General features: G+C 47.3%; 46 protein-coding genes (2 of these 46 cut by a window edge). 7 read left to right on the forward strand and 39 right to left on the reverse strand.

Features of this window, described 5'->3' with window-relative positions; all coding sequences use genetic code 11:
* The 4 genes from T456_RS0109445 to T456_RS0109460 all read right to left on the reverse strand — a co-directional run.
* Window positions 1–86, reverse strand: the beginning of a protein-coding gene (locus T456_RS0109445; protein ID WP_024865929.1) for a DUF3502 domain-containing protein. 1,564 nt of this gene lie to the left of the window's left edge; the window shows 86 of its 1,650 coding nt (coding positions 1–86); it begins with the start codon at window positions 84–86; its stop codon lies beyond the left edge, outside the window.
* A 125-nt stretch (window positions 87–211) separates the two neighbouring features.
* Entirely contained in the window at window positions 212–1,138 is a 927-nt protein-coding gene (locus T456_RS0109450; protein WP_051465010.1) for a carbohydrate ABC transporter permease, read from the reverse strand.
* 16 nt (window positions 1,139–1,154) lie between these two features.
* Window positions 1,155–2,582 carry an ABC transporter permease gene (locus T456_RS23075; RefSeq protein ID WP_024865931.1) on the reverse strand — a complete coding sequence of 476 codons (1,428 nt, stop codon included), beginning with the start codon at window positions 2,580–2,582 and terminating at the stop codon, window positions 1,155–1,157.
* Between the two features lie 183 nt (window positions 2,583–2,765).
* Complete coding sequence (locus T456_RS0109460) at window positions 2,766–6,077, reverse strand: cellulase family glycosylhydrolase (protein ID WP_081749051.1); 3,312 nt, start codon at window positions 6,075–6,077, stop codon at window positions 2,766–2,768.
* 174 nt (window positions 6,078–6,251) lie between these two features.
* Here T456_RS0109460 and T456_RS0109465 point away from each other — a divergent pair, with 174 nt between their 5' ends.
* Window positions 6,252–7,124, forward strand: a complete 873-nt coding sequence (locus tag T456_RS0109465; RefSeq protein ID WP_024865933.1) for an AraC family transcriptional regulator — start codon at window positions 6,252–6,254, stop codon at window positions 7,122–7,124.
* Here T456_RS0109465 and rpe read toward each other — a convergent pair.
* From rpe to T456_RS0109605, 28 genes are all read right to left on the reverse strand, one after another.
* Entirely contained in the window at window positions 7,121–7,774 is a 654-nt protein-coding gene (rpe, locus tag T456_RS0109470; protein ID WP_024865934.1) for a ribulose-phosphate 3-epimerase, read from the reverse strand. The genes T456_RS0109465 and rpe overlap by 4 nt on opposite strands.
* A complete protein-coding gene (locus tag T456_RS0109475; protein WP_024865935.1) occupies window positions 7,774–8,715 on the reverse strand; it encodes a transketolase family protein in 942 nt (313 codons plus the stop codon). The genes rpe and T456_RS0109475 overlap by 1 nt, the downstream gene beginning before the upstream one ends.
* A 15-nt stretch (window positions 8,716–8,730) precedes the next feature.
* On the reverse strand, window positions 8,731–9,564 hold the full coding sequence (locus T456_RS0109480) for a transketolase (RefSeq protein WP_024865936.1): 834 nt from the start codon (window positions 9,562–9,564) through the stop codon (window positions 8,731–8,733).
* 27 nt (window positions 9,565–9,591) lie between these two features.
* The gene (locus T456_RS0109485) at window positions 9,592–10,296 is read right to left on the reverse strand and encodes an L-ribulose-5-phosphate 4-epimerase (RefSeq protein ID WP_024865937.1); all 705 of its coding nucleotides are present in this window, start codon (window positions 10,294–10,296) and stop codon (window positions 9,592–9,594) included.
* Between the two features lie 101 nt (window positions 10,297–10,397).
* Window positions 10,398–11,990 carry a xylulokinase gene (locus T456_RS0109490; protein ID WP_024865938.1) on the reverse strand — a complete coding sequence of 531 codons (1,593 nt, stop codon included), beginning with the start codon at window positions 11,988–11,990 and terminating at the stop codon, window positions 10,398–10,400.
* Window positions 11,991–12,068: 78 nt separating this feature from the next.
* On the reverse strand, window positions 12,069–13,148 hold the full coding sequence (locus T456_RS0109495; RefSeq protein WP_024865939.1) for a GntR family transcriptional regulator: 1,080 nt from the start codon (window positions 13,146–13,148) through the stop codon (window positions 12,069–12,071).
* A gap of 220 nt (window positions 13,149–13,368) precedes the next feature.
* On the reverse strand, window positions 13,369–14,187 hold the full coding sequence (locus tag T456_RS0109500) for a DNA-3-methyladenine glycosylase family protein (protein WP_035801741.1): 819 nt from the start codon (window positions 14,185–14,187) through the stop codon (window positions 13,369–13,371).
* Complete coding sequence (locus T456_RS0109505) at window positions 14,159–14,647, reverse strand: restriction endonuclease (RefSeq protein ID WP_024865941.1); 489 nt, start codon at window positions 14,645–14,647, stop codon at window positions 14,159–14,161. Before T456_RS0109505 ends, T456_RS0109500 begins: the two co-directional genes overlap by 29 nt.
* Window positions 14,648–14,670: 23 nt before the next feature.
* Window positions 14,671–15,750, reverse strand: a complete 1,080-nt coding sequence (locus T456_RS0109510; RefSeq protein ID WP_024865942.1) for a PTS transporter subunit IIC — start codon at window positions 15,748–15,750, stop codon at window positions 14,671–14,673.
* Between the two features lie 83 nt (window positions 15,751–15,833).
* The gene (locus tag T456_RS0109515) at window positions 15,834–17,258 is read right to left on the reverse strand and encodes a carbon starvation CstA family protein (protein ID WP_024865943.1); all 1,425 of its coding nucleotides are present in this window, start codon (window positions 17,256–17,258) and stop codon (window positions 15,834–15,836) included.
* A gap of 18 nt (window positions 17,259–17,276) precedes the next feature.
* Entirely contained in the window at window positions 17,277–17,933 is a 657-nt protein-coding gene (locus T456_RS0109520; RefSeq protein WP_024865944.1) for a thiamine diphosphokinase, read from the reverse strand.
* A gap of 168 nt (window positions 17,934–18,101) precedes the next feature.
* Window positions 18,102–19,058 carry a hypothetical protein gene (locus tag T456_RS0109525; RefSeq protein WP_024865945.1) on the reverse strand — a complete coding sequence of 319 codons (957 nt, stop codon included), beginning with the start codon at window positions 19,056–19,058 and terminating at the stop codon, window positions 18,102–18,104.
* 164 nt (window positions 19,059–19,222) lie between these two features.
* Window positions 19,223–20,773, reverse strand: coding sequence for an ATP-binding protein (locus T456_RS0109530; RefSeq protein WP_024865946.1), 1,551 nt, complete (start codon window positions 20,771–20,773; stop codon window positions 19,223–19,225).
* Window positions 20,774–20,785: 12 nt separating this feature from the next.
* The gene (locus T456_RS0109535) at window positions 20,786–26,182 is read right to left on the reverse strand and encodes an ATP-binding protein (protein ID WP_024865947.1); all 5,397 of its coding nucleotides are present in this window, start codon (window positions 26,180–26,182) and stop codon (window positions 20,786–20,788) included.
* A 41-nt stretch (window positions 26,183–26,223) separates the two neighbouring features.
* Window positions 26,224–27,699, reverse strand: a complete 1,476-nt coding sequence (locus T456_RS23640; RefSeq protein ID WP_330369719.1) for an APH(3') family aminoglycoside O-phosphotransferase — start codon at window positions 27,697–27,699, stop codon at window positions 26,224–26,226.
* 43 nt (window positions 27,700–27,742) lie between these two features.
* Window positions 27,743–28,576: a sugar phosphate isomerase/epimerase family protein gene (locus T456_RS0109545; protein ID WP_242835910.1), complete on the reverse strand. Its 834-nt coding sequence runs from the start codon at window positions 28,574–28,576 to the stop codon at window positions 27,743–27,745.
* Window positions 28,577–28,654: 78 nt separating this feature from the next.
* The gene (locus tag T456_RS0109550; protein ID WP_024865950.1) at window positions 28,655–30,553 is read right to left on the reverse strand and encodes a glycoside hydrolase family 3 protein; all 1,899 of its coding nucleotides are present in this window, start codon (window positions 30,551–30,553) and stop codon (window positions 28,655–28,657) included.
* Window positions 30,554–30,683: 130 nt separating this feature from the next.
* Complete coding sequence (locus tag T456_RS0109555; protein WP_024865951.1) at window positions 30,684–31,355, reverse strand: DUF5680 domain-containing protein; 672 nt, start codon at window positions 31,353–31,355, stop codon at window positions 30,684–30,686.
* A 111-nt stretch (window positions 31,356–31,466) separates the two neighbouring features.
* Window positions 31,467–32,327 carry a KilA-N domain-containing protein gene (locus T456_RS0109560; RefSeq protein WP_024865952.1) on the reverse strand — a complete coding sequence of 287 codons (861 nt, stop codon included), beginning with the start codon at window positions 32,325–32,327 and terminating at the stop codon, window positions 31,467–31,469.
* Between the two features lies 1 nt (window position 32,328).
* Entirely contained in the window at window positions 32,329–33,084 is a 756-nt protein-coding gene (locus T456_RS0109565) for a hypothetical protein (protein ID WP_024865953.1), read from the reverse strand.
* A 78-nt stretch (window positions 33,085–33,162) separates the two neighbouring features.
* Entirely contained in the window at window positions 33,163–33,525 is a 363-nt protein-coding gene (locus T456_RS0109570) for a helix-turn-helix transcriptional regulator (RefSeq protein ID WP_242835912.1), read from the reverse strand.
* Between the two features lie 131 nt (window positions 33,526–33,656).
* A complete protein-coding gene (locus T456_RS0109575; protein WP_024865955.1) occupies window positions 33,657–34,442 on the reverse strand; it encodes a GNAT family N-acetyltransferase in 786 nt (261 codons plus the stop codon).
* Window positions 34,424–34,918, reverse strand: a complete 495-nt coding sequence (locus tag T456_RS0109580) for a winged helix-turn-helix transcriptional regulator (protein ID WP_024865956.1) — start codon at window positions 34,916–34,918, stop codon at window positions 34,424–34,426. The genes T456_RS0109575 and T456_RS0109580 overlap by 19 nt, the downstream gene beginning before the upstream one ends.
* A gap of 36 nt (window positions 34,919–34,954) precedes the next feature.
* Window positions 34,955–36,517 (reverse strand): 23S rRNA (uracil(1939)-C(5))-methyltransferase RlmD, encoded by a 1,563-nt coding sequence (gene rlmD / locus T456_RS0109585; RefSeq protein ID WP_024865957.1) that lies wholly within the window; start codon window positions 36,515–36,517, stop codon window positions 34,955–34,957.
* Window positions 36,518–36,529: 12 nt separating this feature from the next.
* Window positions 36,530–37,030 carry a tRNA (cytidine(34)-2'-O)-methyltransferase gene (locus tag T456_RS0109590; protein ID WP_024865958.1) on the reverse strand — a complete coding sequence of 167 codons (501 nt, stop codon included), beginning with the start codon at window positions 37,028–37,030 and terminating at the stop codon, window positions 36,530–36,532.
* Window positions 37,031–37,048: 18 nt separating this feature from the next.
* On the reverse strand, window positions 37,049–38,485 hold the full coding sequence (locus T456_RS0109595) for a HAMP domain-containing sensor histidine kinase (RefSeq protein ID WP_024865959.1): 1,437 nt from the start codon (window positions 38,483–38,485) through the stop codon (window positions 37,049–37,051).
* On the reverse strand, window positions 38,486–39,187 hold the full coding sequence (locus T456_RS0109600) for a response regulator transcription factor (protein WP_024865960.1): 702 nt from the start codon (window positions 39,185–39,187) through the stop codon (window positions 38,486–38,488).
* Window positions 39,188–39,198: 11 nt separating this feature from the next.
* Window positions 39,199–41,583, reverse strand: coding sequence for an endonuclease MutS2 (locus T456_RS0109605; RefSeq protein WP_024865961.1), 2,385 nt, complete (start codon window positions 41,581–41,583; stop codon window positions 39,199–39,201).
* Window positions 41,584–41,738: 155 nt separating this feature from the next.
* Here T456_RS0109605 and T456_RS0109610 point away from each other — a divergent pair, with 155 nt between their 5' ends.
* From T456_RS0109610 to T456_RS0109635, 6 genes are all read left to right on the forward strand, one after another.
* Window positions 41,739–43,091: a S1C family serine protease gene (locus tag T456_RS0109610; RefSeq protein WP_024865962.1), complete on the forward strand. Its 1,353-nt coding sequence runs from the start codon at window positions 41,739–41,741 to the stop codon at window positions 43,089–43,091.
* Between the two features lie 70 nt (window positions 43,092–43,161).
* The gene (locus T456_RS0109615) at window positions 43,162–44,106 is read left to right on the forward strand and encodes a 3'-5' exoribonuclease YhaM family protein (protein ID WP_024865963.1); all 945 of its coding nucleotides are present in this window, start codon (window positions 43,162–43,164) and stop codon (window positions 44,104–44,106) included.
* A gap of 164 nt (window positions 44,107–44,270) precedes the next feature.
* On the forward strand, window positions 44,271–45,749 hold the full coding sequence (locus T456_RS0109620) for an ABC transporter substrate-binding protein (protein ID WP_024865964.1): 1,479 nt from the start codon (window positions 44,271–44,273) through the stop codon (window positions 45,747–45,749).
* A gap of 95 nt (window positions 45,750–45,844) precedes the next feature.
* Window positions 45,845–46,762 carry a carbohydrate ABC transporter permease gene (locus tag T456_RS0109625; RefSeq protein WP_024865965.1) on the forward strand — a complete coding sequence of 306 codons (918 nt, stop codon included), beginning with the start codon at window positions 45,845–45,847 and terminating at the stop codon, window positions 46,760–46,762.
* A gap of 12 nt (window positions 46,763–46,774) precedes the next feature.
* On the forward strand, window positions 46,775–47,668 hold the full coding sequence (locus T456_RS0109630; protein ID WP_024865966.1) for a carbohydrate ABC transporter permease: 894 nt from the start codon (window positions 46,775–46,777) through the stop codon (window positions 47,666–47,668).
* 89 nt (window positions 47,669–47,757) lie between these two features.
* On the forward strand, window positions 47,758–48,678 hold the full coding sequence (locus T456_RS0109635; protein ID WP_024865967.1) for an ArsR/SmtB family transcription factor: 921 nt from the start codon (window positions 47,758–47,760) through the stop codon (window positions 48,676–48,678).
* 78 nt (window positions 48,679–48,756) lie between these two features.
* Here T456_RS0109635 and T456_RS0109640 read toward each other — a convergent pair whose 3' ends face one another.
* The 7 genes from T456_RS0109640 to T456_RS0109670 form a co-directional block, all read right to left on the reverse strand.
* A complete protein-coding gene (locus T456_RS0109640; RefSeq protein WP_024865968.1) occupies window positions 48,757–50,736 on the reverse strand; it encodes a methyltransferase in 1,980 nt (659 codons plus the stop codon).
* Between the two features lie 22 nt (window positions 50,737–50,758).
* Window positions 50,759–52,099 (reverse strand): GGDEF domain-containing response regulator, encoded by a 1,341-nt coding sequence (locus tag T456_RS0109645; protein WP_024865969.1) that lies wholly within the window; start codon window positions 52,097–52,099, stop codon window positions 50,759–50,761.
* Between the two features lie 71 nt (window positions 52,100–52,170).
* Complete coding sequence (locus T456_RS0109650) at window positions 52,171–53,100, reverse strand: sugar kinase (RefSeq protein WP_024865970.1); 930 nt, start codon at window positions 53,098–53,100, stop codon at window positions 52,171–52,173.
* A 54-nt stretch (window positions 53,101–53,154) separates the two neighbouring features.
* Window positions 53,155–54,318: an SPFH domain-containing protein gene (locus T456_RS21285; RefSeq protein ID WP_024865971.1), complete on the reverse strand. Its 1,164-nt coding sequence runs from the start codon at window positions 54,316–54,318 to the stop codon at window positions 53,155–53,157.
* A gap of 254 nt (window positions 54,319–54,572) precedes the next feature.
* Window positions 54,573–55,379, reverse strand: coding sequence for an NUDIX hydrolase (locus T456_RS0109660; RefSeq protein ID WP_024865972.1), 807 nt, complete (start codon window positions 55,377–55,379; stop codon window positions 54,573–54,575).
* Between the two features lie 30 nt (window positions 55,380–55,409).
* Complete coding sequence (locus T456_RS0109665) at window positions 55,410–57,017, reverse strand: hypothetical protein (protein ID WP_024865973.1); 1,608 nt, start codon at window positions 57,015–57,017, stop codon at window positions 55,410–55,412.
* Between the two features lie 92 nt (window positions 57,018–57,109).
* Window positions 57,110–57,671, reverse strand: partial view of an alpha-N-arabinofuranosidase gene (locus tag T456_RS0109670; protein ID WP_024865974.1) — the 3' portion only. 941 nt of this gene lie beyond the right edge of the window; 562 of the gene's 1,503 nt are visible here — the last part of the coding sequence; the start codon falls outside the window, past its right edge; its stop codon occupies window positions 57,110–57,112.

Consider the following 57,671-nt stretch of genomic DNA (forward strand, 5'->3'; position numbering starts at 1 on the left):
GACTGTGTAGCCTGACCGCCGCAACCTGTGATCACGCCGGCAACCATTGCCATTGACAACAATGCGCTTAAAACTTTCTTTTTCATATTTTGCCTCCTTTGTGATATGAAAATCTTTTATTTACCATTTTTAACAAGGAAGTTCTGCTCCAACGCTGCGCGTTGTCCAGAACACGTTCGAACCAGGCTCGAAAACACCTCGCCGGGTTCTCTCAGCCTTTTACCGCTCCTACAGTGATTCCCGAAACGAAGAATCTCTGAACGAAGGGATAGAACAAAAGTACAGGACCCGTAGCTACTACTGCCATGGCCAGCTTAACCGACTCGGTAGGCAGATCTGCAGTCTTCATGCTGACGTTACTTGCCATCTGCTTCATGGCTGTTGTGGCATTTAAGAGGTCGTACAGGTAGAACTGAAGCTGCCAGGTTGATGAATTGGTACTGAACATTGAGGATCTGTACCAGTCGTTCCAGTAACCCAGAGCCAGGAAAAGACCTACCGTAGCAAGGCCGGGTTTCAATACCGGAAGGACAATCCTGAAGAAGATCGTGAAATGTCCGGCTCCGTCGATCTTGGCGGACTCTGTGATGGCATCGGGCACGGCACCTACGATGAAGGTCCTCATAAGGATTACCAGGAAGGGACTCATCAGTGCCGGGAACCAGATTGCCAGGGTTGAACCCTTAAGGCCAAGAACATTGGCATACATCAGGTACCAGGGGATCATTCCACCTCCAAAGATACTTGTGAAATAGATGAGGAATGAAACCGTATTTCTGTACTTGAACTCTTTTCTTGAAATAACATAGCCTGTGAGGGTTATCATCATAAGTCCCAGGCCTGTTCCCACTACTGTGTAGTACAGTGTCATCTTGTAAGCCTGAAGGATATCCTTGGGTGACTTGAAGATGGTCTGGTAGGCAGAGAGTGTAAAGTCTCTCGGGAGCAGTGAATAACCCTGTGTAAGGATTGTTGCGTTGTCCGTAAAGGAACCGGAAACAATTATTATGAAAGGCAGCACGCATATGATCGATCCAAGTATCAGGAGAGTATATGCGATGGCCTCAAAAACTTTCGTGCCTGTGGACTTTTTGATGGTCTTGGGGGCAGAAGGTTCGTAATCCAGATCTCTTGCCATCTTTGTGCTCCTTTCTTTAGAATAATGCGTATTCCGGATTTCTCTTTTTAACGATGTAGTTCACAAGAACAATGATCAAGAAGCCGAACAGTGACTGGTAAAGACCTGCCGCAGTTCCAAGTCCAATGGACAGAGGCTGCGTCATTGTGATTCTGTAAACGTAGGTGTCAAAAATATCCGTTGCGTTGAACAAAACTCCGTTGTTTCCGATAAGCTGATAGAACAGCTCGAACTGGCCTTTCATAATGCTTCCCAGTGCGTAGAGCAGAAGGATTATGAATGTGGGCTTGATGTGTGGCAGTGTGATGTACCATATCTGCTGAAGCTCATTGGCTCCGTCCACTCTTGCCGCCTCATAGATCTCATTGTCTATGCCCATGATGGTGGCCAGATATACAACCATTCCGTATCCGATATTCTTCCAGAGATAGAAGAAGGTGATAAGGAAAGGCCAGTAGGAGGGATTGTTGTAGAAGTCAATCCTCTCTCCTCCCATCTGTGTAACCAGATTGTTTATAAGACCGTACTGATATTCAAATACGTTATACACGATAACCTTCAGGATAACGAAGGATACGAAGTAGGGCATGAACATCAGTGTCTGTGAAGTCTTCTTGAACCATTTGACTGTCACACGGCTTACCAGTATGGCAAAAAAGATCTGAAGGATATTGCCTATACCGATGAAAACAACGTTGTAAAGTACTGTGTTCTTGGTGAGTCTGAACAGGTCTGCCTTGATCAGGAATTCAAAATTCTTGAATCCGGTGAAGGGGCTGGACCAGAGACCGTCTCTGAAATTGAATGACGTAAAGGCGAAGTACACACCAAGCATGGGGAGGTAGTTGTTGATCATGAAGTACACGAAGGTCGGTATCAGCATAACGAACAGTACCCAGTTCCTCTTGAGTTCCACCCAAAGGCCGTGCTCTCTGTATTTATCTCTCTCTTTCTTCTCAAGAATTTTGATGTAGATGTAAGCGGCTATAGAGATCACCAGCTCTATATAAACCACTGCTCCGGGAAGAAAGCCCGTCATTTTGAATTTGGCATTTGAGAAGATCACAAATGCAATTGTTGCTGCCGCTGTCAGAAACTCAAACAGGAATGCGCATTTGCCTGCAGCCAGAAGGGAAAGCTCGCCTTTACCCTTTTTGATCCCCAGAAGGCTGCGAATGATAAATGCCACGTTGAAGTAGATGGCTGCGGCGGTAAGTATCAGCAGGACCATTGCGAACAGTCCCAAAACTCCCTGATTAGCGTACTGGACAAAGGAGAGAAGATTGTACAGGTTGTATCCCGTAAGCAGGTCCTTCGCCATGTCCTTGGTAACTCCTATTCTGGAGAAAAGAGCTACCAGATTGACAACCTTGATCCAGTTGAAAAACGGGAGTGCAAGGATGAGGCATACAGCACTGATCCCCGATATCCATTTATTCCTCATAGGAACCTCCCAAAAAGCTTTGTAAAACTTGAATAAAAACGTTTTTATTGTTCTGTTGTTCGTAGTCTAGCACTTTGTGCAATTGCTTGCAATATGTTGATAACAATTTTGTAAGCAATGCACAAAGCGACACGTAAAAATTCTGTTGAATCTACTAAAACGTTTTTATTCCTTAGATCCCTATCAAGGGAAAAGACTGAATATCCACCTGATAACCCTTGTAACAACCTTAACAACAACCTTGATAATGGTCACAGGTGTAACAGGTGTTGAAGGATTATGCGGCTCATCCTGGCCGGGTTCATCAGGATTTTCAGGATTCTCGGGCTGAGCAGGATTGTCCGGATTCTCAGGATCTGTTGGCTCAATCGTCTCGCCGGGATTCTGAGGATCTTCAGGATCTTCAGGGTCTTCGGGCTCTTCAGGGTCCTCGGGCTCCTGGGGATCCTGAGGATCTTCTGTCTGTGTATCTGCAGAAACCACATCAATGTAGTCGTAGTTGAGCCAGTCTCCGTTCCAGGTTCCACCGAGGATCAGTCTGTTGTAGCCTTCCTTCAGCTCAACCTCTATGTCTGCATAGATCATGTGATCCCAGCCCTGGCCGTTGTTGGGCAGTTCAAATGATACACTTGGCTGTCCCTCAAGCTGGTATACAGCTGTCATATCTGCTCCTGCGCCGTTTGCCGCAACAGTGATCTTATAATTTCCGGCCTTAGCCGCAAAAATGCTGTAGTCTGTGTAGTTCAGTTTCTTGGCGATGATGTCATCACCTACAACGAAGGATGATACTGTTGCACCCATTCCACCTACGCCGTTTGCATCTGCACGTCCTGAGTAGAAGCTCTGGTGCTCTGCAGGAGGATTGTTCGCAGATCTCACATTGTGATCCTCTGCCTCGTATCTCTCTGCGCCTGTCTCTTCGATAATGGTCACGGGAACAGCCGCAAGATCCAGGAATACCACCTGCTCTCCTTCAGCTGCCTCGTTGGCAAAGCTTACCGTGTTTGCACCTTCCGCAAGGTCTGCTGTTCCAAATACGGTTCTGAATTCAGGCTCCTCGCCGTCCTTCATGTAGCCGGCAAAATATCTGTACTGACCCGCAAATTCAGCATCAACCGCTACGTTTACAGTGCTCTCGTCAAAAGAGACAGCATCGCCCTTAACTCTTACAAAGCCGCTTACAGGCTCAGGATATCCGTCGGGAGCTTCAATCTCATCGGCACTTATAATGTCAATGCAATCGATATTTGCCCAGTCATCCTGGTCGATGATGGTACCTGAAAGCATGAAATTATTGAAGCCTTCCTCAAGATGAATATCAAGCACGGAGCTATTCATGGAATTCCAGGGTGCTCCTGCGTTGTCCAGAGTAATGGCTGTGTTCTCACCGCCATTGAGTTTGTACACCGCAACCATTCCATCCTGGCCGTTTCCGTTCCAGTGCCAGGTAAGACGATAGTCGCCGGCCTTCTGAGCAAAGATGACAAAATCAACATACTTCATGTTGGACCAGTCTTCAGCAATCTCATCAAAGGCAACATGGGTGTTAAGATTACCAACCGCGTAGCCTGCTGAAAAGAATGACTGTCCCTCAAGCCCTGCATTAGTGTAGTAGAACTCACCCTCAAGTCTTAAGGTTCCGTCTTCCTTAAGGGTCACAAAATGTCTTGTGGTGGCGATGTAATCGATATTCATCCAGCCGCTTCCCAGAGCGCCTGAGATCTTAACGGTATTCTCGCCCTTCTCGAGGTTCACATAGGCAACAACATCATGCATCTTATCCCATGCTCCGCCTGAAAGCCTGGGTACAGACACAAGCTGCGCATCATTGTCTCCGGCTTTAACAAGGATCTCCTTGTCGTCGTCGCCGTTGTAATGCATAACAATGGGATATGTTCCCTTGTCCAAAGCCTTAACGGTAAAGGTCAGGTAATTGATATTTGACCAGTCCTCTGTCACATTCTCTGCTGTAACATCAGGATTGTTCATGTTTCCTGCAGCTTTGCCGCCGGAGTAGAAGTTCTGCTCCTCTACTTTGCCGCCTTTTATGGCGCATACAGCCTCATCTTCTGTCTCAAGCTTCTGCCAGCCACTGAGAAAATCACTTACGGGCTCTGCTGTGACAGGCTCTGTTGTGTTCTCAAAAGTCTGCGCATTGCACCACTTGCTCACAACGTTTATGAGTTCTGTATTTGCGCTTCCTACAGAAGTTGCGGAATTTGCCCACAGCTCTTTTATCTCATCGAATTCTGCTGTGGAAATATCAAGACCGTTGTCCATGTACTCGGGATGATGGTAAAGTCCCCAGTTTCCGTAACCGGTAATGGTCTTATAGGTCCAGGATGTCCAGTTGATACCAAGCTCTGTAAGAAGCCCCAGGCCCTCATCCCAGGCATCGATGCTGTTGAAATAGTTGAACTCGCCCATGTAGCTGGGTACGTTGTAGTCTGCGTTGCCGATTGCATTGGTCTTGTTCTCCATGTTGACGATCTGACCGCCGCCCACATTGTCATAATCATCGTAGAGATAATTATGATACTCATACATTACATTTTCCCAGCCGTAGTCGTCGGGATTGGGAAGGTCCTCGGGATTCCAGGTGGCTTCCATGATAACCACATGGTCGGGATCTTCCTGTCTTATAACGTCATAAGCTTTGTCGTAGACATCCCAGAGAATGGAATGGAGCTCATCTGCAGACTTTGAAGAATTGTAACGATAGGTGCAATAGGGCTCATTGAGAAGATCATAGCCTGCAACGGTGGCATTGCCGTTGTACCTTGCGGCGATAACTCTCCACAAGCTGTAATAGAGCTCCTGATTTGCTCCGGCATTGTCGCCGAAGAAAAACTCTGATCCCGCTTCTTTTGCATCCTTGCCATCCTTGCCGGAGTGGTCGCTTCCGTTCTGGGAGCCGGGAGCTCCGTGCATATCAAGGATCACGTAAAGACCGTACTTGGAGCACATGTCCACAAACCAGTCAAGTCTCTCAAAAGCTGCAGCGTAAGGATCTGCTACGCCCTCGTCATAGCCGTAATAATTTCCGTTTTCATCCACCAGGTTTCTCCACCAGAACGGAAGACGGATAGTGTTCATTCCCATGGCCTTGCAGTTTGCAAAGTCCTCTTCCTGCCAGTAGGCTGCTTCCCAGGTGTCCACCAGCTCTTTTGCCCCATCCTCTCCGAATCTCTCTGTGAGATTTGAAAGGATTGTGGACTGATCATACACCGCTGCGGATTCACCTGAAGGTGTCATCCAGAATTCCTGCAGAAGATATCCGCCTGCATTGGTGCCTCGAAGGTTAATGATGTCTCCGCGGCCATAGTCGGTTCGCAGGTTCTTCCCGTCTGCCTTGATAAAGGCCGATGATTCTTGCATCGCTTCTCCCTCCGTTGCCATAGCAGGAATTCCAGGTGTCCCCAGCGCAAGCACAGCTGACATTGCCAGGGCAAAACTGCGTTTCAACAGTGACATATGTTTCGTTTTGATACTCATACCTTTGTAATTCCTCCCTTTGCTTTAGTTTTTTACCACGTTCTTCCCCCGTATAATGTGGCTTACGAAACGGATTTATCTTAGCATCGGGAAGAGGGGGATAATAGGGGCATACTTGTTTTGTGATAGGTCAATATTGCTTTTTTGTTTTGGATATAATAAAATGACTCCATTATGGAAAAGAGCTATGAACTTAGAGATCAGGCCTTTTTAAGGCATGAAAACGACAGAATAACAGACGGACTGGATATCTTTTTCTGGGTCTTTGATGACTCCAGTTCCTATGTGGCTACCCATTGGCATTCCGCCATTGAGGTCATGTACATACTTGAGGGAGAAGTTGATATCACAGTGAACGGAAGCACCACCGAGCTGCTTCCGGGAGATGTTTTTCTTGTGGATTCGGCAATTCCCCACTCCACCAAGTCCCTGAATGGCAACAAGGCGGTTCTTATTCAGCTCCCCTATCCTCTTTTGGAGCGCTATATCCCGGACCTTAATTCCAGAAGGTTTGAGCTTAACTGCAAAAGCGATAACCCAATTGTAAGGACCAAGGTTCTGCAACTTATCGAAATAATAAAACAGATGCAGGTTGTTTTTGAGGTAAAGCCTGAAGGGGAAATTCTTAGATTTAATTCACTGCTCTTTGAATTCATGTTCCAGATCTATCACAACTTCTCCGAGGAAGTAAGTGATACAGACAGCAGAAAAGAGACCAAGACCTTTGGCAGGATCCAGAATATCCTGGACTATCTGGACAACAACTATGCATCCCAGATAAGCCTTGATGAAATTGCTTCTGTGGCCTGCTTCCAGAAGGAATACTTCTGCCACTTTTTCAAGAAACAGATGGGGATCACCTACACCAGATATTTAAACGATCTGAGACTTGCCAAGATCAGGAAAGACCTGGCAGAGACTGACCTGCCCCTTAAGGATATTCTGGAAAAACACGGCTTTACCAATTACAAGCTCTTCAGAAAAATGTTCAATGAGACTTTTGGCTGCACTCCTGTGGCCTACAGAAAAAAACTCATGGAAGTTTAGGCTTCCATGAGTTTTATCAGTTCTTTTGCATTTTCTTTTGCATCGCCTCTGAAAACCGAGGAACCGGCCACTATAACATTGGCGCCGGCTGCGATGACCTTCTTAATATTGTCTTTGGTGATACCTCCGTCTACCTGAACGTCAGTATCAAGACCTCTGTCATTTAACATCTTCCTTACAGCCTTTATCTTGTCGTAGGTTGCCTCGATAAAGGGCTGCCCGCCAAAACCGGGCTCTACTGTCATCACCAGGATCATGTCGACCTTATCAAGATAGGGCTCAAGTACATCTACTGCCGTACCGGGCTTGATGGAGATACCGGCTTTTTTGCCAAGGCTGTGGATTTTGTCTATGACAGCCTGTGGATCGTCTGCTGCCTCGATGTGGAAAGTGATGATGTCTGCACCGCTCTCTGCAAACTCCTCAATGTATCTTATAGGATCCACGATCATAAGATGCACATCAAACACCATGTCCGATGCACTTCTGATGCTCTTAATCACCGGCATTCCAAAGGAAATGGATGGCACAAACGTGCCATCCATAACATCTACATGAAGGTAGGGTGCACCAGCCTCGTCCACGTCGGCGATCTGCTGACCCAGGTTTTTAAAATCCGCTGCTAAAATTGAAGGACTTAAAATATTCATTAACCTAAAAATTCCTTTACTGATGAGTATACTCCGTCACCATCAAGGCCGTACTTCTTAACCAGATCTCCTGCAGAGCCGGACTCGCCGAACTTATCCTGCATACCGATCTTCTTTACTACTGTAGGGCACTCCTCTGAAAGGACGTCACATACAGCACTTCCGAGACCGCCGATAACGGAATGCTCCTCAACGGTAACAACCTTACCGGTCTTCTTTGCTGTTGCAACTACAACCTCTCTGTCGATGGGTTTGATGGTGCAGATATTTACAACCTCAGCGCTGATGCCGTCTGCAGCAAGCTTCTCAGCTGCCTCAAGTGCTGCTCCAACGCCGATACCTGTTGCAATAATACTAACATCAGTACCCTCTCTAAGTACAGTACCTTTTCCGATTTCGAATTTGTAATCGGGTCTGTCGTTAACTACAGGGCAGGCTGCACGGCCGAATCTGATATAAACAGGGCCCTCGTGCTCAGCTGCTGCTCTTACGCAGGCTCTTGCCTCGATATCATCTGCGGGACACATAACAACCATTCCGGGAATGGTGCGCATAAGTGCGATGTCCTCGTTACACTGATGGCTGGCACCGTCCTCACCTACAGTGATACCTGCGTGGGTTCCGCCGATCTTAACGTTAAGGTGGGGGTATCCGATGGAATTACGAACCTGCTCAAAGGCACGTCCTGTAGCAAACATTGCAAAGGTGCTTACAAAAGGGATCTTGCCTGTTGTTGCAAGGCCTGCTGCGATGCCCATCATATTGCACTCTGCGATACCGCAGTCGATGTGACGATCGGGGAATTCCTTCTTGAACCATCCGGTTCTTGTTGCTGCTGCCAGGTCTGCATCAAGGACTACAACCTTGTCGTTAACCTTGGCAAGCTCTATAAGTTCTTTTCCATAGCTGTCTCTTGTAGCTATCTTCTTAACTTCACTCATGCTTCAACCTCCTTCTCAGCCTTCCAACTCTTTGCCGATCTTCTCAAGATCCGCCATAGCGATAGCATATTCTTCGTCGTTAGGTGCTACGCCGTGCCATGCAACCTGGCCTTCCATGAAGGAAACGCCCTTACCCTTGAGGGAGTGTGCGATGATGGCTGTAGGCTGACCCTTAGTCTCTCTGGCCTCTTTGAAGGCTGCTCTGATGGCATCAAAGTCATGGGCATCGATATTGATAACATGGAAGTTGAAAGCTTCAAACTTCTTGTCAATGGGATAAGGTGAGCATACCTGATCGATAGGTCCGTCGATCTGAAGACCGTTGTTGTCTACGATAACAACAAGGTTGTCCAGCTTACGGAAGCCTGCAAACATAGCTGCCTCCCAAACCTGGCCCTCTTCGATCTCACCGTCGCCAAGAAGCGTATAGGTTCTGTAGTCTTTATTATCAAGTTTTGCAGAAAGAGCCATTCCGCAGGCAACCGAGATGCCCTGTCCAAGTGAGCCGCTGCTCATATCAAGGCCGGGAAGGTACTGCATACTGGGGTGACCCTGAAGTCTTGATCCCAGCTTACGAAGTGTTGTGAGCTCCTCAACAGGGAAGTAGCCCTTCTGTGCCATTACAGAGTAAAGGCCGGGTGCTGTATGTCCCTTTGAAAGAACAAAGCGGTCTCTGTCGGGGTTCTTAGGATCCTTGGGATCTACATTCATCTCCTCAAAATACAGATATGTGAAGATATCTGCTGCTGATAAGGATCCGCCGGGATGTCCGGCCTTTGCCGCATGAACCGCTGTAACAATGCCCTTGCGGACTTCGTTTGCAATTTTCTGCAATTCTAAGTTCTCCATATTTCCTCCTTAAATAAAAAACGTCGTTCAGCCTTCGGATTGCTGACCATAATACGCGTTTGCGCCGTGCTTACGGTAGTAGTGCTTGTCCTGCAGCTCCTGGGGAGCAGGCTTAACCTCGGGATTGATCACTTCGCATCTGTAGGCCATCTTGGCAACTTCCTCTGCCACTACGGCATTGTGAACTGCTTCGTGAGCATCCTTGCCCCAGGTGAACACACCGTGATTTTTACACAAAACGGCGGGAACTGCAACAGGATCTTTGCCCATACGATTAAATTCGTCCACGATAAGATGTCCCGTGTTCTCCTCGTAGGCAGACTCTATCTCGTCCTTGTTAAGGCACCTTACGCAGGGAATCTCACCGTAGAAATAATCCGCATGGGTTGTTCCGTAGCAGGGAATACTCCTGCCTGCCTGAGCCCAGCTTGTTGCGTATGAAGAATGGGTATGGACCACACCTCCCACATCCTTAAAGGCCTTGTAGATCTCAACGTGGGTCGGAGTGTCGGAGGAGGGATTTAACTTTCCCTCAACCTTGTTGCCGTTAAGGTCCATAACAACCATATCGTCCGGTGTCATTGTATCATAATCTACGCCGCTTGGCTTGATAACAAATAAACCGCTCTCTCTGTCTATCTCGCTCACATTGCCCCAGGTAAAGGTAACCAGGCCGTATTTGGGAAGCAGGATATTGGCTTCATAAACTTTTTTCTTGAGTTCTTCTAACATAATATTTCTCCATCCATAATTGTATTACGGAGCATCATTACAATGCTCCGTAATTATTGCTCTATTGTTACCAAAAAGGAAGTTCTGCTTTCACAGGGTGATTACTTAAGGTTATCTACTGCTGCTCTCTCTATTGCAAGTCCGGCATTGTAATCCTTCATGAAATCATCAAAGCCCTTTACATCATCGCTGTCGGGCTCGCAGGTCTCAACCTTGCCGCCAACGAATACCTTTTCGTTGAGGTACTTCTCAAGGGTATCTCCCTCAGCCTTCTGAACCATGTAGCCTGCAAGGATAGCCTGTCCCCAGGGACCGCCCTCTCCTGCTGTCTCCATAAGCTTGATGGGAGTGTTAAGGGCTGCTGCCATTACTCTGTCACCAACTCCGCGAACCTTGAAGAATCCGCCCTGTCCGAAGAAGAAGTCTGCCTTTACGTTCTCCTCCTTCATAAGGATGTCGTTACCTGCCTTGAGAGCTCCAAGAGATGTATAAAGATGTGTTCTCATGAAGTTTGCAAGATTAAACTTGTCATCAGGTCTTCTTACAAAGAGAGGCCTTCCCTCATTGAAGCCTGTGATGGACTCACCTGAGAAATAGTTATAGGCAAGGAGTCCGCCACAGTCTGCATCTCCCTCCATAGCTCTGCGATAAAGTGTTCCGTAAAGAGTATCGTCGTCAACCTCCTTGCCGATGGCAGAGGCAAACTCTCTAAAGAGGCTTACCCATGCATTCAGATCGGAAGTACAGTTGTTGCAGTGAACCATGGCAACTTCCTCACCTGAAGGTGTTGTTACCAGGTCAAGTTCGGGATATGCCTTTGAAAGGCTGTGCTCAAGAACAACCATTGAGAATACGGAAGTTCCGGCGGAGATGTTACCTGTCCTTACGCCTACGGAGTTTGTTGCAACCATGCCGGTTCCTGCATCACCCTCGGGAGGACATACAGGGATTCCTGCCTTGAGCGTTCCGGTGGGATCCAGCTTTTTTGCACCCTCTTCTGTAAGTTTGCCTGCGGCTGCTCCTGCGGGAAGAGACTTGGGAATGATGTCCCTTATCTTCCAGCCAAGGTTCTTGTCTGCAATGAGCTCGTCAAACTGATCCAGCATCTTCTGGTTGTAGTCGCAGGTTGCGGAATCGATAGGGAACATTCCGGATGCATCGCCGACGCCCAGAACCTTCTCACCTGTGAGCTGCCAGTGAATGTAGCCTGCAAGGGTTGTGAAGAAATCGATCTTGCCGATGTGGTCCTCACCGTTGAGGATTGCCTGATAGAGGTGAGCAATGCTCCATCTCTGAGGAATGTGATATCCAAACAGGTCTGTGAGCTTCTCGGAAGCTTCTTCCGTAATGGTGTTTCTCCAGGTTCTGAAGGGAACCAGAAGCTCCTGTCCGTTAAATGCCATATATCCGTGCATCATGGCAGAAAAGCCCATGGCACCTACGCTCTCAAGCTTCTCGCCGTACTGCTTCTCAACATCTGCCGCAAGATTCTTGTAGCAGTCTCTGAGTCCTTCCCAGATATCATCCAGTGTGTAGGTCCAGATACCGTTGTCCAGACGGTTCTCCCATCCGTGTGAACCGGATGCGATAGGATTGTAATCATAGTCTGTAAGAACAGCCTTGATCCTGGTGGAACCAAACTCGATACCCAGTAATGTCTTTCCCTCTGCTATAGCCTTTTTTACATCACCCATAATCTGTCTCCTTACTGCTGCGATAACCGCAGCCATCCCCATTTGTTTATTATTTATTGCAACGCCTTTTTGGCGAAGTCATTCATATTGTCTGACCGAGTCCCTTAAGATCACATCTTCCTTAAATTCGTAGGTCGCGCTGAAGGAGATCTGTCCGCTGTGGATCATCCTTATCATGTTCTGGGCAGCTCTTTTGCCAAGCTCTGCCTTGGGATGCGGTATTGAAGAAATGGTGGTTCCGCGAACGCCCATCCTTGCGATATCCGAGTCATCCATAGCCACAATGGACATCTGCTGCGGGATCTTAAGACCGCCGTCTATCAATACCTCCATCAGCATTCCCGCCACCTGGTCGTTGTAGCAGAACACTGCGCTGCACCCTTTAAGTCTCTCCCTGGCCTTGATCAATGCCTCCTTGCCGTTCCTGATATCTATGGTGTCGATCCAGTTGACATGATCGTAAGAGAAGGGCACTCCTGCTTCAGTTATGGCCTTAAGATACCCTCTGTACCTCTCTCTTCCCTGTCCGTCGTCAAGTTTAAGGACACAGCCTATATCCCTGTGGCCCAGATTTATAAGGGCCTTCACCGCCCTATAGGCACACTCCGCATCGTTCAGGGAAACGTGCGGCATATCCAGCTCAGGATAGAAGCTGTTGATAAAAAGAATCTTCACATTCCGGTCACGGAGCTTCCTGTATAGTTCCATATTTGGATTGGGAAGGGCACTCTTTACAGGTTCCATAATGATGCCGGCTATGTCGCTGCGGCTAAGAAGGTCTGTAAGGATCTGCCTCTCCTTGCCCACGGTATTGTCCGAAAATGACAGCTGCATAGAATATCCCTTGTCGCTCAAAGTGCTCTCGATGCCCCTTATGGTGCTGGGGAAAATATAGTCATCCACATAGGTGGTGACCACGGCAATCACGTTCCTTTCGCCTTCCTCAGCCCGCTGATCCACCAGGTAGGTACCGCTCCCCCTTCGGCTCTCCAAAAGCCCGTCCTCCGCCAGCTTGGCGATTGCATGCCTCACTGTCTGTCTGCTGAGCCCGAATCTGTCGCAGAGTTCGTTCTCTGAGGGCAGTTTCTCTCCGGGTTTCAGGGTGCCTTCATCTATGCATTCAGTTATCCAGTCGATTATTTTCTGATATTTAGCCACTGTTATCTACCAAAGTTGTATTGTTTTGCAATAGTTGTATCGATATGTTGCGAATCTCAGCCCGCTGTATCAAAAAAGGCTCTGCAGGCCATAATTCGCCATCCGTGCGAATTCATCATAAATCCTGCAGAACCTAACGTCAATTAACATAATGAACAATTTTGGAAACTTGTATATGTACAAATTTCACTCACCGGAGCACAAATCTCCGGTATACCGATCACATTCCCTCCATCCTTGAATAGAAAAAAAGATACTGCTGCATGACACCGTTGTATGGCGCGTACTCATCAAACAAAAAGCCTTCCGGATACCGCTGCTCCAAAACCCTGTTGATCCAGACATCCTTCGGGAAAGCATCCAGCCTGTGATATCCGAACAGGATCTCGCAGTTGGCCACCTTTACTCCAACGCCGAAGAGCTTTAGAAGTTCCTCCATCAGCGCCTCATCATCAAGGCTCTTCCAGGCCTCAAGGTCCACCGCACCGGCAACAACATCCAGCGCTGCCCTGTGGACGTACTTGTCTCTGTAGCCAAGGCTGCAGCCTGAGAGCTGCTCCATGGTAAGGGCCGCCAGGGCTTTGGCCGTGGGAAAAGAGTATATGGCTTTCCCTTCAGTATCTTCAGCGATCTTCTCTCCCGCAAGAGCGCACAGCTTCTCGATGGAAGCCTTGATCGCCGGGATGTTTTTTCTCTGGGAAATGATAAAGGAGATCAGCATCTCGAAGGGATCCTGCTTAAGGATCCTTATGCCCTTTCCAAACTCCGAGGCGTTATAAAGATACTCATCTTTCTTTTTATCTATCTTTTTCCTGATATCCCGGTAGCTGGTGCCAAGGTCAAAGTACTCTCTCCAGAATTCTTCAAACTCAGCCTCATCGCAGCCAAAATCGTAGCGGTCATCATCCAGTTCTTTTACCAGAACATGGCGATTTCCGGCAGCCACGCTGTAGCCTCCTTCACACCTGTTGAAGCGGAAGCACTGCCCGCTGTCTGCTATTTTCGCCAGATCAAAATCGTCTTCTATCTTTATGATCATTGGAATCCTCTAATGTATCCATGCTGTCAACATAGCCCCTGTCCCAGAGCATGATGTTGAGCTTTTTGGCAAGTTCCACCGCAGGCTGGGTGAAGTACTGATTGGTCATGACCACTCCCACCATCCTGTCGTAGAAGTCCCTGCCTGCATAGACCTCCTGCACAGCCTTGACGCCGATGGGCTTATCGTAGCACTTGCACTGAATGGCGTATGTTATGCCATCCTTTTCTGCAAGGATATCTGCACCGAAATCCCCGCTGCCTTTGGTAACTTCCACCTCAAGAAAGCCGTTGGAAGCAAGAAGATCCGCGCAATAATACTCAAAATCGTGACCCTCCATCTCATCCATGGGAAGCTCCTTATCGCCCCGGTTTCGAAGATAGTGAAACAGGGCTGCCACGAGGATGATCGCCACGATCGCAACGCATATTAAGATGATCGTTATAAATGAATCAAACATGTACTGTCCCTTTGAACAAAGAATTACAGCTTAAGGTCTCCCTCTTTAACCCATCCGAGTTTTACCACTACCTGATGAATGATCAGTGAGAAAACAGCGGGAAGCACAAAGGAAATAAGAACCAGTCCAAGCCAGTCAAAACCTGTGATTCCGGCTTTAGCTCCGTTTGCAATGTCGTTAACCCATCCGGTGTAAACTCCAATCTGTCCGACAAGTCCGCAGGTTCCCATTCCGGAAGAAACGGGAGCGCCGTTCATCTGAAGTCTGAAGATGCAGGTAGCGATAGGACCTGTGATGGCTGATGCTACCGTAGGAGCAATCCATACTCTGGGATTCTTGATGATGTTACCCATCTGAAGCATGGAGGTTCCGATACCCTGTGAAACAAGGCCGCCCCACTTGTTCTCCTTGAAGGAGATGACTGCAAAACCGACCATCTGTGCACAGCATCCGGCAACAGCTGCTCCGCCGGCAAGCCCCGTAAGTCCAAGAGCTGCGCAGATAGCTGCTGAAGAAATGGGAAGTGTAAGCGCCATACCAACCAGCACGGAAACCAGGATTCCCATAAGGAAGGGCTGAAGCTCTGTTGCCCACATGATGAGATTTCCCAAAGCCATGGCTGCTCTGCCAAGAGGCGGTGCTATAAGCCATGAGAAGAACACGCCCACTCCGATGGTAACAAGGGGTGTTACAAGAATATCAACTTTAGTTTCTTTGGAAACTGCTTTTCCGAATTCTGCGGCGAGGATTGCCACAAACAGAACTGCCAGAGGACCGCCGGCTCCGCCCAGAGCGTTAGCAGCAAATCCAACTGTGATCATTGAAAAAAGAACCAGCGGCGGACACTTAAGTGCATAGCCAATAGCCACTGCCATTGCAGGGCCGCTCATGGCTGTAGCCAGACCGCCAACGGTGTAATCGGTGCCTGCGATGGTGGCAACCGACTTCATAAGAAACGGGATTTTAAACTGTGTCCCAACAGTGTTGATGATGGTTCCGATGAGCAGGGAACAAAAAAGTCCCTGGGCCATAGCCCCCAGCGCATCGATTCCGTATCTCTTTAAAGAGATCTCAATGTCCTTGCGTTTTAAAAACTCTTTCATACCTTATCTCCCCTTAAGTATTTTCATTTTGATATAGTACTCCAGGGAGCCTTGGCTTGGCAACCGTTTTTCGGGTATGAACATCACTTTTTCTCGTGCTTTTTCTCAATGACACAGGTGGTCAGGTACAGCACCAGAAGCATCCCTGCCAGAATAATGCCAACGGGATATGCAACCGTCCCCGGCAGGCGCAGGCCCTCATCGGCCATAATTATATATGTGGTGACAACCGCCGTCATGAAGACTGCCGGCAGAGCGGTGATCAGCGATCCGATCCTGTTTCTCTCGCTCTTTAAAAGATACACAGTGGCAACCCAAAGGGCGATGGTGGCCAGAGTCTGATTGCTCCAGGAAAAATATCTCCATAAAACATTGAAGTCCAGCTGGGTAAGGAACGCTCCTGCTGCCAGAAGCGGGATGGTTATGATGAGTCTTTTCCCAAGGTTCTTCTGGTCAAACCCCGTCCACTCAGCCAGAATAAGGCGTGCACTTCTAAAGGCTGTATCCCCTGAAGTTATGGGGCATACCACAACACCGATAATGGCAAGGATCCCTCCCACCTGCCCAAGCATGGTTTTGCTGATGTTGTAGACAACTCCCGACTGGCCGATTGATGTCAGTCCCAGCTGCAGTTGCTCGGTATCCCCGTAAAAAGCCATGCCTGCTGCCGCCCACACCAGCGCAATAACCGATTCCGCTATCATCGCACCGTAAAAGACCCTTCGACCGTCCTTAACGCTGATGATGCACTTTGCAACTATGGGGCACTGGGTGGCATGAAATCCCGAAATAGCGCCGCAGGCCACGGTTATGAACATAAAGGGAAATACGGGAAGGTTCTCGGGATGAAGATTTTCAAAAGCAATCTCCGGAATCCGGTACTGAGGAAGGATAAGCATTGCCCCTGTAATGCTGAGAGCCATGACGATAAGAACAACTCCGAATATGGGATAGAATCTTCCGATTATCTTATCGATGGGAAGAAGAGTTGCAAGAACATAATATATGAGGATCACAACGATCCAGAAGATGGATCCCAGTTTTCCGCCGGTCAGGGTGTTGATGAGGGCTGCAGGGCTTGTGACAAACACCGTTCCCGTAAGAAGCAGCAAAAGAACCGAGAATATCCGCATAAGGTACATGGCACCCTTGCCAATGTACAATCCGGACAGTGCCGCTATTGAAGCACCGTTATTCTTTGCCGAGATCATGCCGCACATATAGTCGTGGACGGCACCTCCCAGGATCGCACCGAAAACGATCCACAGGAATACCACAGGCCCGAAGCACGCGCCCATAAGGGCTCCGAAAATTGGGCCGGTTCCTGCTATATTCAGGAGCTGGATCAAAAAGGCCTTCCAGGTTTTCATGGGCACAATGTCCACTCCGTCGCTGTGATCCATGGCCGGCGTCATCCATCCGACAGGGTGAAAAACCGCCTCAGTAAACCTGCCGTAAAGAACATATCCTATAAACAGAATGATTATTGACGCTATGAATGTGATCATGGTCAAGCCTCCTGCAAGTTATTGTCTTCGAACCTTTATAAGAAGCAGACTTCCTTCGTCTACGGAAACCTCTGCAGTCTCCCCCGGCAGAACTTCGTTGCTTACGCCGTACTGGTACTCGCTTTTTATTTCCGCATCATGAAGCGTATACTTGGCCCCCGTAATGGTGATCCCTTTTGCCAGGCCACTGATATTTATCAGGGAAAAGAACTCGCTATCCCCGCCAATGCTTGCGGGATGGCCGGGGGTAACAAGCCTCATTTCGGAATAGTCATCTATTATGACAGCTCTTTTCCCAAGGCCGCTTAAATACTCGAGGATATACACATTACCCAGGGTGTGGTCAAGCCTTGCGCCGACAACTCCAAGGAGAAGGAACTCCAAAAAGCCGCGCTTTACCGCTTCCTTCACGGCAAAGACTGTGTCCGTGTCGTCTTTTTCACAGGGAAGGACAATGGTCTCCACATCAAGATGAGGGTTTTCATGGGAATCAAAGTCCCCCACTATGAGGTCCGGCTTAAGGTCAAGGGCCTGCATGTGCTTAAGACCGCTGTCGCAGAAGATAAGGAAATCTTCGCTTTTCAGCCTGCTCTTAATATATTCATAATTGCCGATATCCGCTCCACCAAAGATCACGCAGCGTCCTGCACTTTTTGCATTTTCCTGTCCGCTCATTTTTCTTTCCTCGCCGGGAATGCTTAAATTAATTTGTCTCAACTATATAGTATACAGGGATTTTGAGCGGAATGCACAGCTGAGGAAAATAAAGAATTTGCGTAACAGTATCCCGTTAAGCAAAAGCGACCCCGGAAATCATTCCGGGGCCGCGAAAAATCAATGTAATTACTGCTCATTAAACTCAACGGAGTCGATGATCATTGCAAGAGCATCGCTTACTTCCATGTCCAGAGCCTCGTCGCCGCTGTTGTGGCCTGTAAGCTCAAACATGAGATATCCGTCCATGTAGTCTCTTGCGATTACTGTCTCGTAAAGGCCAGAGCCTTCCTCTGAAGGAGGAAGAACAGCATAGTATGCGTCCACATCCTCTGTGCCGGGGAATACTCCCTCAGTCTTTGTAACGTTATCTGATCCCCAGGAATCAGCCACCTTGTCAACAGCTTCCTTGGCCTTCATGTCAACATCGTAGGTAGCTGTGATCATGTTGGTTCCTGCTGACTCGCCCATGTATACGAAGGTAACAATATTTGCTGAATGATTAACCTCGAACAGCTCTGAGTTATATTTTACTTTCCAGCCGTTAGCATCCTCATAAACTTCCTCAGTGCTGGGATATGCATATTTCATGGCGTCGAAGTTATCGGGATCGGCGTCTTCCTTAAGTTCGAAGTGAAGCTCCAGGCCATCCTCGAAGGATCCTGTGATGATACCGTTATCTGTATTTGTTACAGTGAACACGTCTTTAGTCTCGTCCTCGCCGCCAAAGCTGAAGCTCACCTTGCCGTCTTCCTGCTCACAAGAAAAAGGAACCCCTGTCCCTGTATTTGCATCCTCTGTATATCCTGCGCCCTCATCATAGAACACATAGAAATAATCTCTTACTGTTGCTCCTTCGGGGTAATTTACATAAACACCCTTTGTAAAGTAAGGTGCCTGTGTTACTGAGTCGGTTGTTGCAACCTCCTCTTCCTCGATGGTATTCTCTGCTGCTTCCTGAGTGCTCTCTACAGCCTCTGCTGCCTCGGGAGCCTCTGCAGTCTTTCCACAGCCTGCCACAGTTCCCATTACAAGTACAGCAGCGCCGCAAACAGCAACAATTTTTGTCATTGTCCTCTTTTTCATATCCTTTTCTCCTCATGTTATATATTAGAAACCTGTACATTACTTTCAGTTCCCAACTATAGCACAGGATTTGTACCATATGTTGTGTTTGCCGAAGTTTTTATCCTTTATTTAGAATTGCTTTATAAACAGGGCCGGATTCTATGGTAATCCGGCCCTAAGTATCACTTCAGATTAAGATTTGCTTCAATGAGACGGCACAGCGTCCGGCAGTTCTCAATGGTCTTTTCCTTCACATCATCCCTGATCATATTGTCATTGTTGTGATCGTAGGGGTTTCTTGCAGAAGTAATGGAGTTGATGATCATCTGGAACTCCCCTCTCTTCATGTTGAACACCTTCTTATAGCACCTGTCGTATTCTGCAAGAAGAATCTCCGCAAGACCTCCTGTGGTTGTGCCGTTTAACAGATTTATGCCGGCAGGGTCAACATCGTAAATAGCGGTCTTTTTCTTCATATCCTCAATGCGTATCTGCGCTGCCAGAATATGATCTCCCACAGTCATATGGGTGCTGTGTCCCCTGGGAGAATCTTCGGGAGTTACGTACTTCGCTTTTATGGCATCTTCCCAGCTCTCTCCGTATTCTTCCTTCAGCTTTTGGGCGCCTACAGCCCTGAGAAGCTTCTCCGTCCTGTTCCACAGAGGATAAAACTCCACGGTCTGCTCCTTCATCACCAGATATCTGCGGAAGTACCTGGATATGGTCTCATACCCCTTACCGGACTTCAGGATTATTCCGTAGTTCTCAAGACGCCTAATATTCTGCGGTGTTGCCTCGTCCCCAACAGGCCCCAGGATCACCTGATAAAGAGCATTCAAAAGATTCTGCTCCTTAAGAAGCTCAAACATACGACCGAATTCCTTGTAGAAAGTCTCTTCATTTTCGTCGAAGATCTTGTAGAGGTTCTTGCCTTCTCCTGCCGCGAAGCTTTCCACATAGTGCATGGACAGAAGGTCCATCCAGTAGGGCATGTTTCCCGTGATCTCCCTGTAATCCTCTATGATCTCGTCTGTCACCGGAACCCCTGTACTCTTCAGGATCTCAAAGTACTGCTCCTGCTCCTTTTCGTTGTAGGGTCCAAGATAGCAGTCAAACATGATCCCGGAAAAGTTTGAGACATCGTATCCAAATCCCGCCTCCAGCTCAGCCATAAGCCGCCTTGACAGGAACAGGAATCCGATCTTGTTGCCCGGCTGATATGCCAGCTCCCTGAGTACAAAGAAGCCCTCAGGATACTCCTCAAACAGCTTTTTAACATAGTCGAACTCATCGATTATACATATGACGCGATAGCCAAGATCCGATACCACAACTTCAAAGAAGCTCCTGATCCTCTCTCCGCCGGTCTCTGTCACCGATGCATCCATGGCCCTGTTGAAGCGTCTTTCGATCTTATTTGAGATTACGTCGTTATCCTCAAGGATATCAAAGGTCTTCTCCACCATTCCGGTAAAAAAAGCCTGCGGAGTACGGTAATCATACATGGACATGTTAATCACCATTACGTGTTTTTGCAAAAGCTCTTTTTTCTTGCTGATAAGAAGATGATTGGCCAGGGAAGATTTACCCATTCGCTGCATTCCCACAACTCCCACCGAGCCGTAAGAGTCATTTCCGATAAGCCTCGATTCAACAGTCCTCTCCGTCTCACTTCTTATGATGTAGCGGTCTGATGAAACGATACTTCCGCTGTCTGCATATGGATTGTTCATAATTCACTCCTGTTACTGAAGATTGAGCCATTCCTCAAAGAATGGTATCAGTATTTTGCATTTCTCTCCCCGCTTTACTATTACAGCGCGGTTGATCAGTTCCGTGATCAGTTCTTCCTTGCCCTCTATGTCTATATCCTTTATTGTTGCCCATCCGCCGCTCTTTGAAAGGGCTGCGATCTGCTTAAGGATATCATAGTTCTGTACCTCGGTTCCGGATTCATCACCTTTACTGATAAGGTTGTCAAACAGGTCATCTCTCTCATCTACCAGCATGGCCTGCTTGACCTTTTCAGCCAGAGCCTTGGATACCAGAACTCTGTGGTCAACATTCATCTGATCCACCAGTCTGCGGCAATAAACCTGGATATAGTAGGGCTGTCCATGGAACCAGTCTGCAATAAGCTGCTCACTTCCCTCCACATAGCGGCTCCTTCCGTCAGGAAGCCTTATGGGATCCACAATAAGCTGCTTGGCACTCTCATCATCCAGCATATCTACACGCCTTGGCTGAGTCACACGGAACTGGTTCTGGAACTCGTGGATGAAATTGGGCATGGTGTCCTGTCCGATGAGAAGCGCTTTGAACAGTTTCTCCTCCATAAGCTTTTTCCAGGTGTCCATAAAGGCCAGTATCATGGGTCTGTTCTCATCCACACTGCGATACAGGTGAGTGAACTCATCGATTATAATAAGCAGCTCTTTTCTCAGAGGACGGCATATCTTGCGCCTTACAGCCCTCATAAAGGAAACGAACTCTTCGTCCTCTTTAATGGAAACACTATCCAGGTAATCGATCACATCCTCACCGATCACGCTTCCGGGCATATCGCATAAATCCTCAGCAATATCTAACAGCATATCCCTCACATTTCCATATATGAACTTAGGTGTCCTTAATGCTCCGATGGAAAACTTTATGACTATGAACCTGTCTTTTAAACGCTCCTCAAGGAAATTGGCAATGGAGCTCTTTCCACATCTCTTTTGACCATATATGATCTCGCAGCTGCTTCTGTCGTCGCATAGGGCGCTGGAAATGCTGTCCAGGAGACTGTCTCTTCCCACAAAAACGTCTCTGTCCTTGACGCCGATGGCATCGCCGGCATAGTAGGGGTTGGCTATTTCCTGGAACTCATCTTCACCGGTGGATATGGAGAAATCGCTGGTGGTAACGCACCTGTTACCGGCGGGCGTAATATAGGATACCTTGATCGTTATGGTATACAGCTCTCCCTGGGTGGGAATCGAGAACTCTCTGGAAATGCCCTGTTCCCTGCCGGCACGGATGTAGGAAGCCACATCCTGCTCCTCCATCAGCTCATTTCCCCGTGCATCAAGGATACTGAGCTTTACGTCTCTTGCGTTAGCCGCATTCTCTTTATTGTAAACAGTAACGTCGATATTCTGATGCTCATCGATAATCGGCACATCCGTGACAGCCACATTTATGGAGATATCCGGCTGGAGCTCTTCTCTTACGGTATTTGCACGCTCCCTTAAAACCTCCAGAAGATTATTGATGATATCCTCCAGGAAGTTTACGCCAAAGTAGGTGGGTGCACTCATGAGCTGATTCTGGATATCCGCAAGCTGCTTCTCAACGGTACCGATAACGGCCATGATACTCTCATAGTCGTTGTATACATTCAGCTCTATTCCATGTTCATAGGCTGTTATCAGGGCATTAAGGTATATCTGGTCCGTATCAAATACGATAACGCACTCCTTGAAATCCCTGATCTCGCTTAAGTGCTCTCCCTTAAATACCTTACTGTTCTTAATCCTGTTGGAGAACATGCGAAGGCGGTTTTCCTGAATTGATATGGTCTCCCTGATACATTCAAAAAATGTCTCGCAGTCAGCGGTGTCTCTGTCAGGAGCGATTATTCCCATTATCTTTCCAATAAGATACTGTCTCTTTTCCATCTCCATGGAGCGGATAATATCCTTTATCAGATCACTCTTATCTATCAAAAGAGCCATCTTCATAAGCCCGCGTTCCGGATCGCCGGTTGTCTCGCCCTCCAAAGCACGGTTCATAAGCTCAAGGATGAACTGCCTGTGTGCTGCTTCGTCCGCATCGTCCTGAATGCGGTTTCCTCTCCTGCCGGTAAGACTCTCAAGATATATCTCGGCATCACGGATCCGCTCGTTCTCGTCTTTGCCGGTGGTGACGTTTTTCTGGATCTCCATCTTGTATATACGACATGCAAGAGCGCTCTCGTACATGCTCTTCCCCAGATAATCAAGGCTGGAATGAAGTGCGCACATGCGAAGATATCTGTAATACAGGCTGCTCTCACCGTTAAGCTCGTGCTCAAGCACCGCAAGGGTACCGTAGCGCCCGGCTTTGCCGCCCTGGGTGCTCTCCTTCTGAATGCCATCGCGAACTCGATGTACGTCCTTCTCGGTGTAGTCCTTCTGCTCAACCTCAAGGGCTGACAATCCAACAGGGTTTCTGGAAAAGCGCTCAAGGAAATAATCATCAAAGGGCGTATTTATGCTGATCATGTAGGATTCGGCAATGTCCGTATCCCCGTCGCCATCCTGAAGTTCCTCTGTGATCCCTGAATCTGCTTTGTAAGAGGAGAGCATAGCCACTTGCTCTTTTACCTGCTCCCGCAGACTGTTCACCATCTCCTGATTGGAAGGGTCTGCCTCAACCAGCCCGCTAAGGAAGCTCTCGATCCTGCTCTCGTCACCCAGATTTGCATAGGACATGACGATGTATGTGTAATTGGCATTGGTCCTGCTCTCTGCAGGTATCTCCATCATGGATTCTATGGCCTGCTCATACTGCTTCATGGCATAGTAGGTCTGGCCAAGACGGGCATTGGTGTATATTACCTTTTTATCATTTTTGGCGCTGCTGTATACTTTCAGAAGTTTTTGAAGCGAATCGATCATTCCATCCTTGTCGTCTGCTTTCTTCTGCAGCAAAAAGAGCTTTTCGTAGTATCCGGAGTGCTCATTGCCCGGCACAAAGGAAAGCCATGACTCATAGGATTTCAGTTCCTTTACCGCCTCCTGGGCACCGCTTACATGCATTACCATCTCGGCATAGTCCATCAGGCAGGCATACCACTTGAGTCCCTTGTTCTCTATCTCGGCAAGGAAGAAGCGCTTTGCCTTTTCGCTGTTACTCTCGATTCTCCAGGCCCTGAGCGCAAAGCCCTGGTTGTCTTTTCCCTTGGGAAGGGTCTGCCCCAGTTCATTGTACTTTTGAAGTGCAGCCGAAGTCTCCTCCTGAAGGACCTTCAGCTCCTCATTATCGGGATATTCAATCTTAAGCTGATTGATGTAACGATCAGCCTCGGAATAATTGATCTCGGCAAACAAGTTTTCAACATGCTCTCTTACAGCATCCAGGTTGATCTCTTCTCTGATGGTGCCGGGAGTGGTATCGTCTGTCACCTCTCCGATCTTTACCCTGCAGGTATGGATCTTCCTCTCACAGCTTGTGGGAGAATATCCGTTTTCCAGGGCCGTCTCAAACTGGCTCAGAGCCTCTCTCCATTTTTCCTTTTTGAAGTAACAATCTCCGATACGGAAGGCTACGCTTGCAAGCTTTGCCTTGTTGTAATACAGAGCTCTCAGCGCATTTAAAGCCTTCAGCGCTTCGTCATGGTTATCGACGAGGGACGCAAAGCGATATTTCTTTTCCTGAAAGGCGGTCCTGATTCCCCTCTCACACTGGCGAACCTCCTGACCGAGTTCATTAAAATGCTTCACCGCAACTTCAATGCCATACTCCACTGCCAGCATATCCATGTAGGCAAGGATCGACATTCCCTTGGAGGAGGATTCCGATGTGGCATCCTCCATAAAGAAGCCTTCAGCATCTTCCAAAGCGCCGCTGTCAAGCCATGAGGACATGGCTTTAAGATAAGCCGAACTTACTTCGGCTCTGCCGTATGTATAGGATTTGAGCTGGGCAGTATAGAGCTCGGTTCTTACCGCGATGGATTCGATAAAGCGATTGTCCGGAGCACTTTTTACAAGGTCTGCGATCCATTTGCGGGCCCCTGCAGAATCCTTGACCTGTCTGAAGCTCTTAAACTTCTCCTCATATCGCTGCTCAATCTGAGACCTTCTTTGTCTGCTCTTCTCATCATCGGCATTATTTTCCTCCGAAGTAAGATCCTCAAGGTTATTCTCGCAGACCGAAACATCACCGGTCTCAAGAAGTTTCTCCAGCACCGGTTCTATGGCCAGGGCATAAGCCTTTTTTGCTTCCTCTGTGGAAAGGAACGGAGCCACCAGCTCTTTTACCGGAGTTTCCTGATCCTTTTTGTGCAGGAAAAGCACAAGGCGGGCAAGTATCTGGGTCAGAAGCTCTCCTGACTCCTGAACCTCCCTGATATCCAGAATAGTTCTGTATACTTCCCTGACTGTTTCCGGATCCCCCTCATCCTCCAGAGGAGCAACAAATTTGAGGGTTGCGTTAATGCAGGATACTATATGACTCTGAGAAGCGCGTATCAGATCAAAAAGAGTCTTCTCATAAATCTTCTGTCTTCCTGTTGAGGAGAACAGATTCAGCATGGTTTTCCAGATGATGGTCTGGTCCTCCTCGGGAACCACCTGCCTTGTTCTTTCTATAAGTTCCTCTGCCACATCGGCAGCTTTCTCAACATCTCCGGCCTTGAAATACACAACAAGTGAGCGGTAGATGGCTGTCTTAAGCCTTGGGCCGCCCTGCTCAACCGCCCTTCTGAGGTAATAGGACGCTTTGTCAGGATCCATCTCTGCCTTGGAAATGATTATTCCCTTGTACAGATCTGTTCCGTCATTAGCTATGCGCTCGTTTTCCGCAAGCTCCGCTGCCTCGGTCAGGAACTTTATAAGTGCCTCGCACTCCTCTTTTTTATCCGGCATTCCGGGAAGGGCATCGGAAAGAACCTGAATTCCATCGCGATATCTGAGGTCGTCAACCGCGCTGAGGCACTGTTTGTACACCTCATCAGAGGGCGCAAAAACTCCGGCCAGCTGCTTCTCAAATAATGAAACCGGCTTTGAGGTATCTGCGGGCGCAGCGGGCATCTCTGCTTGAAGCAAAGTCTCGGGCTCAGGCGCCGTCTCTGTCTGAGGCGTCGTCTCGGGTTCCGGCGCTGTCTCTATCCGGGGCGTCGTCTCAGGTTCCGGCTGTGTAAGAACCTCCGGTTCTGCCTGATGAAGCACCTCAGGTTCTGCCTGAGGCTGAGGCTGAGGCGCATCGTCCTCTATGATCTCGTAATATGAAATAGAAGATATCATCAGGGTTGATGTGCGGTTATCCTTCCTGTGGATGCTGACCGTTTCCTTATCAAGGGCAACGATCTCTCCGGTGATCTCCTTGGGCCCGGCGACAACCTCCACATACATTCCTATCCTGGCGTCTTCTAAAAATCTGTCTGCAATTGCCATTGTATAAATCCCCCTTATCTATTCATAATACGTCTGTGAAGTCAAAAAAGTTCATCAAGGAGAATAAAAAATTTAATTTTCTCCCAATCGGGTTCTATCTCAAGTGCATCAAACAGCATATCGGGATCAAAGTCAGGGTAAACTTTTCCGCCGTAGGTCCCGTCAAAATTATGCTTGAGGCTTCGATAGCAAAGAGCGATATCTTCCCATTTATCTCCGATACCTGCGCCGCCCAAATCTATAAATCCGCTGATATCACCGTCTTTCAGGAAAATATTCGGCAGGCAGAAATCGCCGTGAGAAAGCACCGGTTCATATGCAGGCTTATTTTCCTCAAGCCATTTAAGAAGGGCTTTGGGGTTTTCAAATCCATCTTTTCCGTAGGTTGCGGGTTCGGCATCGTCAATATCCACAAGCCCGTTTTCAACCCTGTATCTTGCTTCTTTTAGCTGCGCATCAATGTCTCTTTCTATTGGACAACCTGAAACATCCACGCTCCAGAGCATTTTGAGAGCTTTTGCCAGTAAAGAAAGAAGCTCCTTTGGATGTTCAAGATAATACTCACTGCATGACATTTCTCCGGGGATCCTGCTCATTAGAAGATACTGATAGTCATTATTTTTCTCGAAAGCAAGGACCCTGGGCACGGGAATCCTGTCCTTAAGCCAATTAAGCACCTGTACACTTGACTCTTCATCGTAAAGCCTGTTGTCCAGTATCTTAAGGACGCAGTCATCAAATATCATTATCTTTGAGCCTGACATACCGACATCATCGGTCGTATACTCTTTTCCCGCTATGAGCTTTTTGATGCTGTCGGGCATAGGGAAAAGAGCCTTCTCCATAGCCTCTTCGTCATTTTCCCGGGACACCTCATATGCGGTGTATTCGTGATCAAATTCGTATCCGAGCTTTTCTGCCAGACGAACCGAGTTTATATTCTGTGCATCCCAGCTTGGATACAGCCCTTCATCAAGGCAGCGCAGGATCAAAGCGGCACTTGCGATGGTGGCAAGGCCTTTTCTGCGCTCTTCCTCAATTGTATCAACCTCTATCTCAATTCCTTCCCTGTATCTTGTATAAGAAGAAGCACCGGCTACAATCCTGCCGGATTTCATTATCACCATGCCACGGCCCAGATCCAGATATTTTTCTTTGGTTTCGAAGGAAGAAACAAAATCCCTTGTCGCGGGATCCGCCGGGCAAAGATCGTAGATTTTCTCATCTATCTCTTTTAACTCATATCCGCCGGGAAGTTTGGCTACCATGCTTCTTAAAAGCTCTTTATCAAACTTCGTATCCTTTTTGATGGCGAATCTGGTCACTTTCTTCGCCTTTGGAAAGCATTCTTCGATACAGGTTTCCCACGCCTTGCTTTGGGGCACCAAGATCGTGAAGCCATCAGGCTTGTTCCTGACAATCTCCTTATCAGGCTCTCCCGCATAAAAAGCAAAGCATCCAACGTAGGCCATCGCTGACTTTGGACACTCAGGATCCGTCACATAGATTTTTCCCATTACTTTCTGCAAACAGGAATATATCAGGGTTTCCTGCCACCCATCAAAAAGGCCGGCAGCCTTTGATGTATCTGTAAGTTCGTAAATCATTTTTGTAGTTATCTTTCTCCAGCCACTGTACTGATTTTTTCAATGCCTCGATAGTCTTGGTCTCCAGGACACATCTGGCATTCAGGCTTTCGGCCAGACGCAGTCTCTCTGCAAGATCTATTTCTCCGTCACCAAGTGCCAAATGATTTTTCGCAGGATTCTCGCTTCCGTCATGGATATGAAAATGTAAGAGACGATCCTGATGTTCCAGAATAAAAGGCACATCTTTTTCGCCGGTTGTCTTTGAGTGCCCGATATCCCAGGTCAGTCCGAAACATGGACTTTCAAGCAGCATTTCAATCGCCTTCTCCTCATACCTGCGGAATCCATCGGTATTTTCTACTACAATACGTATTCCACTGTTTCCAATCCACCGTTCACACCATTCCCGGAAACTCCTGAAAGATTTCAAATATGTATCAAAGTCCCGATCGTACATCTGCACTTTCATATCCGGCAAAGTGATGTAAATACCATGATGCATGTGCATGTTCAAGGTAAGGGGCTGAGCAGGGTCGCCATATCTATCCCTTAATGGAAGCAGTTTTTTGAGCACCTCAACAGAGCGTCTCACTGTTTCCAAATAGGCACCGGACACCAGTCGATTAAAATCCGCGATATTCAGATTCTCATCCAGGTGGATCGTATAGTAAATACCTGCCTTTTCTGCCAAGCCGATAAGGTATTCGGTCTGTTCCAGCCACTCCACCTGATATTCCGGAAAATTCATATTCAGTTCAATAAACTTAAGTCCCAGACTTTGGCAAAGAGCAACGTTGTCTTCCAATGTGCTGTTCTCTATAAGTGTGGGCATACCAAACTGTATCATTTCGATATATCTCCTATCTTCCGGCCACTTATTTTTTTACCTTTCAGGCTCCTCCTTCGGCTGGAAACCGCTTCCGTAGGAAAGGCCGTACCCGTATTCCAGGAAATTCTTATCGGTACCGATCTGATCGATGCTGCCGTACCACGGGGATGGAAGCTTTCCCGTAAAATCTGCGCATCCACACAATACATCGGAAATTCCTTTTCCTTCCGAACCCGGCAGATAACACATAACAACACTGTCCCACTCATCATAGTCTTCAGGATCAATGATAACATTTCTGCCGGCAACAATACAGGCAACCGTAGGTTTACCCAGTTTCTTTGCTTCGTCGATGGCATTTCTGTTTTCAGAAAGGCCCAGGGCACCGCAGAGCTCCAGGTCAGCAGTGTCTCCTTCCCACTCCGCATAGGTCTTCTCCCCTACGCAAAGCAGTACCACATCGGCATCCTGAGCTTTATTTTTATCGGTAATGATCTCAATGCCGTAATCATCGGCATAACTTTCAAAAGCATCCTGTATGGTGGTTACGCCATCGATTTTTTTCTCTGAATAACCGCTCCATGCGATAGTCCAGCCGCCGCACTGTGCTGATGCATCATCCGCAGCCGGTCCCGTTATATAAACCTTCATGCCATCCTTCAGCGGAAGGGTCTCTGAATCGTTCTTAAGAAGGACAAGGCTTTCTTCCACCAGCTTTTCCGCAACTTTTCTGTATTCCAAAGAACCGGTATCCTTCTGCTTTATCTCAGACTTTTCAAGGAAAGGATCCTCAAACAATCCTGCCTCTTTCTTGACTTTGATGATTCTTCTTACAGCATCATTCACGCGTTCTTCGCTGATCTCACCGCTTTTTAAGGCATCCGTGATGATCTTTATTACCTCATCGTATCTTTCGATCTCCATAAGCATGTCAATCCCGGCATTAATGCTTGTGATGACCTGATCCTTGTAGGATGAAGCCGAAATATGCTGTATGGATTCCCAGTCACTTGCGATATAGCCTTCAAAACCCATCTCATCTTTCAGCTTCATGATGTACTCTTTGTTTTCATGCATCTTCACTCCGTTTAAGGATGAGTGGCTGATCATGATGGTCTGTACGCCGGCATCGATCTGTGCCTGATACACTTTCAGAAGCTCATTTATCTCATCGTCACTAAGTCTTGCATCTCCGCGATCTATGAGCATATCTATGTTATCTTTTTCTCCTGTGCCATATTCCACATTTCCATCTGCCAGATAATGTTTTGCACAGGCAACAAGCCCTCCGTCAATCAGGCCCTTTACATAAGCAGTACTGAGCTTTGTGATTGTTTCAAGATCAGAGCCATAGGATTCATAAGTTCTTCCCCAGCGTGGATCCACGGACTGCGCTATGCAGGGAGAATAATTCCATAGCATGTGGCAGAGCTTTGCTTCGTCAGCCGTGATCAGTCCGACCTGATATGCAAGCTCTTCATCATTGGCAGCGCCCTGTCCGATGTTATGCGGAAAATATACCGCATTCGCACAGTAATTCACACCGTGAACGTCATCCTGCCCGTAGATATAGGGTATCCCGGCATCGGATTCAAGTGCAGCCTTCTGATATTCGTCCACGAGGCTCCGCCAGGCGGCAGCATCGATATGGTCTGCCTGGGAGAGAATACTGCCGTAATCGTTGTCTTTCATTTGTTTCACACTGACATTATATATAGCAGGCATTACCATCTGCGCCGCTTTCTGCTCGGGCGATAGGCTATCAACTATCTCTTCAGGACTCATTGATGCATATTCAGCATATTTATATTGGGCATCTGTGACAGATGTGACAGAGGTGTTAGATTCCTTCCCGGCTTCATCACCTTTCGGAAAATGACCGATAACTAAAAAACCCGCTATCGCTACCAGTATCGCCAGTACAATTAAAACTAATATTGATTTTCTCTTCATAGCCCCAAGTTCCTTTTATATTTTGACATCAATACCACAGTTTCGACGTCGTTTTCATTGAGCAACACCTTGCCACCTGCTTCAGTGTCATAATCTATGTAGAATTTAAACCCATGGCTGAAAATGATATTTACTTCATGATTCCGCCATGGAAATAGCATTCGTATACTTTTACGTTGTTGCAATAGATCTCTTCATATCCCTGAAACCAGGAAAAATCTCCTGTAACGCTGCATTTATATGTATATTCACCTGACTGATAATACTCCTGTCCCCAGTATGGCATTTTTTTATCCGCTTTACGAAGTGCTTCTTTCAAGAAATCGCCACTGAATTGCTGTTCTAACACCCTGCCAAGATAATTCATTGCATACTGTATTTTGCCATCAACCCAGATTGCTTCTTCTCCGGCAAACTTTTCACCACCAACATACGTGTCATGATATGTATATGACCCGCTGCTGTATGAAAAGTCGTGGGAATCCAGCCTTGTTGAATCTGTTTCATTCATATAGGCGGCATAAGTATTTACATTAGCTTCAAGCCTGAACTCGATCAGCTTACTAAGATCATCATCCTCATTATTTTCACAACTGATCATACATTCCTGATCCCGGACCAGATAATCTACTGTGACATTGAAAAGATTACTTATCTGGATAAGATTACTAATGTCAGGATACACCTGGCCTGATTCCCATTTCGCAACCGCCTGTCTTGATACACCAAGCTTTTCAGCAAGGTCTTCCTGTGTCATCCCCTTACTCTTGCGGATCAATTGCAGTTTCTCTGAAAAAATCATACTCATCACCTCCAAGACCAACATACAATTTCTCATTGCTGAGATACATCAGCCATTGGTTGCTTTTTTGCTACTTTTGTTATACATCGTATCAAAGTTCCAACATTTTCATCATTCTTTCTCAGAATCACCGCCCGGCAGTTGTTTTATACCATCCATACTGACCATGGACAGAGTCTCCATCTGCTTAACAGCGAGTTCTCTAAGCAACACTATCCTTTCAGACATAGTTTTGCCCTGTCCGATCAGGATTGCATTATAGCTTTCCATGTTTGCCAGCACGAGAAGCTGATTAAGGTTGGCATCATCTCTGATGTTTCCTTTCTTACCCGGATTAGCATCTCTCCACTGTTTTGCAGTCATACCAAACAATACCACATTAAGCATATCCGCCTCATTTGCATATTTGAAAAAGATCTGATCCTGTGTAAGTTCTGGCGGTATCAAGTGATCCCTTATTGCATCGGTATGAATACGATAATTAAGTTTGGCTATCTCGCGGTTCAAGTTCCAGTTAAGAGACAGGCGGCTGTTCTCATCCTTCTTTAGGCGCTGATAATCCTTAACAATCAACAACTTGAATGAAGCTGAAATCCATGATGCAAACTCAAGCGCGATATCCGAATGAGCATATGTTCCACCATATCTTCCTGCTTTTGAGACGATTCCAATTGCATTTACTCCCTCAATCCACTTGGACGGTGACATTGTAAATGCATGTAATCCAGCCTCACCTCTAAACCCCTCGAATTCGAGGGGTTTAAAATCCTGATTATGCAAACTTTCCCATAACCCAAGAAATTCTATAGTTTCCCTATTTCTCATCCAATTGCATATCGTCGCATTTGCATCATCACTTTTGTATTTTGCAATATCAGTTAAAGATAAAAAATCATTTTCAAAGTCCGATGTATAAACTGCTATACTGATGCCGCCAACATATATTGTTTCTTTCTTTATCGTCCTAGGCATATTATTTCACCTCCCCGGTCAGATAATCATATAATTTTTCAGCAGAACTGAAGTCGATATCATGGCCATTCTCGTCTGTGATAATGCCTGGCTCATATTGTCGTCCATAATCCAATTCATAAATATAATAGTCAATGTTTTCAACTGCATCCTTCAGCAGTTTTCGAAGCAAAAATACCACGGTGCTCTCATGTGAGATCTGAAGTGCCGCCCCATTGCAAAAATCACACTCAAGGTTATCCCTGCTATTACGGAATAGACTATTTACCTTTCTTACCAAATCCGATGAGTCCCTTAATTGATTCAGTATCTCCACAAATTCTTCTTTACTGATACTTGCACTGAATTCTTTGGCATTTTCATGTAATACCCTGTGAATCATCCTCTCGACTTGCTGAAATCGTACGATTCCCAATGTTCTCTTATCTAAGAAAGATGTGCCGTTTTGATCTTTTATGATCCATTCACAATCGGAATTATTGATGATATACAGGTAATCCGTCCTATTCTCCGTAATGTCAATTACCCTCTCCTCCTTGCAGGCAAGCGGATGGATCAGTTCTTCCTCGTAACCGTAATGAGACTTATTAAACCGGATCACAAAACTCTCATAGTTACTGTAGTTCGAAAACAATCCTGCTTCGAACATTTCCAGAATTCTATCAGCATTCCCATCCGGATACATATCTCCATTAAATTCTACTGACGAGAAAATCTTTCCGTCCCAGTCTATGTAAATAATCTTTCCTCTTGTCATCACGCACCTCCGATGTTTTTCTTTTATCGTATGAGATGCGTGATATCATGTCATTGGACGGATAGTCCATAATCCCGGCTATGCAACAAGTAGCGGATAATAAGCCTGCATTCGTTTTACAAATTGGTTTGAATTAGCCTTTGTAACCAAACAACAATCATATGTGTACTTTGTGTATTGTTTCACTAAAAGATCCTCCATATGAACATGGAACAATTCACTAAGGCGAAGAAGATTATCAACTGAAGGCAGTATTGTTCCCTTAAACCATCTGTATACAGGTTGCGGGCATGACAATCCAAGATACTGTTGAATATCCTTTACGCTATATCCATTCTCATATGCATATTTTCGGAGGTTGTTTCCGGTCTTCTCCATATCAATTATTGTTTTACTTTCAATCATTCGTCCTGTCCCTTTTATTCTGTAGTAATCCTCCATCTCAACATCCAGAGTAATGGCTTTCGGACGGGTGTTGCTCACCCTCTGCAAAAGCACGCAACTTTCGACTGTTGTCCGACTGTGCAACCGAATTTCATAATATCTACTGCTACATGCGAGACTTAAATATATTACTTCTTTTGGATTACCGTATTTATTCCGATTGGCTTAAATCCGACGCTGAGAGCCGTTTTCTGAGAACCTGTATTTGTTTCTGCATGGGCCCAAACAGGTCTTCTGCCCTGCCGTATGATTTCCTCACACATCTCATATGCCAGATAGGATGCCAGACCATGGTGTCTGTATGTTTCAGTGGTCTCAACACCAATATCCACTTCCTCCGGACTGACCGCACTTGAAAACGCCACCGCTGCAAAGTTGCCATCTTCCTTACTTCTTGCCATAAATCCAAATCCATTCTGAAGAAATATATCACTTTCATTCCATGAAAAAGATGGTGTAATCCTTCCTTGAACGTCACCTATATTGTCTGCATTTATATGCTCAACAATGAATCCGTCATCAAGTATCGGCGGATTGTCAATAATTCCGCTATGAGTGTATTCAATCCTCTTATCAACTCGAAGCAAGTCTATGCCCGAATAATAGTCGGAAACAAACTCCGAATCTGTAATGAGTAAAAATCTTCGCTCCGTATCAGACACCAAAAAATTGCGATATACTTCTTCAAGAACATCAGCTCTCACATCCCCGGAGATATACGCAAAACCACAATAATGCCAAAACAGTACACAGCCTTTGCCATCAACATAAATATCTCCATCCTGAGTCCCGGTCGCAATTGACACCGGATAAACACAGTTTGCTGTACACCCTCTGGCATATGTAAGGTCTGCTGTATATTCACTTCTGTCGATTTTTCTCAAAACCATACACTTCACCGGATTATAATCCATTCGCCCTTCTTGTTTGACCCAATACGACGTATTACATTTTTCTGTACCATAGATCCTAACGCTCTCTTTACAGTTGCGTCAGAACACCCAAGAATTCCCGCCATCTTAGCTCTTGTCAAAGTCGGATCTTGTCTCAAGAGTTCAAGTATCTTTTTCTCTCTTTCACTAAGTCCTACCATGTTTATTGGATCATTTATTGGATCATTTATTGGGTCATTTATTGGGTCATTTATCGGCTCAATGTCCTGCTTAATTGGGTCAATGTCCCGCATTTGTGTGAACATGCCGCTGACATGCATTTCTCTGTTATGGCGTTCATTTTTACCGTCAAGCAGCAGATTTTGCAGGAACAGTTCAAGGAAATCCGTCGTTTCATAGATTCCTTTTTTAATATTACTGTAATTAGCGCGAACCAATGCATTTCTGAAATACCACGAATGCTCAGCAAACATATCATTATCCGCTTCAAAACCCAATTGTCTCAGATATTTTATAAAGGATCCTTTTTTATATCATCCATCCGCTTCACCGCCCTCTGCATCTTTAATCCGATAGTACTCCTCCATCTTCACATTGAGTTTCACATAAGAATCCGCTTTTCTGTTGCTCACACGCTCGAGGCGCACACAGCTTTCAACATGCCCGCTCCAGGGGAACATATCGCAGGGGCGGACAGCCTTAAGCTTGTAGCCGCCGTCACAAAGGATGCGAAGGTCACGGGCAAGAGTTGCGGAGTCACAGCTTACATAGACGATCCTTTCAGGCTGCATTTTCAGCATGGTCTCAAGGCACTTGGAATCACAGCCCTTCCGGGGCGGATCCACCACGATAACATCAGGGTGAAGGGCATCTTTGTCCGATGCGTCACCGCCGGCTGCCTTCTCATAGAACTCCGGCAGCACCACCTCGGCCTTTCCGCACATAAAGGTGGCGTTCTCTATGCCGTTTCTTTTGGCATTCTCTTTGGCATCCTCGATAGCTTCGGGGATTATCTCAACTCCGTACACATGCCCTGCGGTCTTTGCCATGGAAAGAGTGATGGTTCCGATACCGCAGTAGAGGTCCCACACTGTCTCTTTTCCCGAAAGATCCGCATACTTAATGGCCTGTCCGTAGAGTTTTTTGGTCTGGGCAGGATTTACCTGATAGAAGGAAAGGGGCGAGATCTCAAATTCCAGGCCGTTTAAGGTGTCCCTGATAACCGGCTCACCCCAAAGGGTATGGATCTCCGTTCCCATGATAACGTTGGTGTTCTCGTTGTTGATGCTGACGGAAATCGAGGTCATGCCGGGCACCTTTTCCAGTTTCTCGATAAGGCGCTCCTGGCCGGGTATATATTCCCTGCCTTTGCCAAAGTCTCTGCCGCTGTTGGGATTTCTTTTCCCGTAATTGATCACAAGGCATACCATGATCTGGCCGCTTTCAAAGCCCTTGCGTATCAGCACGTGGCGCACAAGGCCGTGGCCGGTGCCCTCGTTGTAGGCGCTGACATGGAACTGTCTCATGTGCTCCAGCACGATCTCAAGGATCATCTCGTTCTCCACGACACCGATCCGGCAGTCGGAAACTGGGATGATGCTGTGGGTCCTGCCGGCATAAAAGCCCGCCACAGGGTTGCCTTCCCTGTCTGCGCCTATCGGATACTGGGCCTTGTTGCGGTATCTCCAGGGATCATCCATGCCCATTATGGGCTCCATGATGCTGTCCACATATTCACCGTCAAAGCCGCCGATCCTGACGATGTTGTTTCTCACCTTATCCTGCTTAAACTTAAGCTGCCTCTCGTAGGTCATGTTCTGGATCTGGCATCCGCCGCACTGCCTAGCGATGGGGCATCTGGCCTGCTGCCTGAAGGGCGAAGGCTCAAGCACCTCCTCGAGGTGGGCGTAGGCGTAGTTTTTCTTGGACTTCATGATCTTAGCCCTGACTCTGTCCCCGATCACCGCATCCTTAATAAAAAGGGCATAGCCATCCACTTTGCCTATACCCTCGCCATCATTTCCTATATCCGTTATCTCAACTTCCAGCATCTCATCCTTTTGGAATCTGCCGGATCCAAGCTTTTCTTTTCCCATATTCATACCTCGTTAAGTGGTGGATTTCCACTGCAATCTGTGAAGCTCGCCTTCCTTCTCAAGCCCCGCAAAATTCTGCTGCCTCAAGGCCTCGTAGAGCACGATGGCCACTGAATTTGAAAGATTGAGGGACCTGATGTCCTCAAGCATGGGGATCCTGATGCAGGTCTCTTCGTTGTCCACCAGGATCTCCTCAGGGATCCCGGCGCTCTCTTTGCCGAACATTATAAAATCATCCTGGGCAAAAGAGACTTCGGCATAAGTTTTCTTTGCTTTTGTGGTGGCGTACCAGATCTTCGCCCCCGGGTTCTTCTCTTTAAAATCCGCGTAGTCGATGTATCTGGTCACATTGAGCTTCTGCCAGTAATCCATGCCTGCGCGGCGAAGGTCTTTTTCCCCGAGGCGAAAGCCCAAAGGTTCGATAAGATGAAGGGCTGTTCCTGTTGCGACACAGGTCCTTCCTATATTCCCGGTGTTCTGGGGAATTTCCGGCTGATGTAAAACTATATTCATTGGTCAGTAATTTCCTTCTTATTCGTCTTCGGCGTCCATGGCAGCAGCCTTGGGCAGGGAGAAAATAAACTCGGTTCCGACGCCCTGGGTACTGATGACGTTGATGTTCTCCTCATGGGCCTTGATGATCTCCTTTACAATGGAAAGTCCAAGGCCGGTACCCTTCTTGTCCTTACCTCTGGAGGAATCGGACTTGTAGAATCTGTCGAAGATAAGCTTCTGGTCCTCCTTGGGGATACCGATTCCGCTGTCCTTGACGGAGACAAAGACCTTGCTGTGTTTCTCGGTGGTCTCGATCTTGATGGAGGAGTCGTGATGGCTGAACTTGATGGCATTGTCCACCAGGTTGTAAAGAACCTGCTGGATCTTGTCAACGTCAGCGTTTACCAGCATCTTGTTGTCTGTAAGAACAAGCTCGATGGAGATGTGCTTGTCACGGCAGGAACCCTCGCAGGACTCCGCCACCTTGCGGATCACCTGATTGATGTCAAAGTCCGTCTTATCAAGGAGCATACCGCCCTTGGCGTTGAGGTTCTGAAGAGTAAGAAGCTCGTTGGTGAGCTTGGTAAGTCTGTCGGTCTCGTTGATAACGATGCCAAGATACTTCTCGTGCATCTCCGGGGGAATGGTCCCGTCCTGCATCGCCACAAGATACCCTCTGATAGAGGTCAGCGGGGATCTGAAATCGTGGGATACGTTGGCAACGAACTTCTTCTGGTCATCCTCCTGACGGGCAATCTCGCCGGCCATGTAGGACAGTGATGCCGCAAGGTATCCCATCTCATCCTCGGACTCCACCGAGAACTCATATCCCATATTTCCCGCCGCATACTGCTCCGTCGCTGTGGTTATTTTGCGAAGAGGCACATACACCAGCTCCGTAAAGAAGATAAGGATTATCAGGGACAAAAGAAACAGCACTATCAGCATCAGATATGAAATGTTAAGGAAGGTGTTGGCCTGATCCTGCAGGGCAGGTATCGAAGCGTGGATGACCACGTAGGCCTGAACCTTGTAATTGGCTGTAATAGGCGCAAAAACGCTGAGGACATCATGGTTAAAAGAGTTCCAGAAGTCCCCGGTGGTGTAGTAAGAGCTTCCTGTTACGGTGGGGTCAAACCCGTTTACCACAACCTCTTCTCCCGGCCCTAAGGGTCTTGAAGAATCAATAACCAGTCGGCCTGAAGGGTTGATGATCCATATGGGAGATCTGTCCATATACATGGACAGGGTTGAGAGCTCCTCATACACCGTCTCCAGCGAAGTCTCACTGTTGTATAGATCTGCCGCGTAGGTGTTGGCAATCTGTGTGGCCACCTGATACATGTTCTCTGCCTTGTCACGTCTTAGGCGGTCGAAGGTCATGCTGTAAACAAAGGTCGCCACCACTATGAATCCGAAGATGCCAAACAACACATAGGCCAGCAGAAACTTCAGATACAGGGTTCTTTTCATTTACTGTTGTACCTCAAACTTGTAGCCGATTCCCCAGATCGTAGCCAGCCTCCACTTCTCATGGTCACTGAGCTTTTCTCTAAGACGCTTGATATGAACGTCCACGGTTCTGGTATCGCCTATATATTCGTAGCCCCAGATCTGATCCAGAAGCTGCTCTCTCGTATATACATGATTGGGTGAAGCTGCAAGGAAGTACAAAAGCTCCAGCTCCTTGGGAGGCATGTCAACTCTCTCGCCCATATAGGTTACGGAGTAGTTTGTCATGTTGATCTCAAGGTCGGGATATCTTACCACCTTGTCATCGGAAGCCTGAGGCTCTGCGGCCTGGGGTTTGTAGCGGCGAAGCACTGCCTTTACCCTTGCCACCAGCTCTTTTGAATCGAAGGGCTTCTCCATGTAATCGTCAGCCCCCATCTCAAGGCCAAGGACCTTGTCAAACACCTCTCCCTTGGCGGAAAGCATGATGATGGGCACCTGGGATCTTGTCCTTATCTCCCTGCAGACCTGATATCCGTCGATCCCCGGAAGCATCAGATCCAGGAGCACCAGATTGGGATTAAAGCTGTCAAAAGTGTTAATGGCTGTCTCGCCGTCGTTGCAGATCTTGGTCTCAAAACACTCTTTTACAAGATAGAGTGAAATAAGCTCCGCAATGTTGTTGTCGTCATCTACTATCAGTATTTTCTGCTTGTTAACCATTTCTCCCCCTCTTACTTAAATGTCACTATGGTCACGCCGGCGTCGCCCTCTCCAAACTCCCCGAGCTTGAAGGATTTGACGTAGGACACGCCCTTAAGATAGGAGTGCACCGCCTGTCTTAAGATTCCTGCTCCCTTGCCGTGTACCACTCTTACATTGTTAAGATGCGCAACATATGCGTCATCCAGATATTTATCCAGCTCAGCGATGGCATCATCGCTGTTCTTACCTATAAGGTTTATCTCGGTCCTGATGGTGGATGCCTTTGAAAGGTCCATCTTTCCGCCGGAAGGCTTGCCGTAGCGCTTCTTTAATGCCGCCTTGTCATCGTCTTCGAAGGCCAGCACAAGATCCTTGATATTGGCCTTGGTCTTCATGATGCCGCACTGAACAAAGAGATTCCCGTCCTTATCGGGTTTGGAACTGATGGTTCCCTTAAGCCCCATGGGTACTATGCGAACGCTCTCTCCAAGCTTTATCTGGGATTCCTTGAGGATATCGTGATCCTCAGCAGGCTTCTGCTTCTTGGCTGCGGCCTTGTTCTTGTCTGATATCTTCTGGGAAAGACCTGTCCTTGTCCTCTCAAGATCCTGAAGAGATGCCCCGGGTCCTGCCTTTCTGAAGACCTTAATGGTCTCGTCGGCCACGTTCTTGGCCTCCTGCAGGATCTCCCTTGCCTCTTCGTTGGCCTTTCGAAGGATCTCCTCCCTCTGGCTGTCCAGCTTGTCGGTCTTGCGCTCAAGCTTCTGCCTCAGCTCCTCGGCCTCTTTCTTGTACTGTTCTATCTCAAGCCTCTCGGCCTCTATGGTCTTTCTGCTCCTCTCAAGATCCGCGATAAGGTCCTCGAATCTCTGATCATCGGTATCGATCTGGTTCCTGGCCGCATCTATGATTGACTCGGGAAGGCCCAGTTTTGAAGAGATTGCAAAGGCATTACTCTTGCCGGGAAGTCCAATAAGGAGCCTGTAGGTGGGCTTAAGCGACTCAACGTCAAACTCACAGCTGGCATTCTTAACTCCCTTGGTGTTAAGGGCGTAGACCTTGAGCTCACTGTAGTGGGTGGTGGCCAGCGTCCTTATCTTCCTGCTGTGGAGCTCGTTGAGAATGGCAATGGCCAGAGCCGCACCCTCTGTGGGATCCGTGCCTGCACCCAGCTCATCGAAAAGACACAGCGAATCCTCGTCGGCTTCTTTTAAAATGGAAACGGTGTTGGTCATATGTGACGAGAAAGTGGACAGGGACTGCTCGATACTCTGCTCGTCGCCGATGTCCGCATAGACCTCCTTAAACACCGCAAGCTCCGACCTGTCGCCGGCGGGAATGGCAAGCCCGGCCTGTCCCATCAGGGTCAAAAGACCTACCGTCTTAAGGGTAACTGTCTTACCTCCGGTATTGGGGCCTGTGATTATAAGCATGTCAAAATCATCGCCGGCGTAAACATCGATGGGCACCACTTTATCTTTTGCAATAAGAGGGTGACGTCCCTTTCTGATGTTGAAGGCATGGCGATCGTTAAAGACAGGCGGAATGGCGTTCATTTCAAGAGCATAGGAGGCCTTGGCAAAAACGAAGTCCAGATCCGTCATGATCTCGCAGTTATATCTTATGGCATCCACATGCTCTGCCACGGAAAGGCTCAGCTCCAGCAGGATCTTCTCTATCTCCGCCTGCTCCTGAAGACTCATCTCCTTGAGCTTATTGTTAAGATCAACAACTGCTGCCGGCTCAACAAACAAAGTCGATCCCGAGGAAGACTGATCGTGAACGATGCCGCTTACCTGAGACTTGTACTCAGCTTTAACGGGGACGCAGTATCTGTCGCCCCTCATGGTGATAACCGCATCCTGAAGATAACTTCTCATGGCACCGTTCAGCATCTTGCCAAGAACGTCATGAATGCGGTCGTTGGTGAGCATAATTCCTCTTCTTATATGCTTGAGGGCAGGGCTGGCATCGGAGCTCATCTCATCTTCGGAGACGATGCAGCGTCTTATGTCCGCCGACACGAAGCTCAAAGGCTCAAGAAGCTGGAAGGACTCCGTCAGGGAATCCCCGGTATCCTCCTCCCTTGCGGGGCGGCCATAGTTCTTTACCCTTCCAACGTTATCCAGAAATGAAGCTATGCGAAGAAGCCCGGCCATATCCAGACTGCTTCCGATCTTAAGCGCCTTCAGTGAACCGGACAGATCCTTGTTATCACCGAAACTTACGCTGCCTTTCTTAAATATCCTTGCAATCGCGTCCCCTGTTTTCTCCAGATTCCTTCTGATCTCCCTGATATCAGCTGAGGGCTCCAGCTCCAGGCACATCTTACGGCCCGGGTCTGAATCTGCATGCTCAGCCAGTTTTTCTATTATTTTGTCGTACTCCAGTACGTGTAATGCTTTCTTGTTCATTGTAAGTCCTTATTTCATGCCTGTTTTACATAATCATCCAAATTACAGTTTATCATTTAAAGCGGGCAATGACTAGTATTTGTCTACTTTTGTGGCATAAGTTATAATGGATGATAGCGGATTTACTGATGAAACTTTCAGGAGGGGATTTGGGGATGCCACTTAATAATGATGAGAAAGAAAAGAATGAGAAACTGGCCGATACCGGCTTTATAAGCGAGAAGATCAAGCAGCGTCCCATCAACAGGGCCAAGCTCCTTAGAAGGACTGCGATCACTTTTTTCCTGGCCATCGTTTTTGGTATTGTGGCCTGTTTCACATTTCTTTTCCTGCAGCCGGTATTCAGCGACAGACTTTACCCCGAGGCAGAGCCGGATCCCGTCACTCTTCCCGAGGAGATTGCAGACGAGGAGCTGACTCCGGAGGAAATGTTTGCGGACGAGATCGCCATTGCCGCCAGTGAGGCCCAGTCCCTTGAGGCCACCCAGAAGGACCAGATCGACGAAGCTCTTGCTTCCTATTCCTTCAGCGCCTCCGACTACAGCAAGCTCATGGCATCTCTTAAGGAAGTCGCCGCCAATGTTGGAACCAGCATGGTTCAGGTAACGGCGGTGACCAACGACGCCAACTGGTTCAGCGAATCCTACGAGAGCAGCGGTTCCGCTTCAGGCGTTATCATCGCCAACAACGGAACCTTCTATTACATAGCCGTACCTTCAAAGGCAATCGATGAGGCGGAGAGCATAAAAGTCACCTTCTGTGACGGCGCCGAATCCACCGCCGGCTTAAGTCTTGCGGATACCATCACCGGACTTAGCGTAGTAAGCGTAAGAAGAGCTTCTCTTACAGAGGCCACAAGGCAGAAAGTCACAACCGCCCAGCTTGGAAGCTCCAATGCCGGAAATCTTACCGGTGTTCCCGTCATCGCGGCAGGAAGCCCCATCGGAATCCAGGGTTCCATTTCCTACGGTGTGCTCACCTCGGAGAAGACCCCCATCGGACTCGCCGATTCCAATTACAAGCTTCTGACCACAGACATCTACGGAAGCACCCTCGGAAGCGGTGTAATCACCAACTTAAGCGGACAGGTTCTTGGCATCATCGACATGAACTACAACACCGAGGATCTTCCCAATCACATCTGCGCCATCGGCATAACGGAGCTGAAATCTTTATTTGAGGATCTCTCCAATGCCAGAAACAGAGCCTTCCTTGGAATCCACGGAACCACCATCCCGCTGGACGTACAGACCAAAGAAAATATCCCCGCAGGAGCCTATATCACCCAGACTGAAATGAATTCTCCCGCCATGATGGCCGGAATCCAGAGCGGTGACATCATAAGTGCCGTAAACGGCTCCGAGATCGCTTCCTACGAGCAGCTCATCACCAAGCTCTCCCAGTGTCAGCCCGATGAGGTCATTACCGTCAAAGTATACAGACAGGCTCCCAATAACTATGTGGAGCTTGACATAGAAGTCACTTTAACCAGTGCCACACACAATTAGTGTTCTCATGAAGACTGCAGCAGTTGCAGGCTTCTGACCATAAATTATTAATTAGAAATGAGGTTTTTTCATGAAGTTCATCAAAGATTTTAAACCCGGAGACAGAGTAGCGGACATCTACATGTGCAAGCACAAGCAGAGCGCCACCACCAAGAACGGCAAGGAATACTATTCCGTAACCCTTCAGGACAAGACAGGTACCGTGGACGCCAAGATTTGGGAACCCGGCGGCGCAGGCATCGACGAGTTTGATGCCCCTGACTGCATCGATGTTTTCGGTGAGGTTACCAGCTTTAACGGCGCACTCCAGGTCAACGTAAAGAGAGCAAGAAAGTGCAGCGAGGGAGAATATGACCTTTCCCTGTATCTTCCCGTTTCCTCAAAGGACAACGACGAGATGTTCAGGCAGCTCCTTTCCATAATAGATTCAATAGGTAACCCCTATCTTAAAAAGCTTCTTCAGGCTTTCTTCGTGGAGGACAAAGCTTTTATAGAGCTCTTCCGCAAATCCAGCGCAGCCAAGACCGTGCACCACGGCTTTATCGGCGGACTTCTTGAGCACACCTTAAGCGTAACCAAGCTCTGCGACTACTTCTGCACAGCCTATCCCGCCCTTAAGAGAGATCTGCTTCTTACAGCTGCCATCTGCCACGATATAGGTAAGACAAAAGAGTTGTCTCTTTTCCCTGTAAATGACTACACCGACGAGGGTCAGTTCCTTGGGCATATTGTCATGGGCTGCGAGATGGTTGGTGAAAAGGCCCGCGCAATCGACGGTTTCCCCGAGCTTTTAAAGCAGCAGCTCCAGCACTGCATCCTGGCTCACCACGGCGAGTTTGAGTACGGCTCTCCCAAGAAACCTTCCATTATGGAAGCGGTGGCTCTAAACCTTGCGGATAACACCGATGCCAAGATGGAAACCTTCACGGAGCTTCTTCAGAACGTCACCGAACCCGGCTGGCAGGGCTTCAATAAATTCTTCGAAACAAACGTTTATCAGACCAAAATCGACTGATGGCATTTATACTTTAACAAAAACAAGTTTAGTTTTTTGTGTAAATCGACAGTATTTTAAAATATTTAAGAAATATCTAAAATATCTATTGACTGGTGATTCTCCTATTAGTAAAATTGCATCATCAGATACTTGTGAACGCAATTTTTTTAGGAGGATTGACCATGAAAAAGAGATTTTTGAGTATTATTTTAGCATCTTGTATGAGTATCGGTCTTCTGGCAGGCTGTGCTACTACAACAGTGGAGGAAGCTGGGGAGGCTGCTCCTGCTGATGCACCTGCAGCCACAGAGACAGCTGCTGAGACAACAGACTCAACAACATCCGAGACACTTTCCGGCGAAGGTGACCAGACAATCCACGTATTCCTTTACATGCAGGAGCATGAGAAGGACATCTACCAGAAGCTCATCGACGAGTTCGTTGAAGAGCACAAGGATCAGGTCAAGGAAGTTGTTTTCGAGGTTACAACTCAGGACGAGTACAACCAGAAGATGATCGCCAACATGACTGCCAACGATATGCCCGATGTATTCTATGTAGGACCCGCAGCAGTTCGTTCTTATGTAGACAACGGCTATGTTCTTCCTCTTGATGACTACGTTGATGCTGATACAATCGGCAAGATCTGGGGAACAACCCAGGAGATCTACCGCTATGACGGAACCAATATCGGAAGCGGTTCTCTCTACGCATTCCCTAAGGATCTTTCCTGCTTTGCATTTGCTTACAACCAGGACCTCTTCGACGAGGCCGGCCTTGATTATCCCGATCCCAACAAGCCTTATACATATGAAGAGTTCGAGGAAGTATGTAAGGCTCTTACAAAGGACACAGACGGAGACGGCGAAGTTGATCAGTGGGGCGTTGCCTGCGCAGATCAGTGGGGCATGACTCCTATCCTCTATTCAAACGGCGTTAAGTTCCTTAACGAGGACATGACAAAGGTTAACGTAGCTAACAACCCTCAGCTTACAGAGGCTCTTACATTCTACACAGACCTTACAAGAAACGGCCTTACACCTTCAGTTGAGCAGGACACAGCTCTTGGCGGATATCAGAGATGGCTCGACGGACAGGTTGCATTCTATGCCTGCGGTACATGGGACGTAGCAGCATTCATGGATCCCAACACCTTCCCTTATAAGTGGAACCTCTGCGGATGGCCTGTAGGACCTTCCGGTGACGGAAGATCACACACATGGATGGGGTCTGTAGGATATGCAGTTTCAGCAACAACCGAGTATCCCGACCTCTGCGCAGAACTTGTTGCAAAGCTTTCAACAGACGAGGATGGACAGAGAGCAGTTTCAGGTATTACAACCGGCGCTTCAATCCAGCTGCCCAACATTGTTGACCTTGCATATGGCGAGTTCAAGGATGCCGTAGCTGACGGAACAGTTCCTTACGCTTCAGATGTAGACGTAATCTTCGGTTACTTTGACAACAACGATCACTATGCAGCAGCTCTTCAGGAAATGGATTACACCTACAACTCAGAGTGGTTCACACCTTTCTGGTCAGGTGTATTCAACATCAAGAACGGCGACATCGAGGTTCAGGATTACCTCAATCAGGTTGAGCCCGAGATGCAGGAGCTTCTTGACGAAGCAATCGAGCTTCAGAATTCAGCAACAAAGTAATTCAAGGGCATTAACCGGCTTATAAATCACACAGAGCCCCTCAGTATCGTTATTACAGAGGGGCTCATTTTATAAGATTTAACAGGAGCATCAAAATGGCAAAGACAAAAGTAAAAGTCCATAGGTCTGCTATGGCAAAAAGAGAAGAGCGCTGGGCATGGCTTTTTATCGCTCCTCCCTTCATCGGATTTATGCTTTTCATGGCCTACCCCATTGTATTTGCACTTGTGGCAAGTACCAGTAAATGGACCGGAGTAAACTCCCTTTTGGGCAATATCGTAGGCCTTCGCAACTACATCAAGATCTTTTCCGATGCTAAATTCTGGAAATCCATGGCCACCACCATCATATACATGATTGGTATCCCAATCGGTATGATCCTTGGAATGACCATAGCCATGGGTCTCAACAGGAAGATCCCCGGAAAAAGAGCTCTCACAACCATGTACTACGTTCCCGTGGTATCCTCTCTGGTTGCTGTTTCAATCCTCTGGGCATGGGTATTTAACTACGACTACGGCCTCCTCAACGGAATATACAAATTCCTTACGGGAGCTCACGGCCCCAACTGGCTCGGTGACGAGCACATGGTAAAGATCTCCATGATCATCTTCATGGTATGGAAAGGACTTGGCGGCACTGTAATCCTGTATCTTGCAGGACTCCAGAATATACCCAGGGACTACTATGAGGCCGCCATGATCGATGGCGCCAACGGCTGGGATAAGTTCAGAAACATCACTCTCCCGCTGCTTTCCCCTGTTACCTTCTATGTACTTATAACCTCCCTCATCGGTGGCTTCCAGGTATTCGTAGAGGTTCAGGTCATGACCCCCAACGGAGGTCCCAACTACAGTTCCGCAACAGTTGTATTCTACCTGTTTGAAAAAGCCTTCACCAACGGCCAGCTTGGCTACGGAAGCGCAGTTGCGGTAATTCTAGCGATCATCATATTCATTATCACAGCCTTTAACTTCTGGGGCCAGGATAAATGGGTAAAAACTATAGATTAAGGAGGTGTGACTATGGATATATCAATTTCAAAACCAAAATCCAGCGGCAAAGATTATCAGTCTGATCAGGTCACCACTTCCAAGGACAAGGTCCTGAACATAATAATCTTTATTTTGCTGTTTCTTTTCGCCCTTACAATGGTGTTTCCTCTGATCTATATGGTGGCTACATCATTTATGACCAAGAACCAGATACTCTCGGGAAGCCTTACCATCATTCCCGACCCGATACTTATCGGCAAGTATTCGGAAGTGCTCAAGAAAGGCCAGTTTATCAGCGGTATCATAAACACAGTGAAGGTTGAGGTGCCTGTGCTGCTTATCGGCGGATTCACTTCATCACTTGCAGCCTTCGCCTTTGCAAAGATGGAATTCAGAGGCAAGAACGCGCTTTTCCTGGCTCTTCTTGCAACAATCATGATACCCTTTGCGGTTGTAATGATCCCTCAGTACGTTCTCTTCACAAAGCTTGGCTGGACCAATTCCCTGGCGCCCCTTATCATCCCGGGATGCTTCGGAAACGTGAGCATGATCTTCTTCCTTCGCCAGAACCTTTACAGCATCCCTTCCGACCTGATGGACGCTGCCAAGATCGACGGCTGTAACTATTTCGGTATTTACTGGAAGATCTTCCTTCCCCTTATGAAGGGTGCTCTGGGAACTCAGCTGATGCTGTGGTTCATGGGAATATGGAACGACTATCTTGCTCCAACCATCTTCCTCAGAAGTGAGAAGCAGTGGACATTGCAGGTAGTTATCCGTTCCTTCAACCATTACTATGCGATCCAGAGTGATTATGCCCTTATCATGGCGGCTTCCGTTATCGCCATGCTGCCCACCCTGCTGTTATTCTTCGCTTTCCAGCGGGTTATCATTGAATCCATTGCCATCAGCGGAATTAAGTGATCATGGGCACATAGCCTTGTTTTTAGATTTATTTAAAAGTATAATTAAAATCTGAAATAGTTTATCGCACTTTAAAGATTGGGGATATTATGCTGCATATTAAGACACTTGACGAGGGGCTGGAGCTTTTCAAGGCTCTGGGCTCCGACATCAGGATTGAGATCATCAAGATATTACTTAATGAAAACGCAATGAATATGAACGAGCTGGCAAGCCGCCTTAACATCACCAACGGCGCCCTTACCAGCCACATCAAGAAACTGGAGGAATGCGGCGTTGTAACCGTTTCCTCAGAGGCTTCCGGCCACGGCAACCAGAAGGTCTGCTCTGTACATCTGGACAAAATCCTTATAGACCTTCAGGACAAGCCACAGAACGAGAACATCTACACCACCGATATCAAGGTGGGCCTGTTCTCAGATTACCAGGTATTTCCCACCTGCGGCCTTGCTACATCCAAGAGGCTTATCGGTGAGGTGGACGACACAAGATACTTTGCTCATCCCGACAGATATGAGGCAGATATCCTCTGGTTCACCAAGGGATATGTGGAGTACAGCATTCCCAACTTCGTTCCCGCCAACCAGAAGATTGACGAGATCTGTGTATCTCTGGAGCTAAGCTCCGAGGCTCCCGGCGTCAACAACGTATGGCCTTCGGATGTATACTTCTACCTCAACGGAACGCAGCTTGGAACCTGGACTTCACCCGGAGATTTCGGCGACGTGAAGGGTATCTTCACCCCTGACTGGTGGTTCCCCAACTGGAACCAGTACGGACTTCTTAAGATGCTGGTCCTTAACCACAAGGGCACTTTCATAGACGGCCTTAAGATCTCCGACGTGACCATCGACCAGTTCGGCCTCACCTCCAAGAGCGCTCTTAAGCTCAAACTGGCGATCCCTGACGACGCAGAGCATGTCGGCGGTCTGACCATTTTCGGCAGAGGATTTGGTAACTACAACCAGGACATCAATGTCAAGATGGCCTACAGCCCTATCGAAAACTGAGCTCCCGCTCATATAATTATCACTGCAACAAAGCCCCTCCCGCATCTTACGGGAAGGGCTTTTTCCATATTGAAAATATCATTTTTCCACAACTATTATGCAATTTGAATCAGGGTATTCCACCACATTCTCTTTTTCATCCAGAAGATCCAGATACTTGCCCAGGTTGTCCGGATAACCGGGCTCCAGAAGCTCTTCCGCAAAAATGATCTTTGCCCCAAGGCCCTCAAGAAAGTCTTTGTACTCTTTTAGCGTGAAGTATCCGAACTGCTCCTGAACCTCATGAGCATAGCTCTCGTTCCCCCAGGTATAGGTAAAAAGGAACTCCCTTATAAAGTTGATATCTCCGGTGACTGTAAGACTGTTCTCATCAACCTCCGTCACCTTTTCCTCCTCCGGAATGTCCTTAAGTCCCTTAAAATCCCTCATATAGTTCTTAAAGAAATCAAGGCCTGCTGCCGTCCTGAACCTTATCTTCCTGACAGCTCTTCCCTCGGTCTTAACACCATCCCTTATGATGATCCTTCCACCACTCTCCAGACTGTCATAAGCGTTGCGAAGCGCCTTCTTTACGCTGTCTATCTCAAACCTTCCATTCTCCGTCTGCGTATATGAATAAATCTCATGAAGGATTGAGGAAAAGATAACACTGCCAACCTTTGGCTCCATCTTCTCATCCACAAAATTGTGAACTCTTACCTCCCATCCATGTCCTTCCCGGTTCTTCTTTATTCCCAGGGCCTCTATGACATTTGCGGAGATATCTGTACCTATCACCTTTTTGTCCGGATACCTGGCTTCCAGCTTATCGAGGAGAATTCCTCCGCCGGATCCCACATCTACCACGCTGTCGCCTGCCACATAGTCTATTATGCCATCCTTCGTGCTCTCGGACACATCATTCATGGTCCTTAGATACTTGTCCTCGTTGTTGAGCCTGTCAAATGCATCACGTCTGAATCCGAACATATCATACAGAACGATGATGCTCTTCTCAAAGGTAAGAAGCCCGCTCCTTTCCGCCTCTACACAGAAATCAATGAGCTTCTCGCACACAGGCGAAAACCTGAAATCAATATAGGCAGATCCGTTCTCTATCTTCACATCTATATTCACATTCTGGACAGATGCGTCCAAAAGATATTTCTCAATTATGCGCTTCTTATAAATATTTATATGCTTTTTGCCCTCATAGTCGTAATTAAGACTATCGGCAAGAGGCTTGAAATTCAGATGCGATACCTCTTTTCCCAAATCGTCTATAACCCTTAGGGCATTGGCAAGAATGGCCCTGATCTGACCCATGTTAAAGCTCGAGAGAGCAGCCTCAAAGTACCACAGTTCAAATCGAGGGAAGATTTTATCTTCAAAAAACCTTACGTCATTATCGAAAAACTCGATCTCTCCGGGACACAGCTTCTGAAGCCTGTGTTGAGGTGAATACTCATGGATCTCACCCCTTACGATCTCCTCCACATGGGACTCAACACTCCTTCTGACCCTCTTCCAGATATCCTCACTGACCGCCCTTATAATACACTCGTTAAGCGCCATAAGAAGCGGCTTAAGGTCTTCTCTTTGTATATTTGTCAGTTCCTTATTTACAGCAAAAGAGATCTCACCTCGGATTGCCTGTCCCACAACGCCATGGGTCTTTATCAGGGTGTAAACTAATCCTTCATCCCCGGTGGCATCCCTGTAGATCTCTGCCGATGCAATATTGTGGATATCCAGAGGGTATCCCTTTTTTATCCAGTCCGCCCTCTCCTTTGAAAGGCCTCCTTTGGCCACTTCAGACCACTTGAGGGTCGTACTTACCGTTTTTACGGTGTCTGGTAATAAGCCGTCTCTTTTCTCAATCTCGTCCAGAATATCCAGCGTTCTCATGACATACATGAGTGTTTCTTTTCCGGAAAGGCTTCCCATACTCTCCAGACGCTCTGAATTCACATATACATTATCAGTACTGGTCAGGTATTTAAGCCACAGATTATTCTCTGCTACATCATCCTTCAGGTTTTTATCCCCGTCAAAATATCTGTCAAAATTGGAACTCATTATTGTCTTTTATCACTCCTTATTATTCGGAAGTATTGTATTTGTAAACATAGTTAACATTTACAGCACTACCGTATTCCGTATCTTTGTACTGGCCTATCAACCTTTGGATAACTTTCTCGATCTCTTTGCTGGGACATTCCGTCAGCATCACTAAAAAGCTCCGGCTGCCGCTCTGTACCATGATATCACTCATTCGAAGAGTTTTTTCCACAAATTTGCTGAACTGGTCTGCTGCTTCCAATATAAACTGAAAGTCCTCGGTTGGCGGTTCAAGCTCAAACAAAACAACAGCAGCATCGCCGCCGTAGCGCCTGTAGAAACGCATCATGTATTTGTAAACAACGGAGAAATAATCTTTTCCCAAAAACAGCGCTCCCGACTTGTCGTTTCTCTCCTCCACTATCTGAACAAGGCGATTAAGCCTGGTCTCGGAGTTCTCTGTTTCGGCCTCACTGTCAGAGTCCACCGCGCCATAGATTGCATAGCCGTGCTTGCCGTTCTGCTTCACCTTATACAGTGCACTGTCTGCCAGAGCAAACAGTTCATTATAGTCTCTTCCGTATTCCGGTATCATGACCACACCAATAGATATGCCCAGAGGAACACCATGGCCTTCTCCCAGAAGCTCATCGGCCGCTGCCTGAAGCTGTGAATTCAATCGTCCCGTTAAGCTTCCTACAGCTCTTTCATCCAGCAGGTCATCATAAAAGCCCATGAACTCATCCCCGCCTATACGGCAGAGAGTGTCGGTTTCACGGGAGTTTTTCTTTGCAATATCTGAAAAGGCTTTTAGGATCCGGTCTCCCTTTTCGTGTCCGAAAAGATCGTTTACCAGCTTAAAGCTGTCCAGGTCCAGTATCATAAGGGCGCCGTTTTTCCTCTTGCACAGCTTGGATACTCTGTCTGTCCCTTTTGCCTTGTTATACATACCGGTCAGCTTGTCAATGGTGGCCTCTTCCTCAAGATCGCCAATTTTCCTGCTGTTTCTTATGGCAAGCTCGATCCTTCTTACCAGTACATCTTTTTTGAAGGGCTTCTTAATAAAGTCAGACGCCCCCATAACAAGGCCCATTTCCTCTGTCTCACTGTCATCCTCTCCGGTAATGAAGATGACCGGTACATGTGCCCTGCCTGAATGTTCCTCAAACTTCCTGAGCTGGATATAGGTATCAAATCCATCCATTTCGGGCATCATAATATCCAGAAGGATAAGGTCCGGGGTATTGTTCTCTATGTATTTAAGGAGCTGCTTGCCTGAATTCATGCAGGATGTGCGCATTTTCTCCGCAGACAGAATGTCCTTGGCATGCATCAGGATCACAGGATCGTCATCAACAATTGCAATTCTGAGTTCCATCATAGAAAAACCCTCCATGTATTGATTATACACGGAAACGGCTCATTATAGACGTAAAATTGTTATTAACAGTCTTAATTCACAAGCCTTCCGATGCGATCCGCAACGCCTATACTGATCTGCATTCCTGCATTGAATTCTATGGCATCATCAAGTATACCATCGGAAAACACAACTCCCTTTTCACTCATATCAGATGTGAGAATAAGGTTTTCATTGTCGTTTATCTGTCCGTAGACGATCTCTGCCTGGGTAAATCTGCTGGGATAGGGCTCCCTTACCTGGAATGTAAGATTTCTGCTGCTCCAGTCATAGGCAGGTTCAGGGATGCTGCCCAGGTTAAAGGCCTTTGCCATTCCGTTAAACTGTGCCATAACCGACTTATGCCAGCCGGTCATCCCAAAACCCGTAGAGATGATTATCCCGGAGGATGACTGATTCTCGATCCGGTTCCTGTAGTTTATATGGTATCTTGCAGAAGAGTGATTCTCCACACCCACAAAGAAGTCATTTACCGCATAAAGAACCTGTCCGTCTTTGGACTCAACCTTGCCCATCGTTACACTCTTTGCACTGAAACTGCCATTTATCACAGCCGGAAGGATTCTCTGTAAATCTCCCGCTTCAAATGGAAGGAGCACCCCGTCCCACCTTGCGGGATCGGGGTTAACTCCTATGAGAGGCTGTCCATCAAGATATTTCATGACATTTGCCACAAGGCCATCCTGTCCAACCGCTATAACAATGTCTTTTTCCCCGAAGATCATGTTGGGAATATACTCCCTGTCAATCTCCTGAAGTCTTGCTACGGGGCGGACACAGCTTCTTACCTGTTCGAGGACCTGATTGTAAACGGCATCCTCCTTCTCATAATCGGAGAAATCCGCACCGAGGTGCTCAATGTAGAACCTGGCTTGCTCTACCGTGTTGTAGCGCCTCTTAAGTTCCTCATATCTGGTGCGTCTCTTTATGAGAACTACCTTATTCATTCCTCTGTCAGTCATGTCCGCCTCCTGTTTTGCCGGCGGGCCATGCCGCCGGCCTTTCTATGTTATCTGTTACTGCTGTGCTGCTGTTTTGATTCCCTGTGTAATGGTCTGCAAAAGATCAGGTGTGATATTGAAGTTACCTATCTTGCCGGCATTTTCGCCGATACTCATGAATCCTCTTGCCATGATGGTCGCAGGGTCCATCTGAGTCATTGCGAAGGCCTCTACCAGTGCCACATTCAGGTTGTTGTATGCTCTTACGATACCTTCAACTGCGTAGGCTTCCTGGTCCGCCTTGATCTTCGCATTCTCGGCTTCCATAGCTGTAAGATCTTTGTTTTTCTGTTCCAGTTCGATTTTTCCGAGCATCTCCTCATTGTCGATCTCCCTTCTCTTGGCTACTGCCTTGCGCTTAAGTTCCAGCTCTTTTTCCTGTTTCTCTGTGGTCATCGCCAGCTCAGATTTCATTGCATTAAGCTTCATTGCCTGCTCTCTTTCCTGTTCCTCTTTCTTCATATCCAGCTGGCACTGCTGAATGTATCTGAGCATATCCTGCTCTTTTTCTTCCTTCTCGCGCTCTTTCTCGGCCACCTTGATCTCTGTGTTGATCTCGTTTTCCTTGATGACTCTCTCCTGCTCGATGGCCGCGTTTCTTCTCATGTAGATGGCATCATCCTGCTCTTTCAGGATCTGCTCTCTTGCTGCTGCCTCCAGGGCTTTTCTGGTCTCGGCGTTGGGATTGATGCCAAGGATGTTGACAGCTACTATGCTTACGCCAAGCTTGCCGATTGACTCATCATCCGCCAGCTTATCGACAATCACCTTGGCCATCTCATCAGCGCACCTGATGATCGTCCTTACATCCTTCCTGCTGACCTCACGTATTATGATGGCCTTGATGATGTTATTGATCCTCTTTTCCAAAAGAGCCATCGTAGCCCCAATCTTCTCGCGAACCGCAACGCCACGATTATAGGAGAAATCCAGCATCTGCACCGCCTTCTCATAATCTGTCAGCATATAGGTGGTAACTCCCTGTACACATACCCTCTGATAGTCGCTTGTAACAAGATCATCAAAAGCAAAGGTTCCGTCAAAGGCTGTGGACGGAGCCACCATGATGTTGGTTGTCAGCTCGTTGTAGAAAAGAGAAAGTCCAAGGCCCTGTCTGACTATCTTACCGTTTTTTACCACCATTACATAATCGTTTGGATCAAATTTTTTAAACTTCATATTCAGCTCCTCCTTTGATCAGGTTCTATGGCTTTATTAGTAGTTATTTGCTACTTTTGTTTTCTGGTTTTATATTAGTAGTTTTTTACTACTTTGTCAACAAATATTTTTCCTCCGAATAAAAAAGCTCCAAACACCCGCATTTATGGGATGTTTGGAGCCTGATTATTTCCATGTCCATTCTGTCTTTTGTAAAATATCCAGTGTGAACCCCCTCCCGCAAAGTCGATGGTGGGTAGTTCATTGTATCTATACTATTTTTCTATATATCTGTATTCAGCAGACATTTTTCCCTTTGTCCTTGACTTAATCTTGCCGCCGGTGGCTTCGATCTTAGGGGCCACCATGGCTCTGAAGTTTGTCTTGTAAAGATTCTTGCCAAGAACCAGCTCGTAGAGCGCCTGAAGGTCAGGCAGCGTGAAGGTCTCGCCAACCATGTTGAAGGCCTGTTCGCTGTGCTCAAAGGACGAGCGCAGCTTAAGTATCGATTCGATGATTATCTCAATATGGTCAAAAGAAAGAGCGTCCCCCGATACTTTATCGGCAACCCAGTTCTCATAGGTGATCCTGCCGTTCTTAAAGGTCTCATCCTTTATCTTATAGGCCATATTTACGCCGGACTCCTTACCGGCAATCCTTATAGCCCCGGGCTCTATTTCAAGATCAAACCATCCCGCACCGGCCCTGCACTCAATAGGATCCGGAACAAGGGCCAGATATGCGATGCTCATGACCCAGCCTCTCGGGTCTCTTCCGGGCTTGGTAAAGGTATATATCTGGTCAAGGTATATGTCCTTAAGGCCCGTTTCCTCATTCAGTTTCCTGGCTGCTGCCTGATAGGCGGTCTCATCCGGCTTTATAAATCCCCCCGGAAGAGCAAACTGATTCAGATATGGATGCTCATCTCTCTTGACCAGCAGCACCTTCAGCTTCGAAATGCTCTCGTCCACAGTCAGAACAAGGATATCCACCGTCACAGAAGGTTTCTCGTATATGCTGTCAGAATAATTCTCCAGGAATTCTTTTTCCGTAAGGCCATTTTTGTCTCTTTTTTCCGGCATTTGTTTCTCCGTCACTTATGATAAGTAGTATTATACTACAATCTGCTTTATGGAAGTCACAAGTTCAAGAATATCGTCCTTTTCCGAGGGCAGGCACTTTATAAGCGTTGAGCCGTCAGCCATGATATCAAATTTGAAATCAGGGTTAGCCCAATGAATGCTTTTGACTTTAGCCAATTCGCTGTAGGGGGTTTCGTATGCTTCTTTTCCCGATACACAGATGATCCCCAGATTGGTGATGGCAAAGCCATCCTTCCCGCTGCTCAGGATAGTCTTGTCCTGACCCAGGAATATTTCTTCACCTTCCTCAAGTTCCAGGTAATGCAGCAGCTTTCTTGTGGGCTCATAAAGCCCCGGTATGGCAGCTTCTGCCTTGAACTTACTGCACAGATCACGAATCTGCTGAAGCTTATCTTCCGGCAGCAGACTTCCGCTTCCGGATATTGTAAGCTTTGATCTGCCAGCATGGGGCAGGTGATCTTTGGCTTCCTCAGGTTCCGCTTCCTCTTGTGATTTCGGTTCAGGTTCCTCTTGTGATGTCGGTTCAGGTTCCTCTTGCGATGTTTGCTCAGGTTCCTCTTGCGATATCGGTTCAGGTTCCTTATCAGACTCCACTTTTACCGGTGCCTTCTTCCCGGGATTCTTCTTTTCAGCTTTTTCCCGGCAAAGAATATCCGCTTCATCCCCTTTTATGCGCTTGCCGTCCCGGCATTGAATAAGCGCCTCTTCAATATTCTTCTCAGACTGTGTTATAAGATCCGGGCTTATGCCCATGTTGTGCTTGATATTTAAAAAGCCCGCTTTCAGTGCTTCAAGAGCTTTTATATACTCGGCATCATCCATGGCAGCATAGGATGCAAGCTGCTGCCTGATTGCCTTCTTCTGATATGCTGCAGTCCCGTCAATCTTCTTAGCGGCAATGGGATTTCCCAAACGCTCTCCGGCTTTCTCAATCTCGCCGTCACTGTCACCAAATCTGAGCACAAGAAAATAAAATGCGTCAGCATTGTTCGGGTCCAGGGTAATAGCCTCAAATATAGCGTCTACCCTGTCCTTCTCAGACGTTTTTCCCGATATTACATTGTTATATATTTCCTTTGACTTAGCGATTTCCTCTGCTGTGGGAGCAGAAAAAGATAGTCCGCACTCTTTGGTGATTATGGACATAAGAGCAGAAGCGAAGCCTGAAATGGTGTAGCGCATCGCTTTTGACAGATAGCCTTCCATTAGATCGAAGACCTTGGCCTTTGCCGCTTTGCCGGCAGCTTGTTTGCCTTCTCCGGCAGCCTGAATCTCCCGCTCTATGGAATCCTTTTTATCTATGAATCTTTGAAGGCTTTCATCCCAAAATGAAAAGAACCCTTGGGATTTCAGATAATCGATAATGGAATTATTGTCGAATGTGCTGATGCCATAGTCTGTAAGCAGGTCAATAGCTCTTTTTACTGCAGCGCCGAAATATGGCTCTGACAGTTTCTCTACACCTGCAATGGCCGCATCAAGATCTTTGAACTCGTCTTTGAATACTTCATTGAAAAAAACTGCATTATCAGATCCGATTTGCGAAAAAAGCCCTGTTATGACAGCCGCTTCTTCCTTCTCCCTGGAAATTGCCAGGTCTCTACCCAACAACTGCATCTGCACTTCCTCCCCAGTATGAGCTTTAATGAAGCAATTAAATATATTCTATCATAACAAGGCTATTGTCCGCCAAATAAACTATTAAACTATTATCTTACACGAATCTCCACAACGCTTGCCGCGGGAAGAGCGACCTTAAGGCCGCGCTTTATGCTCTCATAACCTGTGAAGGCCTTCTCTGCCACATGGTCGGGCTCCTCAAAGGTGTTGTGATCGTGAACATCACCGCTTGAAACGATGTTTGCCTCAACAACCTCGTAGGCCCTGTCCTCGCTAAGCTCTATATCCAGCTCTTTTCCCTCTGTCATGGAAAGATTGTTGAGAGTTATGGTGATGATTCCATCCTTTACAGATACTGATTCTGTAACGTCAGGAAGCTTCCACTCCTCAGATCCTGTCTCTCCGCCTCCCAGAATGCAGCTGTCCAGAAGCTCTGCTCCCTGGTGATGGCGGAACATGTGGAACACATGATATGTGGGGGTCTTTAACATCTTCTCGTTCTCGGTAAGGATCACTGCCTGAAGCACGTTGATCATCTGAGCTATGCAGGCCATCTTTACCCTGTCGCAGTGCTTGTTGAATATGTTGAGGGTAATACCTGCAACCAGCGCATCACGAACAGTGCTCTGCTGATAAAGGAATCCGGGATTT

Source organism: Butyrivibrio sp. FCS014 (assembly GCF_000526935.1).
In the GTDB taxonomy this organism is placed as follows: domain Bacteria; phylum Bacillota; class Clostridia; order Lachnospirales; family Lachnospiraceae; genus Butyrivibrio.

Bases quoted from the DNA above. Each gene is read 5' to 3' on its own strand.
- T456_RS0109450 (WP_051465010.1), bottom strand. From the start codon at position 1,138: ATGGCAAGAGATCTGGATTACGAACCTTCTGCCCCCAAGACCATCAAA.
- T456_RS23075 (WP_024865931.1), bottom strand. From the start codon at position 2,582: ATGAGGAATAAATGGATATCGGGGATCAGTGCTGTATGCCTCATCCTT.
- T456_RS0109460 (WP_081749051.1), bottom strand. From the start codon at position 6,077: ATGAGTATCAAAACGAAACATATGTCACTGTTGAAACGCAGTTTTGCC.
- T456_RS0109465 (WP_024865933.1), top strand. From the start codon at position 6,252: ATGGAAAAGAGCTATGAACTTAGAGATCAGGCCTTTTTAAGGCATGAA.
- rpe (WP_024865934.1), bottom strand. From the start codon at position 7,774: ATGAATATTTTAAGTCCTTCAATTTTAGCAGCGGATTTTAAAAACCTG.
- T456_RS0109475 (WP_024865935.1), bottom strand. From the start codon at position 8,715: ATGAGTGAAGTTAAGAAGATAGCTACAAGAGACAGCTATGGAAAAGAA.
- T456_RS0109480 (WP_024865936.1), bottom strand. From the start codon at position 9,564: ATGGAGAACTTAGAATTGCAGAAAATTGCAAACGAAGTCCGCAAGGGC.
- T456_RS0109485 (WP_024865937.1), bottom strand. From the start codon at position 10,296: ATGTTAGAAGAACTCAAGAAAAAAGTTTATGAAGCCAATATCCTGCTT.
- T456_RS0109490 (WP_024865938.1), bottom strand. From the start codon at position 11,990: ATGGGTGATGTAAAAAAGGCTATAGCAGAGGGAAAGACATTACTGGGT.
- T456_RS0109500 (WP_035801741.1), bottom strand. From the start codon at position 14,187: ATGATCATAAAGATAGAAGACGATTTTGATCTGGCGAAAATAGCAGAC.
- T456_RS0109505 (WP_024865941.1), bottom strand. From the start codon at position 14,647: ATGTTTGATTCATTTATAACGATCATCTTAATATGCGTTGCGATCGTG.
- T456_RS0109510 (WP_024865942.1), bottom strand. From the start codon at position 15,750: ATGAAAGAGTTTTTAAAACGCAAGGACATTGAGATCTCTTTAAAGAGA.
- T456_RS0109515 (WP_024865943.1), bottom strand. From the start codon at position 17,258: ATGATCACATTCATAGCGTCAATAATCATTCTGTTTATAGGATATGTT.
- T456_RS0109520 (WP_024865944.1), bottom strand. From the start codon at position 17,933: ATGAGCGGACAGGAAAATGCAAAAAGTGCAGGACGCTGCGTGATCTTT.
- T456_RS0109525 (WP_024865945.1), bottom strand. From the start codon at position 19,058: ATGAAAAAGAGGACAATGACAAAAATTGTTGCTGTTTGCGGCGCTGCT.
- T456_RS0109530 (WP_024865946.1), bottom strand. From the start codon at position 20,773: ATGAACAATCCATATGCAGACAGCGGAAGTATCGTTTCATCAGACCGC.
- T456_RS0109535 (WP_024865947.1), bottom strand. From the start codon at position 26,182: ATGGCAATTGCAGACAGATTTTTAGAAGACGCCAGGATAGGAATGTAT.
- T456_RS23640 (WP_330369719.1), bottom strand. From the start codon at position 27,699: ATGGGAAAAATCTATGTGACGGATCCTGAGTGTCCAAAGTCAGCGATG.
- T456_RS0109550 (WP_024865950.1), bottom strand. From the start codon at position 30,553: ATGAAGAGAAAATCAATATTAGTTTTAATTGTACTGGCGATACTGGTA.
- T456_RS0109555 (WP_024865951.1), bottom strand. From the start codon at position 31,355: ATGATTTTTTCAGAGAAACTGCAATTGATCCGCAAGAGTAAGGGGATG.
- T456_RS0109560 (WP_024865952.1), bottom strand. From the start codon at position 32,327: ATGCCTAGGACGATAAAGAAAGAAACAATATATGTTGGCGGCATCAGT.
- T456_RS0109565 (WP_024865953.1), bottom strand. From the start codon at position 33,084: ATGACAAGAGGAAAGATTATTTACATAGACTGGGACGGAAAGATTTTC.
- T456_RS0109570 (WP_242835912.1), bottom strand. From the start codon at position 33,525: ATGGAGGATTACTACAGAATAAAAGGGACAGGACGAATGATTGAAAGT.
- T456_RS0109575 (WP_024865955.1), bottom strand. From the start codon at position 34,442: ATGGATTATAATCCGGTGAAGTGTATGGTTTTGAGAAAAATCGACAGA.
- rlmD (WP_024865957.1), bottom strand. From the start codon at position 36,517: ATGGGAAAAGAAAAGCTTGGATCCGGCAGATTCCAAAAGGATGAGATG.
- T456_RS0109590 (WP_024865958.1), bottom strand. From the start codon at position 37,030: ATGAATATAGTTTTACATCAGCCGGAAATTCCCCAGAACACCGGGAAT.
- T456_RS0109595 (WP_024865959.1), bottom strand. From the start codon at position 38,485: ATGAAAAGAACCCTGTATCTGAAGTTTCTGCTGGCCTATGTGTTGTTT.
- T456_RS0109600 (WP_024865960.1), bottom strand. From the start codon at position 39,187: ATGGTTAACAAGCAGAAAATACTGATAGTAGATGACGACAACAACATT.
- T456_RS0109605 (WP_024865961.1), bottom strand. From the start codon at position 41,583: ATGAACAAGAAAGCATTACACGTACTGGAGTACGACAAAATAATAGAA.
- T456_RS0109610 (WP_024865962.1), top strand. From the start codon at position 41,739: ATGCCACTTAATAATGATGAGAAAGAAAAGAATGAGAAACTGGCCGAT.
- T456_RS0109615 (WP_024865963.1), top strand. From the start codon at position 43,162: ATGAAGTTCATCAAAGATTTTAAACCCGGAGACAGAGTAGCGGACATC.
- T456_RS0109620 (WP_024865964.1), top strand. From the start codon at position 44,271: ATGAAAAAGAGATTTTTGAGTATTATTTTAGCATCTTGTATGAGTATC.
- T456_RS0109625 (WP_024865965.1), top strand. From the start codon at position 45,845: ATGGCAAAGACAAAAGTAAAAGTCCATAGGTCTGCTATGGCAAAAAGA.
- T456_RS0109630 (WP_024865966.1), top strand. From the start codon at position 46,775: ATGGATATATCAATTTCAAAACCAAAATCCAGCGGCAAAGATTATCAG.
- T456_RS0109635 (WP_024865967.1), top strand. From the start codon at position 47,758: ATGCTGCATATTAAGACACTTGACGAGGGGCTGGAGCTTTTCAAGGCT.
- T456_RS0109640 (WP_024865968.1), bottom strand. From the start codon at position 50,736: ATGAGTTCCAATTTTGACAGATATTTTGACGGGGATAAAAACCTGAAG.
- T456_RS0109645 (WP_024865969.1), bottom strand. From the start codon at position 52,099: ATGATGGAACTCAGAATTGCAATTGTTGATGACGATCCTGTGATCCTG.
- T456_RS0109650 (WP_024865970.1), bottom strand. From the start codon at position 53,100: ATGACTGACAGAGGAATGAATAAGGTAGTTCTCATAAAGAGACGCACC.
- T456_RS21285 (WP_024865971.1), bottom strand. From the start codon at position 54,318: ATGAAGTTTAAAAAATTTGATCCAAACGATTATGTAATGGTGGTAAAA.
- T456_RS0109660 (WP_024865972.1), bottom strand. From the start codon at position 55,379: ATGCCGGAAAAAAGAGACAAAAATGGCCTTACGGAAAAAGAATTCCTG.
- T456_RS0109665 (WP_024865973.1), bottom strand. From the start codon at position 57,017: ATGCAGTTGTTGGGTAGAGACCTGGCAATTTCCAGGGAGAAGGAAGAA.